Below are 45200 nucleotides of genomic sequence, written 5' to 3'. Positions count from 1 at the left end.
TTTTCTTAAATCGTAGCTATAGGGAGCAGGCATTATTTTTCTGTTTTGGCGATCACGCAGTGGCAGGCTTCGCCTGATCGCTTTAATCTTAGCTGGTTTTGTCCTAACTTAGCCACGTATTGCTATACCTTTGAAGATCATTTTGACTCCTGTACCAGGTGCAAGGGTAACTCCTCGACGAGCAGGCTTTTCAGGAAAGTTGTTGGCTAAAGTAAGATCGTAATTAGATAGAATAGTTGCGATCGCCATTTTCATTTCAAATTGGGCTAAAGCTTCTCCAATACAGCGACGAGAACCCCCACCAAAAGTAACGAACTCGTAGGGAGAGAATTGCTTGTCTAAAAATCTTTCTGGTTTAAATTTTTTGGGTTCTGGGTAAATATCTTCCCGTTGGTGAGTCAGATAAATACAGCCTAAAAATACTTGTCCTGGCTTGACTTTGTAACCAAATAACTCATCTGAATTCTGCGCCACTCTGGGGAAAGTTAACATCGCTACAGGATAAATCCGAAAAGTTTCCTGACAGATAGCATTCAGATAGGGTAACTTCATAATTGCCATCGGATCGGGATTATCTCCCAAGCTGGCGATCTCTGCTATTAATTTACGCTTGACCTCTGGTAAATGATGAATCCAGTACATCGCCCAAGCCATAGAAGTTGCAGTGGTTTCATGTCCCGCAAACATCAAAGTCATTAGCTCGTCGCGTAACTCTTGATTGGTTAAAGGGTTTCCTGCTTCATCGGTTGCTGACATCAATAGAGATAAAATATCTTGACGTTTTGGCTCTTGATTGGCTCGTCGAGATGCTATTTCTTGGTAAATAGCTTCATCTAATTCTTGTTGCTGGCGTAAAAACTTACCCCAAGGACTCCACGCACCCCAGTCTTGTTGCAACCAGCGGAAAAACAATAAACTGGAAGTTAAAGGAGAATTAAAAGCGTCAGCGATCTGGGTCATTAATTCTCGTAATTTTTGCGATCTTCCCCCCTTATCTAAACCATAAACAGCTTCTAAAATTACTTTTAAGGAGACATCTTGGGTTAAAGTTCTCGCAGTGAAAGTTTCTCCAGGGGAAAGTTGGTTAAAAATGTTAAGTGTTAAATCACGAATTAGTTTGCCATAGGTGTGCATTCTTTCTCCATGAAAGGGTGGTAATAACAACTTACGACGTTTTTGATGGCGATCGTCACTAAGTAAAAAAATGGAATTATCTCCTACCAAGGGTCTTAAAATTCCATTTTTACTCCCTAAAGCAGGAAATCTTTGTCTATCTTTGGATAATAGCTCTTTAATTGCTTCTGGATGATTCACAAAAACTATGCTATTTCCAAAACCGAGAACTTCTGCTGCAAATAAGTCGGGATTATCTTGGACTGCATTTTCCATATAGCCTACAGGATCTGCAATCCATTGGATTCTCTGGAAAAAAGTATGTTGCTTAACCTGGGGTATTTCTAATGCCATTGTTCAAAGGTGGTTTTTGATGTCGCTTTTCTTATCTTACAAACTTTTATTAAGAATTTTAAAGCGATCGCCTTTTGCCAGAGTATTTAGTCGGAAATTTTTATTTATGGTTGATAATTTTTTGTCTTCCCCAAGGCTTAATTACTGAAATGCCGATAATTACTACTAATAAGATTGCTTGAACTGCTGCACCGAAAAAAACGCCTTGAATATCTAAACTATAAACGCGATCGCTAAAAGCTGATAAACCTTGTTCTTGAGCGATCTCTTCTGCGGTATTCGACCAGGGATACAGCCAAAATGTCCCAAAGACAACTAAAGATATAGTCAGAAACCATTTAGAAATTACCCACCAAAATTTCATAAAGCCATAATTTGTGAGCCAACAAAGAAAGGTTGCAGTTAGCACTGAACCAGTAGCTGCGGGAATTACTACATACTCATCCAACAAATTAACCGCAGAATGCAAAGCATAGAGTACTTCAGGATTATTCGATTGCTTGTTAGTCCAAGACAGTAGAAACATACTCAATACTGTTCCTGTCCACAGGGCTGCAAAAATAATGTGGGCAGATAGTAACCAGTGTTTTTGTTTGACTGTTAGTTTTGCCATGATTGAATTTTGCTTAGCGTATTAATAGTTAATATATTAAGTATTTTAGCAAGAATTATATTGAAACTCTTGATTAAAGATAGATTAGGTAATTAAGAAAGGTTAGAAATAAGGCGATCGAGAAGCTGTAACATCGCCTTTTGTTCGGATTCCGAAATATCTTGAGTTGCAGCGAAAATAGTTTTTTCTCCTACAGAAGGTAATACATTCATCAATTTTTTACCTTCATCGGTTAGCCAAATCCTGACGATTCTGCGATCGCGATTGTCTCGTTGGCGATAAACTAAACTTCGTTGTTCCATGCGATCGACTACCCCTGTGAGAGTCGCGCCTAACTGCTTGAGTTTATCAGCGATTCCAGAAGTAGAAAGTCCATCCTCTTCCCAAAGACAACAGAGAACCAGATAATGAAAAGGAGTCAAGCCATAGGGTTGTAATCGTTCTAAAAAATCACGATACATTAACTGAGAAGCCAGCTTGAGCTTATATCCTAAATTATAAGGAGCTAAAGAATGTCTCCATTGCTCTACAAATTCTTGGTTGGATGATGAACTAGACACTTACAAATTATCTGTTTGTTTATTTATTATCATAAGCACCAAAAACCACAAATCAATCCAGTGTCTTGGTGATTGAAGTGAAACTAGCAACAATTAAGCAACACTACTATTTTGTTCAAATATTTCATCAATTAACCAGCCAGTAGTCGCCTTAAAATTGTGTATAGGGGTGGGTAATAAAGTCAAATAAGTAGACTCGCGAATCAAATGACCAGGTTTACCTTTAATCTGATAACGATCGAAGAGATTAGCCACACTTTCTCCTAAACCTAATTTGAGTAATGTACCCCTTAAGCTAACATTCGCTTCCGACAGTTCCTTTCCTTTGGCTAAGGCTAATAGATTATCGGCGATCGCTTTTCCTTCTTGATAGGCTACTTGGGCTGTTTGGGGTAAATCTTCTTCAGTTCTTAAAGCACAATCACCACCCGCAAATACTTCGGGATATTCTGGTAATTGCATAGTAGGAAGAATATTTAAATAGCCTCGTTTGGTTTGATATTCTTCTGCTACTGCCAAATTTTTAATCAAAGGATTAACGGTAACTCCTGCTGTCCAAGCTGTAGTTGCTGCAAAGATAGTTTGAGTGAGATCGTCTTTTTGATATTCCACTTTGTTGCTGTATACCTGTGTTACCGATGCTCCCAATAAAAATTCTACAGGAATATTACGATTTTTTAAGGCTTTGGTTGCGGTATCGTGAATAGTATTTTTAGTATCTTTACTATTACCGCTTCCTTTCAGGATTTCGTGACTGCGATTAATTAAAACAACTCTAATTTCTTCGCTATTACCGCCTAATTCTTGATACCAAATAGGTAACAAGTCGGCTAAGGTGGCAGCTAATTCTACCCCCGATGCACCCGCACCAACAATAGCCACTGTGAGTAATTGAAGACGTTGAGCTTTATCTTTTGTTTGAGTTGCCTTTTGCAAACATTCTCGTAGGTGTCTACTTAATTCTGTTGCTTGTTTTCCTGTACGAAATAAAAAAGTATGTTCTTTTGCTCCTTCAATACCAAAAAAGCTACCAACACTACCCAGTGCTAAGACTAAATTATCGTAAGTGTAGTTTAATCCTGATGCTAATTGGAGACATTTTTGAGGTAAATCGACTGATGTAGCCGTGTCTTGCACAAACTTAACGCCACTACCTTCGAGTAAATCCAAATAACGAGGGTAAACCTGTTCGTCACTCATTTCCCCACTAAGATATTCATACATCATGGGATTAAAACTAAATCTATCATTGCGGTCTATTAGAGTTATGGACTGAGAATAATTTTTATGACTTAGATGCAAAGCGGTAAATAGTCCTGTAAAACCACCGCCTAAGATAATGGTGGATTTTTCTGTTTGGTTCATGAATAGTTTTTTGTAAATTTCGATGACTTTTTCTTAAGATTTATTCAATAATCTTGCCGAAACTATCAATTTAAAATATCTGTCTTTGGGTATGGATCGAACACACAGAAGAAACTTTTGGCTTTGTCAAAAGTCTCATTTTTTTTAGCTTTATATTCTCTAATTATGAAGATTTTTGTCGATCGAGACGGACGGCAGTTTCCAGTGCTGCCTTATTTCTAGCTCTTTGAGCATAGTGCTGTAGCTGCTGAATTTCTATGCCACTGAGGATACTTAAGTCTTCTAATTCGATCCCTCGTGTCAACATTTCCACACACCATGTTTGTCTGGCTTGCTCAATTAGGGGTGTTTCTCCTTGAGGAGTTAGTATATCGATGGTTAATTCCTGCCATATAGCTTGTAATTCAACTTCTGTGATTGCAACTTCTGTGATAGCGTCACTTGCTTCATTAATAAAGATCGCTGTGCAATCATCCTGACGGCTTTTTAACCATTGAATTAGAGGATTAGATGATTTTGAACCATAGCGAAATCCCATTACCCATTGATTGAGAGGTACTTGTCGTTTTGTACCCTGATTAATATGTAAGATATGTTGTGGAGGTTCAATTAATAAATGCGATCGCTCTAAATGTAAGATTTCTTCTACCGATAAACCTGCACCGAACAACACGTATATTAGAGCGTATTCTTGTTTTCCTGTTTTTTTGGCTTTCAGAAATAGAGAACGCACTAAGCTGGCTGGTAAATCTGCTATTTCGGATAACTCAGCCTTTATGCCACTGGTTTTGCTAACTCTAGGTGTTGCCTCAGATGAAGTAAAAGAGCCTTGTAAAAATAGCTCGATCATACTGTCTAAAAAATCATGCTGCTCGTCCCAGTAAGTATAGTCTTCGGTACTAGATTCAATGACAAAATAACCCAAAAGCAAAAAGTTGAGCAGGTTAACAATTTGTTCTGATGTCAGATCGCTAGTTAAACCTTCTTTAGCGATCGCTTTTTCTAAGTATTCTGCTACATAACGATTCGCCTCACTCAAACCTTTACCCAACGCCAAACGATTTTCTACAGGATAGTTACCTGCTTCCCCCACAATAGAGCGAACCAAATCTGGTGCTTTATTAAGGAGATGTAAGCTTTCTTGAGCATATTCTTTTAAAAAATCTGCCACATTATCCTTAGCGTTGGCTTGTTCGATCAAAGCATGAACCAATTTAGCAAATACGGCTGAATCTTCAATTACTGCCAAAAGCAAGCGGTACTTGTTCCCGAAATTACGAAAGAGAGTAACTTCGTTCACCTGAGCGCGTTCAGCAACAGCTTTAGTCGTAGTCTCTGTGACACCTCTCTCTGCAAATAAATCTAGTGCAGCTTCAATGAGACGAGCTTTGGTGGACTTTCGGGGAGTAGGCATAAAGATTAAATTTACATTAAGCAAACAACAGTATAACTAAATATCAATAATCTCAACTGCTTGTCTTTATTGTAGTTGAACAAAAAATGTAAGTATTACTTGCAAATAAAAAAAATAACTGTTAGACTGCAATATGTAAGTGGTACTTGCAAAACTTAGTTTGAGATTACAACTATCAGCCTAGCGAGCGTCCCAAAGACTACGCTAACCGCGTAATCGCCAAAACTTACATAACGAGCTTCTTGAGCTTCGTAACTTCAAAGTATTTTTAGGACAAGTTAGTAATGACACAGCAATTAATTGCTCCCAAGAACCAGCAGGGGGTTCAACCAAAAGAAGAAAAGCTAAAACCATATTGGATTAATATCGCCGTTTTTGTGGCTTTTCACCTCATAGCCTTATCAGCACCCTGGTTTTTCTCCTGGTCTGCTTTGGGCGTGGCAATTTTCTTCCACTGGTTAACTGGTAGTATTGGCATCTGTTTGGCGTACCATCGCATCTTGACTCATCGCAGCTTGGAAGTCCCTAAATGGTTAGAGCGTATCCTAGTAACCTGTGGCGCATTAGCAATCCAAGGTGGTCCTATTTTCTGGGTAGCAGGACACAATTTGCACCATGCTCATACTGAAGATAATGATAAAGACCCCTACTCTGCTAATCGAGGTTTTTGGTGGAGTCACATGGGCTGGTTGATGTTCAGACAAGATAAATATTTTGAATACGATCTATACAAAAGATATGCACCTCGTACCGACAGAGATCCTTACTATCGTTGGTTAAATAAGAATTTTATTGGGCTTCAGATCGCTTTGGGTCTCGCTTTATTTGCTGTGGGCGGTTGGTCTTTTGTTGTCTATGGTATTTTTGTCAGAGCCGTAACTTTGTGGCATTGTACTTGGTTTGTAAATAGTGCAACACACTTCTGGGGTTACAAAAACTTTGAATGCGAAGATGGCTCTCTTAACCTGTGGTGGGTTGGTATTTTGGCTTATGGCGAAGGTTGGCACAATAATCATCATTTTAGACCCCGTGTTGCTAAAGCTGGTCAACGTTGGTGGGAAATCGATGTTACTTGGTGGGCAATTAGAGTATTACAAGGTTTAGGTTTAGCGAAAAAGGTTGTTATGTAGTTGCCAGGCTGCTGTTGGCGAATCGATTTTATAAGTTTAATTTAAGTACAAGATACTAATTTTGTAGTGGTAATTTATAAATTGCCACTACTTTAATGTTTTTAATCACCTTGATTTTAATTCGCCCATATTATCTTCAAAGACTTCCCTACTTCACGCTCTTTCCTACTTCTTCGAGCAACAATCGTTCACCAAACAGTATTGGTTTGCGAGATCGCTTTTATTAATTCAGGAAATTGTTAAATAATGTTAAAAAACTGCATAAAGTTTGTGTTTTGGAATGAGAAGTAAATAGAACACACATTATTTAAAGTTCGTCAAAGAATAGCGAAAGATGATTAAGATGGGTCAAAGCTCAAGTAACGATCTCGTTCTCAGCGAGGCAGTTGGCGATCTCCAGAAGCTAACAGGCAAAATAAAGGGATTTTTTGCGGTTTTAAAATTTGGAAAATTCCGAAAAATTAATAACAAGAAAAAAGAAGAAACTATTAAAGATAGTTCTATAAATAATGCTCTTTATAGTAATTTGAGTAACGATATTGTCATCAATAGTTCTGGACAAGTTAAAATTAACAATTTAGATAGTTGCCTAGATTTAGTTAGCAGTGACTTTATTGTGTTTTAGGTTATGGCGGTTATAGCGATCGCAATTGTTGATTCTTAAGGGTTCAGGGCGATCGCTATATAAATTTTTAATCGAGCGATTATTTTGCTAATTGTTATTAAATCTACTATTAAATCTCAGAGTAAAGTACTGGGCTAATCTCAATAAAAGTATCTTATTTTTTGACACTCTTCGCGCTCTCTAGCGACGGAGATTCTTAAGAGATAAAAATCCTTAAAGGGTTAGTCAAAAACCCGCTACACACTCGTTCAAAACTGAATCTGTGCTTACTTTTAATCAAAATATTGGCACTACCATTAATATTTGAGTTACACAAATGCTTCTCTTTAGTCCTATACAATCCACGCTTGATTCTCTTTCCAGAGAAACTTTGTTTGGCTGGACTATCAGCATTGTAAACGGGTATTTCATCTTGGTCGTAAAAACTAGCTTTCGACGAGTAACTTTCTTCTTGTTCTCGGTACTCAATACCATATCTACAGCAAAGAGCTTCAAGCTTACGTCGAAGATGCCAAAAAGGTATTTGAACAAAGTTCTGATTGTTAGAACGTCCAATATTAATCTCGCATTTTATACCTGGGTTATAACCAACTATCAGTCTGCCTATTTGATACTCAAGGCAATGGTTAATTATCACCCGCGCAGCTTTGTTCAAATAATCACGAACACAGTTATTACGCCATTGGTAAAGTCGAGCTTGCGCCTTTGTGAAAGAACTTAATACCTTGCTTGTCTTTAGCAGACTGAAGATAAGCATTTTGCTTGTTGTACCACTGATTAATGCTTTTGAGTCGTTTGCCATCAATCAAAAAATGATGCCCGTTACAATCAATACAAGCACACAAATTATCAACTCCCAAATCAATAGATATTGCCTTGTGAGGATCGATAGATGTTTCGATTTTCTCGTCTTCATATATGTACTCAACTTCAAACCATCGAGCCGAGTATTTTGGATGTATTCGTACCTCTTTAATTTTCTTGTCTTTCAATCTTTCTGGAAGCTGAATTTTAACTTCGCCATATTCCTTTTTAAACTCGCGAGACATGGGAACAGTAAATGCTCCATCTTTGAGTTTGATTCTTGGAATAATCAAAGGGAAGTATCCCTCTTTCGGCAAGTATTTAGGCAACTGTGGCTTTTGGTCACAACGTCCAATACTAATAGCCTTAAGCAATCCCAGAAAAGACCTCATGCTTCTATCTACCACTTTCATAGTTTGTTGAGCAATATCGGTATTAAGCAGCCGATAGTTCTCATTCGATTTACAGATGTGATAGTTAGATTCGTAACTCAGGCGTTTTCGCATCTGAAAGAAATACTGCCTAGATTCGTACAGTGCCACGTTAAAAAGATTTTTGCTCAAGCGACACAATGCAGTCAGAGCATTAAACTCCTGCTGGCTAAGTCTTCTGAGTTGATTCTTTTGAGTGGCGTACATTTAAAGCTTAATTCACTGTATAAATATTATATAGCGAATTAAGATTGTTATAGCAAATATTCCACTGACGTTTAAAAACGTTTCACTGTTTTTCCTCCGTGCGAATCACGCGACACGGTTTCCAAACTGCGTACATCATGAAAACTATTTCTTTACTTTCCTCTTTTAATCTCGGAATTATACTCACTGGTTTCCTTACTTCAGTCAGCAACGCACAAATCGTTCCCGACGAAAGTTTGCCAGATAATTCTGTAGTTAATTCTGAAGGAAATGTGATTCAAATTGATGGGGGAACAACCAGAGGAGACAATCTTTTTCATAGCTTTGAAAGGTTTTCTATTCCTGAAGATACTACCGCTTCTTTTAATAATGTAACTTCTATTCAGAATATCTTTTCTCGCGTTACAGGCAATTCTCTTTCTCACATCGAAGGCATTATCAAATCTCAGGGTGCTGCTAATCTGTTTCTGATTAATCCCAATGGGATTATTTTTGGTGAAGGTGCGAGTCTTAATATCGGAGGTTCATTTTTAGCTACCACTGCTGAAAGTATTCTTTTTGCTGATGGTACAGAATTTAATAGCACACCCACTAACACCACTCCACTATTAACTATATCTGTTCCCATTGGTTTAAATTTAGGTACAAATCCAGGGCAAATTATTAATCGTTCTGTGGCTGATAATGTAGGTTTGCAAGTACCCACAGAAGAAAGCATTTCTTTTATTGGTGGAGAAGTTAGTTTTGCTGGTGGTTTAGCTACTGCGCCACGGGGTAATATTTCAGTACTAGGAAATACGGTTAGTTTACTGGATAATTCTCGTATTAATGTCTCTTCGGATACAGGAGGAGGTACGGTTTTTGTTGGGGGTGGTTATCAAGGTAGAGATGCTTTAATTAACGCTAACAGAACTTATATCGATCGTACTGTCACTATTAATGCCGATGGTGTAACGAAGGGGAATGGCGGGAGAGTATTTGTCTGGGGAAATGAAGTAACGGGCTTTTATGGGGATATTACCGCTAAAGGAGGTAGTGAATCTGGTAATGGAGGTTTCGTAGAAGTATCAAGTAAACAGCACCTAATTTTTCGCGGGGATGTTAATACTAGTGCCGTAAATGGTTTTACAGGAACATTATTACTCGATCCTACTAATATTATCATTGCCAATGGTACGGGAGATGAGACGGGAGATGGCACAGATACTTTTTCAGGTAATAATTCTGGGGAAGTTGGTGCTATTCTGAGTACTCCCTTAAGTGAAATCGATGACACCGCCCCCACTACTATCTATGAAACAGAATTGGAAGGGTTATCAGGAGATACTAACGTTATCTTACAAGCAACCAATGATATTACTCTGGAAGATTTAGTCGATGACGAATTAACTTTTGCCCCTGGTAGTGGGGTAATTGCTTTTACCGCCGATGCAGATAGTGATGGTGCGGGAGATTTTGTCATGGAAGATAATACTATTGTTTTTGATAGTGAATTATCTGAAGTTGTTGATGCTGATACCATCGCGACTAATGGGCGGAGTATCGCTATATCTGGAGCAAATTTAACTTTAGGCAACATCAACACTACACTATCCACATTATCTGACGCAGGGGACACAATTGAAACTGCTTCAGTCATCAGTAATGATTCGGGTGATAGTGTAGAAAGTATTTCTGGTTTTCTCTCCGAAGTTGATGACGTAGATGTTTATCAAATTTTTCTCACAGGAGATGGTACTTTTTCTGCTAGCACAGTTAATGACACAGAGATAGATAGTCAGTTATTTCTTTTTGATGCATCAGGAATCGGCATCTATAGCAACAATGACAGTAGTAGCGAAATAATTCAATCTACCTTACCCGCAGAAAATTCTTTAACACCAACCACACCAGGTATTTATTATCTAGCAATTAGTGGCTTGTTTGTCGATCCTTTTAGTGAGGGCGGTTTTATTTTTTCTGATGACTTTCAAGCTGTCAACGCTCCCATAGGTGCAGGTGGTACATTCCCTTTAAGTGATTGGGATGATGAAATTGTTAACGATCTTCCAGGTGCGTTTATTATCTCGAATATAGGACAATATACGATTAACCTAACGGGAGTTGCAGGAAACCAAAACACATTCAATGAAAGTCAAGTATCGGGTGATAGTGGCTCGATAACGCTCAATGCTACTAATGGTAATGTGAGTTTTGCCAACCTCGATAGTTCGGCAGATTCTAGTGCGGGGGGAGATATTACAGTCAATGCTACTGGCGATCTTAATGTAGTTACGGATGGATTACTAACCATTAATTCTTCATCTAATGAAGCTGCTGCGGGTGCAATCAGTCTCCATTCCTCCCAAGGAAGCATTAATTTAACTAACTCCTCTTTACTTGCAACTTCTAATGGTGAAGATGGTATTGCAGGGGATATTAATCTTACTGCAAATTCAGGCATATCTTTAACCAATACAAGTATCGATACTCAGGCTTTTGGCAATAATGGGAGAACGGGTGATATAACCATTGAAGCTCTTAATGGCTCAAATGTAGAATTAATAAACGATGCTGATTTTTCGTCTACTATTTTTATTAACTCTTGGGCAAATGTTCCAGGTGAAACAACTGGTGGAAAACTTCAGATTACTGGTGGTGACATTACAATTGATAATTACTTTTTTGACAACTTTGTTCGCGGTCAAGGAAATGGTGATGATATATTAATCGCGGGTAATTCTATAAATATTCAAAATCTTAGTTTAATTAATTCCTTGACTTTTGACGAAGGTGATGGAGGGAATGTTTTTATTAGTGCAGATTCAGTTAATATAATCGATGCAACTTCCATTAGTACGAGTACATCAGGAGAAGGGGATGCTGGAGATATAAATATTGATGTCACTAATGCTGGTATATTTAACCTTTCTAATAGTCAGATTGAGACAGATAACATCCAATCTAGGGAAGGGAGAATGGGAGATATTAATATTAATGCTGGTGAGATTTCCTTAGATAATGAGGCGGAAATTGAAGCTACTACTAGGGGAGTTTCCGCAGAAAATACAGATATTACCGCAGGAAGTATTAACCTTAATGCTGATGGAGAGATAAGGATTAACAATAGTTCTATTGATACGGAAATTGTAGGCAATCGCAGTGGTGCTAATATTAATATTATAGCTAGTTCTGTGAATATTAGCGATCGCGGTTTAATTTTTACTGAGACATCAGGGGAAGGAAATGCAGGAAGTATCAAGATTGATGTTACTAGTGGCGGTGCATTCAACTTAGCTGGTAGTTTTATTTTTACTAATACCTCTGGTGCAGGTGATGCAGGAAATATTACAGTTAATGCTGGTTCGATATTTATTACCGAAGGATCGGCAATTACTGCTAAAGTCGCATCAGAATCGGAAACAGATGTTTCTCAAGCAGATCTAGATTCAGAGATTTTTCTGTTTGACGATCAAGGAAATTTATTAGCAGAAAATGATGATTCCGAGGTTTCTGAAGGGGAAGCAGGGCTTTTCTCTGGCTCAGTGGCAAATTCTTTTCTGGAATATACTTTTACGGAAGATGGTAATTATGTCATTGGCGTAGGCGCATTTGATTCTGTGGCTGAGGAAGGGGAAATTAGTGGTGACACCATTGCACGAGGAGATAATTATACTCTGCAAGTTTCCATTGAAAATCATCCTACTTCTGGGGAGACTAATAATTCAATTGCCAAGATAGAGTCTAATGACTCTTTAGATACAGCACAAAAGATCGATAATTCTTTTTCTAAAAGGTTTAATTCTAATATTCAGAATTCTACTGCAATTCCTCATGTTTCCATCTCAGCAGAAGGTAATGATACCTTTGATTACTATTCCTTTAATGCTACAGCAGGAAGTTTCGGTCTTTTTGATATCGACCAAATTAATACAGATAATACAGTTCAGCCAGGAAATGTTAAAGCAGGAGATATTAACCTCAATGCTACGGGAAATATAACTATTAGGGATAACAGTACCGTATCAGCTTCTACCACAGGAAGAGGTATAGGCGGAAATGTTAATATTACAACTCCCAACTTACTGACAATTCAAGATAATTCTACTGTAGTAGTAGGTAGTGAAGGATTGGCAACCAGTGGTAATGTCTCCATTAATTCGGGCTTTTTAACTTTAGAAAGTAACAGTCAAATTTCTGCCACCACCGCATCTGGAGAAGGAGGTTTGCTAGACATTAAAGTAAATAATATCTTAGAAATGCGAGATAGCAGTTTAATTTCTACAGAAGCAGGTGAGGCTGGTAACGGAGGGGATATTAACATTGATACTCAATTTATCCTGGCATCTCCCAATCAAAATAACGATATCATCGCTAATGCAGGAACGGGAAGCGGTGGTAATATCAGAATTAAAGCAGAATCTTTATTTGGTATAGAAGAACGTTCCTTAAATCCCTTCACTAATGATATCAATGCTAGCTCCGATTTTGGTTTAGATGGCACGATTAATATTGATACTCCTGATGTCGATCCTACATCTGGCATTATTGAATTACCAGATGTACCTGTTGATGCAGAAGCAATTTTTGCTCAAGATTTGTGTAAATTTGAAGATGACAAAATAGCTAAAGGAAGTTCTTTCATTATTACAGGTCGAGGCGGTTTAACTCCTACATCAGAAGAATCTTTGAGTAATGTAGATAATGTTGTGGGATGGGCAAATCGCGATGATATTCAAGTAAGTGAAAATGGTGCGGTAGGAGTACGTCAACGTGCTAAAGATAACACATTAGAAACAAGTTATCCTGTGATTCAGCAATCTCAAGGTTGGGTAATTAACTCTGATGGTAGCGTCTGGCTGGTAGCAAATGCTCCTGAAACTATTCCGCAAAATTCAGGTATAGTGCATCCTAGTTGTCCCGTTTCACCGTAGCCGATCTATTAATCAGTGTGTCTATTAGTCAAATAGCTATCAGCTATAAGCTCTAAGCTCTAAGCTTGGCAACTTTCAAAGAGCTTGCACTCCCCCTTGTTGTTTGCCCCCTCAAAAGGGCTAACAGCTTACAGCTTTGTAAAGCACAATTTACGATTTTATAGCTTTGCTGTTTGCCATTTACGAACTGAATTAATTAAATAAATTGCTTCACATTCTGGTAAATCTTTTAGCTTAATTATTGCTTCTTTGATTTCTTGCTTTTCTAATAAATAGGCTCTAAATGTACCAGCTAATAAACCACTATTTACAGGAGGAGTAAACAATTTACCATCGCGTTTGACTACAATATTAGCAATACAAGTTTCAGTTATTTCTTGACGTTCATTCCAAAGCAAAACATCATCATAGTTAGGGTATTTGTGGCGAATATTATTATAAAAGCTGCGATTAGTAGTTTTGTGATAAAAGAAAGGATTATGAAGATCGATCGGTCTTTTTGCTATAGCTAAATTAACAGTTTTTGAGGGATGATCGGGAGTAAAAGGAATAGCTTTGATGGTGATATTTCCTTTCTGATTAACCATTAACCTGACTTTATAAGGCTGGTCTTGTAGTGAATTAGTGAACTCTAATAACTGTTTGTCAATAGCCACTAAATTTACAGTAAATTTAAAATATAAAGCAGTATCTTGTAGCCTTTGTAAATGATAATCTAGTAAAAAATAACCCTCATGAGGAGTCCAGAGAATAGTTTCTAAAAGCTCAAAATTTTGATTTTTATTAAGTAACACACGAGCTTTAATTTGACATTCTTCATATTCACTGACACTAACGGAATCCCAAACAATACCTCCGCCTACGCCATATTCGGCACGATGAGCTTTTTTATCAATTAAAACAGTACGAATTGCTACATTAAACTGTGCTTGATTTTCAGGAGTAATCAAACCAATTGTACCCGTATAAATATTGCGGGGTGTCTTTTCTAGCTGACGAATAATTTCCATCGTGCGGGGTTTGGGTGCGCCTGTAATAGAAGCACAAGGAAATAAAGCTTTCATAATTTCTGGTAGACTTACTTTTGTGTTTGCTGTCACCGTAGATGTCATCTGCCATAATGTAGGGTACTGTTCTACATCAAATAAACTAGGAACTTTGACACTATAAAGCTCGGCAACTTTAGCTAGATCGTTACGAATCAGATCCACAATCATCACATTTTCTGCCCGATTTTTTGCCGAATTATGCAGCCATTGGGCTAATTTGCGATCGCCTTTTAAAGTATAACCCCTCGCAGATGTCCCTTTCATAGGGCGAGTTACTATCTGATTTCCATCCCAAGAGAAAAATAACTCAGGAGAAGCCGAACAAATAGCATAATTTTCTAAATCAATATAAGCTGAATAGTTTGCTTGTTGCGCTTGAGTAAGATGCTGAAAGTACTTCCATGCATCTCCTTTAAAATCGGCTTGTAAGCGCATAGTGTAATTAACTTGATAGGTATCACCACAGCTAATATACTGTTTAATTTGAGTAATAGAGCGATCGTATTCTGCTTTAGTAACTGTAGGCGACCAATTGAGATTATATTCTTGAGGTGTAGCTGGTGCGGTTAAATCAATTTTTTCTGGTTGCTGATATAGCCCAAACCACAGTAAAGGAAAATCATCAGACTCATAAGTAACTAAAACATCATCAAAAGCAGTTGCAGCTTCATAACTAATAAAACCCACTGCATACATCTTATTATGTTGAACCAATTCGTTAACTAATTGCAGTTTGGCGACGACTTCTGCAAGATTATAAGTTTCAACTACGTAGGCTGGTTGTGTAAATTTTAGCCATTGTTTTTGTTGAGCATCATGAATAACGATCTGATTCATAGATATCTAAAAGCAAAGGTGATTCAAAATGTATAGCTTTATTATCTCGAATTCAGAAAAAATAAGTAAAGAAAATGAAACCTCGTCCAGTCCTAGAAATGGAGTTTTAAGAAAGGTAATAAATAATAGATAATAGACAATAGCGGTCGGTATCAAGTTTAATTTTTAATTAAATAGAACTACTTGAGAGTTTTAGGTGATAAATAGCGATGAACATCAAGTTGTTTGGCTAGATGAAATTTGATTTTTTTGCCAGCGCACTGCAAGAGAAATCTCTTTGAGATTGTTTACTTTGATCTTGTTTGGTGTAGATTAACCCAATTAAACAGAAAATAGGTCAAACACATGATTGTACTGACAATTTACTTCTAAAACCCAACACTCGATACTCATCACCCCACACCTCAATTTAACTATTTCAGGTTTTATAGAGTCAGCATTCAGCAGTATTTTATGCAGATTTGATACCGATCAAATTTTCCACTAGAGATAAAACATCAGTACGAGTTAGTTTTTCTTTGCCAAGAGCGATCGCTTCTAGAGTCCCAAAAGCTAAAGCTAAAGGAATACGGCAAAAATCTAACGCAGGGCCATCAGAAAGAGCATCAGTATACAATTTAGCTAAATTAAGCTGATAACGGGCGTATTGATGCATATCGTGGAAATCCCAGCCTTCAGGAAAAAAATCTACACCGCGTTTTAAATCTTCTTTTCGATTACGAATAATATTAACCGCTTGTAGACCTCGACCAAAACCGATCGCCTGACTACGATTAGTGGTTGTGCCATCATACCAATTCCAAAGATCGCTGAGTAATAAACCCACTGCTCCAGCAACACTAAAAGTATAGCGATCTAAATCTTCTTTAGACTTAATTTGCCAATCATTTTCCGCCCAATAAGCCATACGATCCGCCATAGCTGCGGTAGCATCCCAAATACGAGGTCCTATGCTATTATCCGCTAACAGTGACCATTCAGAAATACGTAAAGTAACTTCTGGTAATACGTTTTGGTAAGGTTGGAAACTTTTACTGAATGGATTTTCTTGGAAATTGTAGTTTTGAGATTGTAGATGAAGGCTCATAGACCTTAATAGTCTGGCTTTGGTTTCTACATCTAAAATATCACTGTCTTCAACTTCATCGATCGCTCGCATACACAGATAAGCAGATGCTACGGCAGATTGTAGTTGTTCTGGTAGAAGACTTATGGGAATATAGAAGGTTCTGCTCGTTTGTTTAAGGATTTCTAAAGCATTGCTACGAAAATCCATGAATCCAACTCCTCACACTTTGACTTTCGGATAGCATACAATGAATTTCTTATTTCTTGATGAAAATAGGACACTTTTTTTGCTTACTATGTGAAAAATTTAGCTAACTCACAAAATCCTTGCGCTTCTGAAAAGCTTGTAATATAAGTGGGTTGATGTTGTAAGCGATCGCTATAATGAACAATATTTGCCACCCCTACGGATAAAGGAAAATAATTCTGATTAAATAACGATTCATCATTTGGACTATCACCAACCGTAACTACTTGTTGTGGTGTGAGATGAGAAAAGTGCTTGTTGAGTATTTGCTGTAAACCATAAGCTTTATCTTGCTGTTTGGGTTTAATATGACACTGCACCGTACTGTAAGTAAAACCATAACCCCTGTCTTGGCAACAACGATTCATCGTTTCTAACTGTGGTGGGGTTAGCTCGCCGATATCAAAAGTCCAATCTGTGATCCGAAAACTATTATCAGCAGATTCTATAATCTCAGGAAATTTGCTTTGTAAGAGTTGAAAAACCTCTTTTAGCTTCCAGCGATGACTTTCTAAATTATCCAAGTTAGTAATTAATTCTGAGGTTGCATCCTGATTATTATAAAACAATCCTCCATTTTCGGCGATCGCTCCCACAATAGGCAAATAATTTGCGATCGCACTGACCCAACCCGCAGAACGCCCTGTAACAATTAACACAGGGATATTTTTCACAGCTAAAGATTCTAATGCAATTAGCAATTCAGAGGTAAATTTACCATTTTTAGTTAAAGTACCATCCATATCCGTCGCAATGAGACACACAGGAGATAATATCGCTTTTGTTAGAGGAATCATGATGTTACGTAATTGGGAAACCGCGACGTTTCAACTCGCGGAGGAACAATCGTGAGACGGTTAAAACCGTCCGTGAAATATGATATAGTACATGAAGCTAGAAAATCGCGAAGACATCTGAATTGTAGGTGCAACTCCCTGTATATGGACACCTGGTTAAATGGTAGATTTGGGAAAAGCCCAATCTCGGTGGTTAACACTCTAGACCTAGCCTTGACAAATAAAGCTTTCAGATTGAGCGAAATAAAATCGATCAACATAGCTGGCTATATTTAAATTAAAAGTATGCTCAGACCTAGTTTCTAGGCGAGAGAGTAGGGGCAATTGGCAACGCCTTGATGCAGAAAGTTTATATCGTGGGCTGCTGTGTTCTGGGTAGTTTCTGCTATCCGTTCAAAAGGCATGGTGGTACGTGAAAGCAAGTATGGTTCAAACTGAACTACTTTCAGTTTCTTCTCAAGAATCTCTGTCTTTTTTAAAGCAGAGAGTGTCAAAATTAAGAAAAAAGAAGATAGAAACTATACTCAAATAATTCCTGAAAATTGGACACTATAAGTAAGAATTAAGTAGGAAAGTAAAATCAGATTTTGATGGGACAAAATGTACTCATAACAACTTAGAAATAGTGAGTATTCATTCGTTAACAAATAACAAAGAGCAATTTAGCCATAAGCCAATAACCACTAATAAATAACCATAATATAAACTAGATATAGAGAGAGGAGGTGCGGTGGTTGCAGAAAGATAGCTCAGGCGATCTTTTTGAGGAAAGTCCGGACTCCCCAAAGACCAAACTTGCTGGGTAACTCCCAGTGTAGGTGACTGCGAGGATAGTGCCACAGAAAAATACCGCCAATTTTAAAAGAATGAAGGAAGAAGGACAAAGAATGAAGGATCATTAATTCCTCGTTCCTTACTCCTCAATTCTCATTCCTTAGTTTGGTAAGGGTGCAAAGGTGTCGGTAAGAGCGCACCAGCAACATCGAGAGGTGTTGGCTTGGTAAACCCCAGTTGGGAGCAAGGTCGAAGAGATTATGGTTGGTCTTTTTCCAATCTCGCTTTAGGTGAACCGCTTGAGATGTTTGGTAACAGCCATCCCAGATAGATAACCGCCCTAGAAAGGCTATGTAGTCTCTTCTAGAACAGAATCCGGCTTACAACTCTCTCTCTCTACTCTTTAAGGAAGAAGGAGTAAGGAACAAGGAATAAGAAATAAGGAAAAGTTGGGAAATGATGATAAATTTTTTTTAACGATCGGCAAATTCAATATTTTCGATCTTTACGAAAATATTGATTTTTGTATTGATTTTGTTGATAGTTAATGTAATATTGCGATCGCTGTATTCGGATAGTAACCATTGATTGGAAGCTGTTTTTAAGTAATGCTCTATATAAACTCGATATCGATCGATTAAAATGTATTCTTGAAAAGTATCTATAGTGCGATAAGCTAAAAACTTTTGACGGCGATCGTAGTTTTGAGTAGATTTAGATAATACTTCCGCAATCAAGCAATGAAGTCCAATACAGAGTAAAGTTTTGTTGGGTTAGCAACAGCGTAACCCAACCTACAAAATTTTTTTAATGCCCTTGTCGGCGTAATTCATCTATTGTTGTGTGTTCTTCCAAGTATTCTGCTAACTGAAGAAAATCAGTTCGAGGATGCGATCTACCTCCGTTTGAATTGAATGCTAACTGTGGTGTAGTTCCTTCAACGATATGGTATCCCCAATATAAAAGAGATTTACTGTAGCGAATTTTTGCTGCATCAGGATCGATAAATTTGCATTTAGAATCGGTAGATGTATACTTTGAGAGACTTCTTCTTAAATGATCTCGAAGAACTTGATTTCTGTTAGTAAAGCTTTGATCTGAATGATAGTTATTAATTAAAGCAAACATTTCTGCTTGTGAATTTAGCCTACGAATATGCTTGAATGTCCTAATAATTACATCACAGTTTTTACTAACTCCTAAAGGATTTAAAGTTGTAGGAATAATACAGTAATCAAATTTTTCAACTAAAGACTTCGGATTTTTATCTAAAACAGGCGAACAATCACAGATAGTTATTTTTATATCAGGATAATCTTCTGGTTGCCATTCGTCATGATTAAGAACAGTAATGGTTGTTCCTGTTTCATTTTTATTGATAGGAGGAACAAAAACGCTTGCATCTTCATCATTTATATCTTGTGAAAATAGCTTTCGCAAGTTGCGTTCGGGGTCTAAATCTAGCAAAATAACATCATGTCCCATAAGAGCAAATGCACCTGCTAAATGGGCTGCAACTGTAGTTTTGCCCACGCCTCCCTTACAGGTAAAAACGCCAATATATTTAGTTTTTTCTGCCTCTTCTTTTGTTCCTGAACCACTAAATGTTGTTGGGGGTGTTTCAGGATGATTTGGTTCGAGCTTGTTAGGATTAATATATGTCCAAGAAACTCGATCTTCATTTGCTATAAATATACCTAAACGAAAGTTTTCAGGTTGTCCTGTATTGACATAAGTAAGTGCTGGTTTTGAATAACCATTTGCAGAGATAAACCAACCTTGAGTAAATTTAGATGCAGTTGGTAAGTCTAAAAAACTCTTAAACTTGTCAATCTGTGATACATTACATTTTGCTTTATGGTTTTTAACTTGAACTGCAATACATTCACCATCTTTACGAAGTTAAATATCATACCCTTTTGTATTAGCAGGGGGCAAAATAAATTCATAGCCCTGTCGCTGAAAATGTAACGCAACAACTTTTTCAAAATCGGAAGGATTTTTAATTTTTATCGCTTGAGCAACCATAGAAAATGCATCAATAAATTATTAAACTTTGATATTTATAGATTTCCCAAAAGTACTCGAAAAACAAACGATACAAGCTATGATATTCTATACTTTCTAACCTAATAACCTGTTTAAATGCTTGAAGACCCTCGAAGAAAGCAACAACTACAAAAATTAATTATCAAGCTTGGTTTACCCGCAACTGCTCCTGTAAACTGGAAATTATTAGATTTAGCTTTAATTCATCCGAGTATTTCTACTACTCATAATTACGAACAGTTAGAATTTGTCGGGGACGCAGTCATTAGGTTAGTAGCAGCAGAATTATTACTCGAAACCTATCCTAATGAGCCTGTAGGAGAGTTTGCAGCGATTCGTTCTATAATGGTAAGCGATCGCATTTTAGCAGGGTTAGCCGAGCGTTACGGTATTGAACCTTATCTCATTATTGGCACTAATGCTACAGGAAACCCCATCGGGCGACAATCTTGGTTAGCAGATGCCTTTGAAGCGGTATTAGGCGCGCTGTACCTGAGTACTTACAACATGGACTTGGTGCGTCCTTGGCTAGATGAGGCATTAAAAAGACAAGCAGAAGAAGTCCGCAACGATCCTGCAAGACAAAACTATAAAGATGCTCTCCAAGAATGGACTCAAGGAAAGCATAAAATTTTACCTACTTATAAGGTTACAGAAAACCCTAATTTCCAGACCCCTGAAGCTCGTTTTATTTCCGAAGTTTGGCTACGAGATCGCTTATTAGGTAAGGGTTTAGGCGGTTCTAAAAAAAGAGCCGAACAAGCAGCAGCCAAAGAAGCCTTTTTTGCTTTAAAGGATGAGGAATGAAGTAGCAATTAATCACTAACAATCAACAACGAGCAACGAGCTACCAGCAATTAACAACCAACAAACAATTACTGATAACTGTTATCTTCCTGCATATCTCTCTTCTGCCCAAGGCTCACCCCTTCTGTGATAACCATTTTTTTCCCAGAAGCCTAATTTTTCTTGATTACAAAATTCAATACCATTAATCCATTTAGCACTCTTCCACGCGTAGAGATGAGGCACTACAAGGCGCATAGGACCTCCGTGATCTGGAGGAAGGGCTTCACCATCAAGGGTGTGGGCAAAAAAGTTTTCTTCTAATAAGAAATCTTCCAGTGTGAGGTTGGTTGTATAGCCACCGTAACAATGTTGCAAAATATGGGTTGCTTTACGCTCTAATTCAACCAATTTCATAAAGTCTAAGACTTTGATTCCTTGCCATTTGACATCTAGCTTTGACCATCTAGTTACGCAGTGAAAATCGGCAGTAAACTCATGCTGTGGTAAAGCCATAAAATCCGACCATCCCAGGGTTTTTTCCTTTGCTAGACCAAAGATCTTAAATACCCATTTATCTTGGCTGATTTGGGGTGTTGCTCCATAGGAGAGAACAGGAAACCCTTTAGCCAGGTATTGTCCAGGGGGAACGCGATCGCTTTCTGCTGCTGCTGGTTTTTCAAAAAATTTTCCTGGCATAATAATTTTCCAGTATTTTTAATTAGCTAATAGCTCTACTAATAATAAATATAGCTAGCTCAAACAGATCGAAACACATCCCAAGCTAGCTATACCAATAATTCTTAATCAAGAACCACAAATTTACTCTTCCTCGTCTTCATCTTCATCTTGAGGATAAACAAAACTATTGGAACGTCCAGATAATACTGATTTGCCTAAAGATAAGGCTTTTCCTGCTTCTACAGCAGCTTTATGTTTCCAATGAGCTTTGCGACTATTGCGCTTTGATTTAGAGGTTTTCTTCTTAGGAACAGCCATATTAATTTAAAAATAATTAAACACAACCTTTCTATTGTAGTTGATTATTTAGTTTAATCAATTTCCTTTTTGGCTTGAAAACTCCTCTCAAACAGTTAAATAGTACTACTTTATTGTCGCTTCTCGAAAATTAGATTATGTTGATGAAGCATTATCAAAAATTGCCGACGTTAAGAATTGAGCATTAAAGCCCTATCAGAGCTTAACGTTCGACCAAACTAGATATTAATTCTTCATCGTTTAATCAAATCAGTAAATTCCATGTTGGATAGCTTAATCCCTCCCCCATCAGGTTCTTTAGAAATATTACCCACTGCTATTAATACAGAAGATAGCCAGAGTAAGATTCGTTTTTCTTTAGTAATTCCTACTTACAACGAAGGAGCAAATGTTCAAGAAATTGTGCGAATTCTCAGTGAAATATTGGATAGTACTATTCCCAATGAGTATGAATTAATTGTGGTTGATGATGACAGCCCTGATGAAACCTGGAAAATCGCTCAAGAATTAACGCCTCAGTATCCTCAATTACGAGTCATGCGGAGACAAAAAGAAAAAGGGCTTTCTACTGCGGTAATTAGAGGTTGGCAAGTAGCCAGAGGAGAAATATTAGGAGTTATTGATGGCGATCTACAACATCCTCCAGAAATTTTACTGCAAATTTGGTCAGAAATGGAGCGAGGAGCAGATTTAGGGCTTGCTAGCCGTCACGTAAAGGGGGGCGGTGTTAGTGAATGGAGTATTGTTCGGCGTTTTTTATCCCGTGGAGCGCAAATGCTAGGCTTGGTTATTCTTCCTGAAGTGATTAGTCGTCTTAGCGATCCTATGAGTGGTTATTTTATGGTGCGTCGTAATGCCATTGTGGGAAAATATCTCAGTCCTGTAGGATACAAGATACTGATTGAGGTAACTGCCAGGGGTGCGATTCGTTGGATAGCAGAAGTGGGATATGTCTTTCGAGAGCGTCAAGCAGGAGAGAGTAAAGTTACTTGGAAACAGTACATAGAATATATTCAGCATCTTTTGAGACTACGCTTCGATCTTTGGCCCATCAAAAGGTTTCTTCGCTTCGGAATTGTTGGTTTCAGTGGGGTGTTTGTCGATATGGGGATGCTTTACCTGTTGAGCGATCCTAACACTCTAGGTTGGGGTTTAACTCGAAGCAAGATTTTGGCTTCAGAAGTAGCCATTATTAATAACTTTTTATGGAATGATGCCTGGACTTTTGCTGATTTTTCCAGTCAACAAAAAGGTTGGAGTAAGCGATTTAAACGTTTTTTGAAATTTAATGTTGTCTGTTTAGCTGGGTTGATTTTAAATGTTTTAATTTTGAATTTTCTCTTTAATCTCGTCTTTGAAAATGTGACTTATGGAAGATACATTGCTAACTTTGTAGCGATAGGTCTAGTCACAAGTTGGAACTTCTGGTTTAACCTAAAACTCAGTTGGCGCGTTACGGATGCAGGAAAGTAATTTCAGTAGGAGCAAGGCAATGCTTTGCCCCTACTAGGTGACTTCATTGATTCCTATGGTTTGTTAAAAGTAAGAGCCTGACCTCTGACATCGGTATTAAAATTACCTCTTTCGTATACTATTCGTCCCCCAACAATGGTAACGATGGGCCATCCTGTTAAGTCCCAACCCTCAAAAGAACTCCATCCGCATTTAGATTTAATTTCTTCTCGTAATACGGGTTTATAGTTATTCCAATCCACCAACACTAAATCTGCATCATAACCAACAGCGATCGCTCCTTTATTGAGTATACCGTAAGCTTTTGCTGGTGCAGTAGACATCCAGTTGGCCACTTGAGCAATGGTGCATTTTCCTGATTTAGCCTGAGTCAACATTAAAGGCAAAGAAGTCTCTACCCCAGGCATTCCTGAAGGGCTTTTAGGATAGGGTTGAGCTTTTTCTTCCAAGGTATGGGGGGCGTGATCTGTGGCAATAAAATCAATTACTCCATCGAGTAAAGCTTGCCAGAGAATTTGATTATTTTCAGGCGATCGCAAAGGAGGATTCATCTGGGCTAAAGAGCCAATTTCAGCATAAGCATCGGTATTGAGTAACAAATGCTGGGGAGTCACTTCTGTGGTTACCCAACTAGGCTTATCTTGCCGTAATAATTCCGCTTCTACCCCTGTAGAAAGATGCAGGATATGTAAACGACGCTGATATTTCTTGGAGAGTTTCAGAGCCAATTTTGTGGCATTGAGGGCAGCTTGTTCATCTTGAATCACAGAATGGATAGAGCGATCGCCCACATCGCTAAATTGTTTTCTTCTTTCTCGAATACGTCCTTGATCTTCTGCATGAACTGCAATTAAGCGATCGCCTTTTGCCAAAATCGGCTCGATTTCTGCTTCGGTACTGACTAGTAAAGCCCCATGAGAAGAACCCATGAAAATTTTGATACCACAAGCAGGGTTTGCTTCACGTAAATCAGGAAGATTTTCTGCCGTTGCCCCCATAAAAAAGCCATAATTAACTAGACACTTGCTAGCTGCTCGTTGTAACTTATCATCTAGGGTTGCCTGAGTAGTTGTTAAAGGCTTAGTATTAGGCATTTCTAGAAAAGATGTAACACCGCCTTTTGCACAGGCTACACTAGCAGTAAACAAATCTTCTTTGTGTTCTAATCCTGGTTCACGAAAATGAACTTGAGGATCGATCACTCCAGGCAACAAAATCAACCCCGTTGCGTCAACAATCTCGTCAGTTTCCTAGGACTAATTTCAGGAGCAATCCCGCTTATTTTACCGTTTTCAAGGCTGGTATCTCCTTGAAGAAAGTTACCGTCTGGTAACAAAATTTGGGCTTGTTTAATTAACAATCTAGTATTGGAGGACATTTGCTTGTGACCAAAAATGATGAAAATTTAGGTGTCAAAACACAGAAAGTTCAACCAGAAGAAAATCCTGTTATTGAAATTGCCAAAACCTTAGCTACTGCTTTTGTTCTGGCGATTGGAATTAGAACTCTAGTTGCAGAAGCACGTTATATTCCTTCCTCTTCTATGGAACCCACTCTGGAAATTAACGACCGCTTAATCATTGAAAAAATTAGTTATCGATTTCGCACTCCCCAAAGAGGGGATGTGGTGGTTTTTTCTCCTACGGATAAACTCAGAGAACAAAACTTTAAAGATGCCTTTATCAAAAGAGTCATTGGTCTTCCTGGGGAAACTATAGAAGTCAAAGGAGGAACAGTCTATGTTAATAATGAAGCATTAAGAGAAAAGTATATTGATGAATCTCCCGAATATAAATATGGGCCAGTGGAAGTTCCTTCAAATCAGTATTTAGTTTTGGGAGACAACCGTAATAATAGCTACGATTCTCATTATTGGGGTTTTGTTCCTCGCGACAACTTGATTGGACGAGCAGTAGTTCGCTTTTGGCCTCTCAATCGTCTCGGCTCTCTGGATGAAACCCCTATCTATCCTGATAGCTAAAAAAAAGGCAAAAAGTAGGTAGGACTAATTAATTTCAGGCAATCCTGCTTATCTTACTGATTTGAGTACCAATATCATATGGGAAAAATTATCGTCTGGTAACAGAATTGAGGCTTGTTTCATTAACAATCTAGTATTGGAGGACATTTGTTTGTGACCAAAAATGAAGAAAATTTAAACAGATGAAACTCCTATCTATCCTGAAAATTAAAGGATGAAGCATGAAGAAAGAAGGATGAACTTTTTCTCTTTCTTAATTCATACTTCAAAATTTATATTTCATCCCTTCCCTAGCGAAACATACTGCTGACAGAATTATCCTCATGAATCCGCCAAATAGCTTCTCCTAAAAGATTTGCTACAGACAGCACGGTTAATTGTTTAAACTTATTTTCTTCGACAAGAGGAATCGTATTGGTAACAATTACTTCTTCAAAAACACCGCTAGAAAGACGACTAATAGCTGGCTCAGAAAAAACAGCGTGAGTAGCACAGGCGTAGATTGCTTTTGCTCCTTCTTTTTGCAGCAGCCTCCCTCCTTCTAAAAGAGTTCCCGCCGTATCAATCATGTCATCGACTAAAATTGCCGTTTTACCCTTAACATCACCAATAACGTTCATCACCTCTGCCACATTATGTGCCTGACGGCGTTTATCGATAATCGCCAAAGGTGCATCGTTTAGTTTTTTCGCAAAAGCTCTTGCTCGGGCAACACCACCCACATCAGGGGACACAACAACCACATCAGAAAGCTGTTTATTAGCCAGATAGTCCAGAATTACGGGAGAACCATAAACGTGATCGAGAGGAATGTCAAAATAACCTTGAATTTGTGCAGAGTGCAAATCCATTGCTAGAACTCGATGCGCTCCTGCTTGCACGATTAGATTGGCAACTAGCTTGGCTGTAATCGATTCGCGCCCTGCGGTTTTACGATCTGCTCTAGCATAACCATAATAGGGAAGAACTGCGGTAATTTGTCTCGCGGAGGCTCGGCGACAGGCATCAATAACGATCATCAATTCCATTAGATTGTCATTAACCGAACGACAAGTCGGCTGAAGCAGGTACACATCTGCACCACGAATTGATTCTTGGATTTGAACATAAAGTTCTCCATCCGCAAAACGTTTACGGATCATTGGCCCAAGATCGATCCCTAGATAGCGGGCAACTTCTTGAGCTAAAGGAATATTGGCAGAACCCGCAAATAGGCGAAGACGATTGGAGTCCGACAGCACAGTTTGCTGTGCCATAGACGGAAGCGTTAACATTTGGGTATTGCTCACGACGGAATTTGGAAATTTAGTTCAGGGCAATATTATCACTTTAAGGATAGATGTTATTGGAAAAATGCCAAGGCTAATCCAATAAAAACTTTCGATTTGCTTAAATATAGCCTTTAATACAAAACTTTAACTAATACTGCACACAGTCCTATATTTTAGTTAAATTTTTGAGTGCAATAAAACAATTACATTGTAGGTTTGAATGCACAGTATAGGCATCAGTACATACTACTAATATTTTCGATCTTAATACTTATCTCGATTCAGTATCATACAGTATTGACATATTTAAGACTTTCGCAAGCTGCCTTTTTCTACTTTAGTTACTTAATTATCCATGTTTATCCGATATCGATCCCCACTTTATATAATCTCGATCTTAAGTAATTATTTGCTCTTCTATTTAATTAACATTTCTTGCCAAGGTAGCGACAGGATATTAGCATGAATCACCAAAAATAAACACAAATAAGCCAAAATGCTTTATAGTATTTTAAGCTTATGAGTCAACAGCAAATTCAATGAAAAATTCGCTTTTAGTGACAGGAACTAACACAAATGTGGGAAAAACTTTTGTGACTACTTCCTTAGTATATTATCAACACAAGTATCAAGCTACCAGTAGCTTGGGCTTGCTTAAGTTGATGCAAACGGGTGTAAGCGATCGCGAATTGTATGAAGAGTTGTTTGCTCAACAAGATTTGATTACAGTCATGACTCCTTTACAGTTTACAGCACCTCTAGCTCCTCCCATCGCTGCGATTAAGGAGCAAAAAACTATCGACCTTAAACTGGTGTGGCAAAGTTTAGTCAGTTTACAACAGCAACAAGATTTTGTCTTAATAGAAGCTCTTGGGGGTTTAGGCTCTCCTGTGACAGAAGAGCTAACGGTGGCAAATATTGCTGCTGATTGGCGTTTACCTACTATTTTGGTTGTTCCTGTGGAGTTAGGCGCGATCGCTCAAGCTGTGGCAAATACTGCTCTTGCAAGAAGTCTCAATATCAATCTTAAAGGGATTATTTTAAGTTGTACTTCAGCAGAAAATGAAACACAACAAAATGATTTAGCACCAATAGAATTAATTGAATCTTTAACTCAAATAAAGGTTTTAGGAACCTTACCCTATATTGCAGATATTCGCGATGGTGATAATTTAGCAGCTATAGCTTCCAATTGGGATTTGGAATTAATGGGAATAAACCACCGCAATATATCAACAATAGTTTAATTTATGGGGTAGTTTAGTTGAAATTTAAGCTTAAATAACCACTACTATTCTAAAATATGGGAATTTAAGCCTAGATCGGCTAAGGAACGAGAGGTGGTTTCTGCTTTAGAGCGATCGCCAAATGCGCCTACTTGTAACATCGATTTACCTTGATATACAGTGCTGAAGGCTTCGGGATAGAGGGATTTTACTTGTGCTTGTTGGTTGTTGTTAGAAGCTTCGACTAGAACTCGATACTTGACACCAGTAGTTGTAGAAGTAGCCAACAACTCGGATGAGCTATTAGTAGAATCAAGAGCGGTATTGCTTCCTCCGTCGGCTTCAGGTGCAGAAAAGACATATTCTCTACCTTCAGATTGAGAAGCAGGATTATCAACAGATGTTGGCGAGGATAATATCTCTCCGTCTGCTGCTGGAGGTTTGCTTTCTACTCTTTGAGATTGAGAAACAGGATTATTGATAGATGGTGGTGGGGGTAATATCTCTCCGTCTGCTACTGGAGGTTTGCTTTCTACTCTTTGAGATTGAGAAACTGTTACGGTTTGATTATTATTTTTTTGGGGTAAGGGATTATTTCTTAAGCGGGAAAAGTTATTTTCTGTGGATTCATTGTTGTTTGATACAACTTCTTCTGTAGAAACAGGAGAACTGGCATTATTGCTAAAGTCAACTTTTCCAGATACTTGTCCGTTAACTTTTGTTCCTGTAGCACTAATTGTGTGATCTGTAATATTTTGAATATCTAATTTTTGATTATTCCGAAAAGTGTTATTGCCAGGTTGAGTAGAGATACCCAAATCAACTTTAGCATTAGCGATCGCAACTAAGCCAGATTCTAGAGAAGTAGTAATAGTATTGTTGCGTAAAACACCCTGAGAATTACCTTCTAAAATTACAGCAATTCGATTGCCTTTAAAAGTATTATTTTCTAATAAGGGAACTGCATTTTGTACGATACTAACTCCGAAGCCTGTACTATCAAAAGTATTACCTTTTACTTGGGGTTGAGATGTTCCATAAATTAGTAAGCCATTGCCAGAATTATTATGAAAGTAATTATTAGTAATTATCGGCTTACTATTACCATTTACTGATAATCCTGTATTACCATTTTGAGAAAAAGTACTATCAGATACTTGGGGACTTGCCGATTCTATCCATAAACCATGTCCTCTACCATGAGGATTGGTAACAGTAACTCCAGCAATCGTTCCTGCATTTCTAATCGCTGCAATGGTAACGTTTTGCTCGGCTGCGGTAGGACTAATGAAAGCACCATTACCTTCAATAACTACACTATGTCCTTGTCCTCCAGTCAAACCTTTAAGCGTTACATTATTGCGGATAATTAAGGGAAAACTTTCCCCTGTTGTTTCGTTGTAATCTCCAGGTGCTAAAGATATTACGGCATTATCTTGTGCAATCTTTAAAGCCTGAGTAATTGTCTTTAAAGGAGTATTTCTTGCCCCTTGATTATTATCATCACCTATCTGAGAATCAACATAAATTATTGTAGTTTCAACTCTCACTTCTTGGGCAATTGAAGGCTGAGTAACGAGGGGAATTATCGAAGATATAGGTACGATTACCGATATTAGTAAACCATAAACGTATTTGTGCTTATTGCGATCGCCAATCATCTTCTTACTACTCCTTGAAAGCATTAGATTACTTTTTCTTATTGGGTTCTATAGACGAAATTTTACTTTATCAAGTTGCATGAATTTTGTGATTAATAACGTATAATTGCGAGAGTTTAGACATTACTGATTAAATTTAACTAAGTGAAATTATACCTTTATCATACTCCTGAAGAAACCCCCAGTGATTCTCTTCCTGATTGCGCTGTAGTCATTGATGTCCTGAGAGCTACTACCACAATTGCTACGGCTTTAAATGCTGGTGCGGAGGCTGTTCAAGCTTTTAGTGATATCGATACTTTGATGGCAAAATCAGCAGCTTGGGTAGCAGAAAAACGTCTCCGAGCAGGAGAAAGAGGAGGAAAAACAGTAGAAGGTTTTGATTTGGGAAATTCCCCTCTCAATTGTACTTCGGAAGTTGTTACAGACAAAAGATTATTTTTGACTACCACCAATGGTACTCGTGCATTACAAAGAGTAGAAAAAGCTCCTGTTGTGATTACGGCTGCTCAAATCAATCGCCAAGCTGCGGTTAACTACTTATTAGCCAAGAAACCTGAAACCGTCTGGATAGTAGGCTCTGGATGGCAGGGAACTTACTCGATAGAAGATACTGCTTGTGGTGGTGCAATTGTCGATTCGATTGTGCAACAGGACAATATTTCTCTATCAGAAATTACAGGTAATGATGAGGTGGTTGGCGCATTTTCTCTTTATAAACAATGGGAAAATAATTTATTAGTCATGTTTGAACATTCTAGTCATGGTAAGAGACTTTTAGGCTTAAATTGTCAAGATGATTTAAAATACTGTGCTGAGACAGATATTATGGATATTTTGCCTATTCAAAAAGAACCAGGTGTTTTAGTAAAACTATAAGTAATAAATTGATATTTTAAGTTATAGGGTGGGGCGATGCCTCGCTCTATTGTTATTGATAAAAAATCAAATCATTAATGATAAATAAGTAATGTTAATTCGTTTGATAAAAGGAACTTTGGGAAGTAAAGATAAATTTTGTGAAGTTCTCCAATCTTGGGAAACTTAGGAGGCTGTAAAAAGTAATATACACAAGCATAAATTTAATGTTAGTAAAAAAACAGAGAAAGCATAAAATACAAATAAATAATATGCTTATTACCTATTACCGGTTACTAAGTTTCAGGATTATCTAGTAAATTATTTTTAGATGTTTCTAGCTCTTTCCATAACTTTCTAATGCGATTATATGCTTCCTCTGCGGAAACTTTTCCATTAGTTTCTAAACCACAAATTAAAGAAACCTGACTGGCAAACTCTTGAAGATTAGCATTGAAAGTCAGATTTTGTGGGGTAAACTCACCGTAAAATTTACTTGTAGGATTGAGAAACTTTTCTTTAGCATTTTCTGGCTCATTCGTCATGTTGTTTTGTCTCAACGTTTACTTAAGTCTCAATGTTTATTGATAAAAGTAGAGTTATTCAACAGTTAAAACAACAAGAGACGATCTCATCAAGACCGTCTCCAAAATGATACCTCATTTGTTTTAGGGGATGAATTACTGCATCCTGAAATATGCTGTTTCTTATTTTAAACAGAAAAAATTAGCGTAAAATTAATCTTAACGACGAATACCTAAACGAGCAATTAGTTTTTGATAACGTTCTACATTATTGTCTTGAATAAAAGCTAAAAGACGTTTACGACGACCAATCATTTTTAGCAGTCCTCTGCGAGAAGAGTGATCTTTTTTGTTACTTCTGAGATGTTCTGTAAGTTGATTAATTCTTTCTGTAAGCATCGCTACTTGGAGATCGGCAGAACCCGTATCAGTTTCGTGTACTTGATATTCACCGATAAGTTCCTGCTTGCGCTGCTGAGTTAAAGCCATAGTGTTACTTGATTAGTTGAATAAATATAAACTGCAAACCCACATAATATCATGACTTTTATCTTTTTTGGTATACATTTGAATAAAAATATTGAGATTAGGTTGATTCACTAGCAATCTTAAATCCGCATCTGTCATAATGTCCTTGCTTTATTCTTTACTTCTGAGATTGTGAAATTTCCTTTTAGTTCGGTGACAAAAACTGGTAGTGCTATTAGTAGCAACACTTCTGAAGTATCTGGGTTGGGAACATTTGGTGGTGTCTACACGCCATCTATCTTGACCATTTTAGGGGTCATTATGTATCTGCGTTTCGGCTGGGTAGTCGGTAATGCAGGTTTAGTGAAAACCCTGTTAATTGTTACTATTTCCACCTCCATTACTTTTTTGACTTCTCTATCAGTATGTGCGATCGCTACAGACAAGGTGGTGAGAGTGGGTGGGGCATATTACATGATTAGCCGTTCTTTAGGCATTGAAACAGGTGGTGCGGTAGGAATATCTCTTTATTTCGCCCAAGCAATCTCAGTAGCTCTCTATACCATTGGTTTTGCCGAGAGTGTAGTTAAAACTAATTTTCAGATTAATTTGTTTGGTTTGGGGTTTAATCTCCAAGATTTGAATCAAACTTACGTGGCTTTAGTCATTACAATTTTTGTGGGAGTTTTAGCAATCACCTCTGCCAGTATTGCCATTAAAGCCCAGTACTTTATTATGGCAGCTATCGCTTTATCTTTACTCTCGTTAGTTTTTGGCGGTTCTTTACCAGGAGTTGAACCTCAGATGCTATCTGTTCCTGACTCCCCTGAAGTAGCTCCTTTTTGGACGGTATTTGCGGTATTTTTCCCTGCGGTAACGGGTATCATGGCAGGGGTCAATATGTCAGGAGATTTAAAAGACCCTGTTAAATCAATCCCTACAGGAACTTTAGCAGCCGTAGGCACGGGCTATGTCATTTATATGCTGTTGCCGATCTTTTTAGCCTGGAGAGTGGACAGCGCGACTTTGATTGCTGAACCTCTCATCATGCAAAAAATATCCTTTTGGGGCCCAATAATCTTATTAGGAGTATGGGGGGCGACTCTCAGTAGTGCTATTGGCAGTATTTTAGGTGCGCCGAGAGTTTTACAAGCAGTAGTTAGAGATGGCGTGTTGCCCAGTCTGTTTAATCCTTTGGGTAATGGTCATGGAGCAGAAGATGCACCCCGTAACGGTACATTAGTATCTCTAGGTGTAGCGATCGCTGCTGTCTGTGTAGGGGATTTGAATTTAATTGCACCCATTCTTAGTATGTTTTTCTTAACTACTTACCTGGTGTTAAATGTCGCTGCGGGGGTAGAAGGGTTTTTGCAGAGTCCCTCTTTTCGTCCTACTTTTAGAGTTCATTGGTCTTTATCCGTTTTGGGTGCAGTGGGTTGTTTATGGGTCATGTTTTTGATCGATGTGCGATCTACTGTGATAGCTGCGGTAATTGTGTCACTGATCTATATTTGGCTACAACAACGAGAATTGCGTGCCACTTGGGGAGATGTTCGTCGTGGGATGTGGATGGCATTAATTGGTACTGCGATCTTTCAGATGGCAGAAGAAGATGATACCAAAAACTGGCGACCTCAAATTTTAGTCTTATCTGGCGCACCACAAAAAAGATGGTCTTTAATTGAGCTAGCTGATGCGTTTAGCCATAATCGCAGTTTAATGACGGTTTCCAGCGTTTTACCCAGTGATTCAAGGGATTTAGGACAACAGATTAAGCTCGAAAAAACAATCCGTAATTATTTGCAAAAAAGAGGAGTGAGAGCCTTAGTCAGAGTCGTTTCGGCTGACGATCCTTTTGAGGGAGCAATGCGCTTGGTAGAAACCTATGGTTTAGGGCCTCTTGTACCGAATACAATCATCATGGGAGATAGTGAAGACATAGAAAGACGACCTAATTTTTGTCAAGCACTCACTCAAATTCATGCTAGTAAGCGCAATCTGGTTATTTTTCATGAAAACCTCCAACAAGGCTTTGGTGGTCGTCGTCGTATAGATGTTTGGTGGGGAGGAATGCAAGCCAATGGTAGTTTGATGCTCCTGCTGGCTTATCTATTAATTACTGATATTGGTTGGCGCAATGCCAAAATTACGCTGAAATTAGTCGTACCCGATGATATAGCTGCGATCGCAGCTAAAGAAAATATTCGTAAATATATTGAAAATCTCCGTATAGATGTCAATTCTCAAGTAATCGTTGCTTATGGTCGTCCTTTTAACGAAATTCTCCGTCAAAATTCTCGTAATTCTGATTTAGTCTTTTTAGGTATGGCAAGCCCTGAAGAAGATCGGGATTATGTCGAGTATTATGAAAGTCTCCGTAGTAAAGCAGTAGATTTACCTTCTACAATCTTTGTTCTTGCTGCTCCTGGTTTTGCCTTTGGCGAAGTTTTAAACGACAGTTAATTTGAATTACGCTAAATAATATATTTAGACCTCTTGCACAAATAAATTAAAAATCATAGGTTTTGATTTGTGACTTCACTCAACCAGAGTTTGTTAGAGTGGGTGCAAGAAGTCTATTGCTTGCTAAAAAGGAAAAATTGGTTTCAAGCAAATTTAGGAGATCGTGCAGTACTGCCTCTGACAGACTGCTTTTCACTCTTTTAGCTCTCAATCCTTTTTGCTTGTTTGGTATCCTTGTTCCTAGGGTGTTGACTCCTTAATAATCACTCGCCATCATACGAACAATATCCCCTTGGGTAATAATGCCAATTACTTGCTTTTGTTCGTTAACTACAGGTAAACGACGTATTTCTTCACTATGCATGAGACGTGCAGCTTCTCTGACGGGTTGATCGGGTTCAATCGTTAAAGAGATACCTCCCATTACTTCCCCGACGGTTTGCCCTAATGCTTTGTGAATTTCTTTATTGTGTTGAGCAGGATTTTGCAGATAAATAATACTATCAAGCAACATAATGTAGGGAGGTGCTTCTACTCCAGATTCTTGCCACATTAAATCTCTTTCGGAAAGAATACCCGCTAATTTGCCTGAATCATCTACCACAGGTAAGGCACTAATTTTCTTTTCTGCCAGAATTTTAATTGCTTCAGTTAGGGGAGTTTCCTGTTTTACAGTTATGACATCCGCCGTCATGACATCCGCTACAGTTTTGCTCATACTATTTCCTCTAGTTTCTTGTTTCCATTGTAATTTAACGGTGTTGTAGGTGAATCAAAGAAAATTCTGCAAAAAAAAGTAAATCGACCGACTTTTTCGTCAAAATAGATAAAGGAATACAGAGAAACTCAACAACAAGAATGCAAATTAAAACTACCGCAACCCCATTATTAGATTGGACTGGTGGCACTTTAGCCCTTGGTATCTTAGAAGAAGCAACAGAACTTACAGGGGATTTACAGCAACTGGATGAAAAGTTATCTGGTGTAATTAGTGAGTTAATCGCCGAAGAAGAATTTAAAGGCAAATCTGGTAGTACAGTAACCACTCGTCTTAGCGGTAATGAAGCTTTTCGTAAGCTAACTCTAGTGGGTTTGGGCAAAGCAGAAGATTTAAATGTAGATAGTTATCGCAGCACCGCAGCAGCGATCGCACGTTCGGCAGAGAAAGATAAAAATTTGGGTATTAGCCTACCTATCGAAGGAGATTCAGCAGCAATTACTCAAGCGATTACCGAAGGAATTCATTTAGCATTACATCAAGATAATCGTTTTAAATCTGATGTCGAAAATCAGACACCTAAACTAGAAACCGTTGAAATATTAGGCTTATCAGGGCAAGATACAGCCATTTCTCAAGGGGAAACTATTGTATCTGGAGTTATTTTAGCTAGAGAATTAGTTAACGCCCCCGCCAATGAAGTAACCCCCGTTACCATGGCAGAAACCGCCCAAAAGTTAGCGGATGAATACGGTTTAGAAATCAAAATTTTAGAACAAGCAGACTGTGAAAGTTTTGAGCAAGGAATGGGAGCCTATTTAGGAGTCGCTAAAGCTTCTGATATTCCTCCTAAATTTATTCACCTTATTTATAAGCCAGCAGGTACAGCAAAACGTAAAGTAGCCATTGTGGGTAAAAGCTTAACCTTCGATTCTGGTGGTTTAAACCTCAAAACAGGTGGTAGTGGCATTGAAACCATGAAAATGGATATGGGAGGCGGTGCAGCTACTTTAGGAGCAGCAAAAGCGATCGCTCAAATCAAACCCGATGTGGAAGTTCACTTTATTTGTGCAGCTACCGAAAACATGATTAGTGGGAAAGCCATGCACCCAGGAGACATCCTGAAAGCTGCTAATGGTAAAACCATCGAAGTCAACAACACCGACGCAGAAGGGCGTTTAACCCTGGCTGATGCTTTAGTTTATGCCGAATCTCTAAAAGTAGATGCGATCGTTGATTTGGCTACTTTAACAGGTGCTTGTATCGTGGCTTTGGGTAATGATATCGCAGGAATGTGGAGTACCGATGAATCTCTTGCTGGTGAACTAAAAACCGCAGCCGAATCCGCAGGAGAGAAATTTTGGCAATTACCCATGGAAGACAAATACTTTGAAGGATTGAAGTCCAAAATTGCCGATATGAAAAATACTGGTCCCCGTGCTGGTGGTTCAATAACAGCAGCTTTATTCCTGAAGCAATTTATCAAAGAAACCCCTTGGGCGCATCTTGATGTTGCTGGCCCTGTATGGTCTGATAAACCTAGCGGAATTAATAATGCGGGTGGTACTGGTTTCCCTGTTAAAACTCTGGTTAATTGGGTGTTGAGTTAATCTCTTAATTAGTTGTAGAGGCGTAGTATACTGCGTCTTTACGGCTTTTTAAGTCCAGATAGATCGATGATTTGTAGGCTATCTCACAGGGTTTTCAATCTATATTGACTCAATACTGATTTAGTATAGCCTCTAGCTTCATGAAGGTGTAATAATAATTTTTTCGCCAACGTTTACTTGTAATTTCTGTTGGGCATTACCGCAGTTAACGGCAATCTCTACATAATCGTGACTACCTACTAAAGCAATTAGTTCTTGTTCTTGAACATTACTGTAAGTTTTTCCCCAAGGGATTAGTTGTTCTTTAATTATTACTTTTTGCTTTAGTTGTAAATCCTGTCCTGAAATGTTAGTAATCAAATTACCAAAAACATCAATATATTGAATACAGCCAATAATTTTATTGTCACTGACAGTAACTTGGGATAAGGGTAATTGCCTTAAACTATCAATTGAGATTTCTGTTCCTAACTCTTTTAAAGCTACTCCACTGGCTAGGTGTGCGCCAACTGGGGCAAAAATATCTCTACCATGAAAAGTAGTACTGGGTTTTGGGGTACGCCAATATTGACTGTTGTTTAATTCTACTACTGCGATCGCTTTTACTTGACTTAGTATACCGCCAAACAAACCATTATCTGCTCCTACCAAAAATCCTCCCGCAAACTGAATTGCTACTCCCCTACGATGACTACCCACTCCCGGATCGACTACGGCAATATGAACTGTCTCAGTAGGAAAATAAGCATAAGCATTCATTAAAGCGAATCTTCCTGCCATTAAGTCTTGAGGCGGAATTTCATGGGTTAAATCGATGACAGAGATATCGGGATCGATACTAGCAATTACTCCTTTCATTACTCCCACATAAACATCTTGCCAGCCAAAATCAGTTAACATAGTAATCAGCTTTGGTTGAGTCATGGCATTTAAAGAGTATTTTTTATTAAATTTCAGTTACAAAATATACGGTTTATAAGAAAAATGTTATAATCAGATAACATTAATATCAATGACATTAGTTATTTTAATTGTAAGATCGACCATGAACAAAAACCGCCAAGAAACACTAAAAAAAGCAGCCCTCAATTATCGTCAAACGCTAAAAAAAAGTCTGCAACGCCGTTTAGAGTCTGCTAGAGCAGAAGGTAACGATAAATTAATCAGACAGCTAGAAGCAGAGGCTAATTACCTTCATCTAAACTAGAATCTTCGAGATTAGTATCTAGAAAAAGTAAAGTTAAAATCAAAATAAAGATCGCACATTCTCTACTTTATCTTAAGAAGATGCGATCTTTATTATTACAAATTAACTGAAAATTTCAAGCTAGAAAATTAACGATAACTAACAACTAACAACTAACAACTAACAATTAACAATTAACAATTAACAATTAACAAAATATATTACACTTTAATATTTCTTGCCCAGCTAGTATATCTCCACACAGTAACAAACGCAATACCTGAAATAATTGCACCCAATACCCATTTAAAAGTTGTCTTGAATAGTTTAACTTGTTTACTTTTTAAACTTTGATTTAGTTGTTCGCTAGCAGTTTGTTTTTTTTGTTGAATAACATCTATTAGTTGCTGTTTTATTTCTTTAGTAGAATCTATAGAATTTTGATTTTGATTATTTTTTAAGACAGCACTAAGTTCTTGCTCGCTAGCTTGATTTATTTGGGTAAATACCTTTTCTACCTGGGTAGTTTGGCTAGTTAATTGAGCATTTATTTGTGCTTTATTAGTTTGGTTGATACGAATAGCATTACTAATTAATAAAGGTGCAGCTAGAAAACAAGCAATAGCTATCATTAAAGTCATCCAAGATAGAAAAGAAAGTATTCTTAACTCTCCCAATTTAATCTTTCTTTGCTGTGTTCGGAAAAAGATCAGCATAAATCCTAATAACAGGATCCAAATTGATTCAATAATTCTGCCAATAGTTTCTATCTCCCAGTTAGGATTAAACAACTGAGGAGGAATGAGAAGGTGAATATAGTCAAAGAAAATTAACCCTAGAATTACATAGCCTACCAAAGAAACAAAAGCATAGGATTGATGTTCAATCGATTCGTTAGTTAAAATACTTTTGGTTTTTCTGTTATTTTTCTGATTAGAAACATTAGGAATAAGATTTTTCAGCATTATTTAAGATCGCTTTATCAAAATTAGTAGAATACTTTATAAAGACGATACAGTTATAACTCAGTATTTTTATAGTCAAAAGAGTATAAACACGGAAGCTATTGCCGAAAAACCGCTGAAATTATCCGCAAAATTACAGATATATACCAACACTTTATTCAGTTTAATTACTAGCTGAAGTTAAGACTATCTTTTTTTTTAGTCTCAAATGTAAGTTTTCTAGCTTTCGGCTACAAAATCTTCGGCATTAAGAGCATTTGCTGTCACAAAATTTAATGTAGCTAAAATTAATGGCTAAAATTTATCTCAAAAAACTAATAATTTAAACTAAACGTTTTTTTACTATTACAACCATACTAATAACTGATAACAGTATTGTTAACCAATCTCCCCACCGCACATACAAAGTTTTGGTTTGTCGCCGATAAATAGTGTTTGCATAAATTTGATATTGATTAATTGCCGATCTCCAAAGAGTATTACCATGAGGATCGACAAAGGCAGAATAGCCTGTATTGGTAGCTCTTGCAGCCCAGCGATCGCTTTCAATAGCTCGAATTACGTCTTGAGCATGGTGTTGGGCGGGCATAGCTCTGCTATAGTGAGCATTATTAGAAGCTGTAATGATAAACTCGCCCCCTTCTCTTGCTTGACGGCGAAAGTGTTGAGAGAATGCAGATTCATAGCAAATTCCCACAATGGCTTTACCGAAGGGAGTATCAAAAATTTGCTCTGGTTTTCCTGCTTGGAGATGGGCTTCTAAAGGAGATAAAGTATCAATTATTTTGCCGAGAATGGGTTCAAAAGGAATATATTCTCCTAGCGGTACTAAAATTGTTTTATCATAGCGACTTAAAGTTTTGCCTTCTCCTGTCAGGGTAAATAAACTGTTAGTATAATCTGTGTCTTTTCGTCCAAATGCACCTACCCAAGCAGGAACTTTCGCTTTTATTACTGCTTGATAAAAATCACTATTATTTGTAATATCATTCCAGTAAAAAGGTAAGGCTGTTTCGGGTGTTAAAACTACATCTACCTTTTGTTGTGCTAATTTCTGGTAACCTTTTGTATAGCCTTGAATCGCTTTTACCCAACCTTCCGAATACAGTTTGATTTCATTGGGTATATTTCCTTGAATAATACCAACTTTAATTGGCTCTAAATTATCTTTAGCAATTGGGTAATTATATAGCCATAAACCCCATATATGTAACCCGAAAAATAAAATTATGGGTAAGCAAATAAGTGGTTTTACTTTATTGGATATGAGAATATTCTGCTTAGGTGTCGAGTTTAGGTTGTGGGGAATAGAGAAAGTTTTTTCTGAATTTATTTGTTTTTTAAGAATTACCTGGTTTAAGATAATTGCTTCTGCCAATAATCCATTAACCGCTACAATAGCAGCCGTTACCGTATTGAAACCTGAAAACTTAGTTAACTGTAAAATTGCCAAATTATTTGGACTTTGGGTATAGCTTAAAGAACTCCACCACAAAGAGCCATAACTCCATAAAGTTTCTAAACTACACCAGACAGTTACTCCTATCAATACTCTAGTAATTATAAAAATAACTGTATTATCTCGATTTACTTTTAAAAATTTTCGATTAATAAAACTACAAATGATTGTCCATAAACTAACTAAAAAAGCACCCCAAAAACTAATTGCTAACCAAACAGCGATCGCGATAGATAAACTAGCTAACCAAGGTACTCCCATCCAAGTCATCGGATGCACCCCAGTAATCCAAAATAAAGCTAAACCATGATAACCAAAACCCCAAGTAAATCCGATTAAAGCAACTTCTTGATAACTTTTTTTATCTTGAAAAATAAAAATCCATAAAGAAACTAAAGCGATCCAACTTAATAACCATAAATTGAGCGGTGCAGGAGATAATCCCATTAAGACACCGCTACTTAAAGCTATAATTAATTGTTTAAAATCTGCTAATTTTGTTTTTTTTAAAAGCAATAAGCTATTCATCTATTAAAGTTATGAAACTTGATACTGTTGGCATAATCGGAGATGTTCACGGAGAAGATATTTTATTATAAAAAGCAATCCATTATTTGCGATCGCAAAATATTTTTAATATTTTTTGTGTAGGTGATATTGTGGATGGAGGGAATGATGTCAATCGTTGTTGTCAAATATTACAAGCAGAAAAAATTATTTCTGTTTTAGGTAATCACGAAAGATGGCTTTTAAACAATCAAATGAGACAATTAAAAAATGCCACATCGTTAGATAATCTTACTAAAAAATCGCAATCATTTTTAAAATATTTGCCCACAACTTTTGAATTTTCCACATCACAAGGTCTAGGTTTATTATGTCATGGTCTAGATAAGAATGATATGGCAATGGTAAAACCTGATGATTATGGATATGCGATTGAGGTGAACTATGATTTGCAAAAATTAATTAAAGAACAAAAATATAAGTACATGATTAATGGTCATAGTCATTGCCCAATGGTGCGTAGCTTTCAAGATTTAACTATTATTAATGCGGGAACTCTTAAAAAAGAACATCATCCAGGTTTTGTAACCATAAATTTTCATGCAAGTTATGTATCTTTTTACAAATTTATAGCACAGAATCGGATTGAAATTGAAAAAATAATTGATTTATAAATAAATAAATACTTATAAAAATATAAATAAAATAAAATTATTGACTAGGATTTCTAATTTTTTCTCAAGTAGAGTGGGCAATTTTTATCTTTATATTTTTTATTTGATGTAATCTGCTAAAAAATCTCTAATTTCCATGACTAACCATTCTTTCTCCTCTAAAGTAAGTCCTAATCCAAAATGAACTTCTTTCTTTTTTTCACTTTCAATAGCACAGTAAACTAAATTATATCCTCTAATTTCGTAATCGCTCGATCTACCTTCAACTTTTTGAATTGCCTGTGTTTTCCCTCTTTGAGATATTCCAAATACCCCAAAACGTTTGCTAACTTTAAAATATTCGTGATTAATATTTATATAAATATGACCAAAATTTTGAAATAAGAAGCTGCCTAAAATTGAAAGTATTGCAACCCAAAAAGGAAAAACAAACATATAGTAAGCTAGTCCAGAAAAAGGAATAATTACCTTAAATTTATCTAAAAATGCCACGTAAGATACAAGAGAAATAAAGCCAAAAACAATATTAAGAGAAAAAATAAATAATCCAGATTGTATATTATTTTTACTTAGTCGTTCTCCTTCAATTCCATGTAAAGGAATATCTATTTCTAGATTACCAGGAGTTTTCTTTAAAATAATCGGGCTTTTAGCTGGTTGAGGAAATTTATTACCACTGTAAAAAGCCTCTAATGCTTCTTCAACAGATTGAAATCTTTCTTCTGTAATAGGTTCAAGTAGCTTATCTAACCAATTAGCAAATTTATCAGAAATGTTGACTTGAGAACGAAAATTTATTTTCATTCTGTGCTGAGGTAAATCATCAGGACATTTCTTGGTTAATAAAAATAATAAAGTTGCACCTAAGCTATACAAATCAGAAGCAAAACTGGTTTGTCCTCTTAATTGTTCTGGTGGCATATAACCCAATGTTCCCACAAAAGTAGTGCCACCAGTAAGGGTTTGACGATAAACTTCTTGTACCGAACCAAAATCCACTAAAAATAACTTACCATCTTCGCTTTTAATCAAATTTTGTGGTTTAAGATCGCGATGAATTATAGGAGGTGATTGTTGATGCAAGTACTTAAGAATATCTATTACTTGAATGGCTACTTGTTTTACTTCTTCTTCTTTAAATTCTTTGTCTTTTTCTACTAAATCAAATAAAGATTTTCCTGCAATTAATTCTCTTACTAAATAAAAATAGCGATCGCCTGTAGTATCCAGATGAAAATACTCTATATAGTTGGGTATAGCTGGATGATTTAAGTTGGCTAAAATTTTAGCTTCTCTCTCGAACAATTCTAAAATCTTCCAGTCTTTTATTTGACGCAAAGAAGTAACTTTAATAGCTACTTTCTGCGAATTATTGATATTTTTCGCTTCATAAGTAGTTCCTGCTCCACCTTGTCCTAAAAAATTAATAATTTTATATTTTTTAGCAATAATATCGCCTAATTGATGAATAGATATCATGTCTTAAATTTTGATGACAATCAAGTAAAAAGGGAATATATACCTATAGAATTAAAATCCTTATAAATGTTATTATTATAAGCTGCTTATTAACGGCAAATAAAATAAAAATTGCAACTTCTGGAAATCAAACCAAAGGTTATTAATTAGTAAAATTTTGCTCGCCAATCCCATCACAAGTATTATGACTGACTCAATTCGTATTTTAATGTGCGCCCCAGATCACTACGATGTAGATTATGTAATTAATCCTTGGATGGAGGGAAACGTCCATAAATCATCTCGCGATCGCGCTGTCGAACAATGGGATAAACTATATCATGTGCTGCAAGGACTAGCACAGGTAGATTTAATTAAACCCCAGAAAGGTGTGCCTGATATGGTATTTACTGCCAATGCAGGGCTAATATTAGGAGACGATGCAGTAGTTTCTCGTTTTTACCATCCCGAACGTCAAGGGGAAGAACCCTATTTTAAACAGTGGTTTGCCGATAATGGTTTTAAGGTTCATGAGTTACCCCGCGATTTACCCTTTGAAGGTGCGGGAGATGCACTGTTAGATCGCGAAGGGCGTTGGTTATGGGCTGGTTACGGCTTTCGCTCTGAGTTGGATTCTCACTCTTATTTAGCCAAGTGGTTAGACATTGAAGTATTATCGTTACGGTTAATAGACGATCGCTTTTACCATTTAGATACCTGTTTTTGTCCTCTAATTGGGGGTTATTTACTTTATTACCCAGGTGCTTTTGATTCCTATTCTAATCACCTGATTGAAAAGCGTGTACCCGCAGAAAAAAGGATTGCCATAGAAGAAACAGACGCGATTAATTTTGCTTGCAACTCGGTAAATGTAGAGCAAAATGTGGTGATGAATAAAGCCAGTGACACCCTGAAAAAACAGCTAGGAGATGCTGGTTTTAATGTTATTGAAACTCCCCTCACGGAATTTCTCAAAGCAGGAGGCGCAGCTAAATGTCTTACCCTAAGAATTAACGAACCTGTTTTAGAAGATGTCCACGCAAATGAACCTGTAGCGAGTCGTGTGATTCACCTCGAAGGACATTTACTCGATGCGGGGATGATGAATAAAACCCTCGATCTCATTATCGAGAATGGCGGTAGTTTTAAAGTTCTCAATTTTAATTTGGGTGTCGAAAGACAGAGTACTTCGGCTGCGGATGTGCGAATTTCTGCACCTTCTAATGAAGTTATGGAAGATATTGTCTCTCAGTTGCTTGATTTGGGTGCAATAACCTCCGCAGAAACCTCCCAAGATGCCGAAATAGAAACTTGCGACTTAGATGGAGTCGCTCCTGATGACTTTTACGTTACTAATATTTATCCCACAGAAATCAAAATAAATGGGGAATGGATTAGAGTTCAAAAACAACGTATGGATGGGGCGATAGTTGTTCAAGACAAAACCGCCCAATGTAAAATATTACGAGATTTACAAAAAGATGATGCTGTTGTTGTCGGCGTAGAAGGTATCCGTACCGTTAGAAAAGCCGAAGTAAGAGAAAAAAAAGCCAACGAAGAATTCAGCTTTATGGGTGCAGGAGTATCCAGTGAAAGAAGAGTAGAATTAGTAGTCGAACAAATTGCCTGGGAATTACGCCGAATACGCGATCGCGGTGGTAAAGTAGTAGTTACAGCAGGACCCGTTGTCATCCATACAGGAGGTGCAAAGCACTTATCTCACCTGATTCGTGAAGGTTATGTTCAAGGATTACTCGGCGGAAATGCGATCGCTGTTCACGATATCGAACAAGCCCTCATGGGTACTTCTTTAGGTGTAGATATGCAAAAAGGTGTTCCCGTCAGAGGAGGACATCGCCACCACCTCAAAGTAATTAATACAGTGCGTCGTTACGGTAGCATCACGAAAACCGTAGAAGCAGGAGCATTACCCAAAGGTGTTATGTACGAATGCGTCAAGCACGATGTACCCTTCTGTTTAGCTGGTTCAATTCGCGATGATGGTCCTTTACCCGATACCCAAATGGACTTAATCAAAGCACAGGAAGAATACGCCCAACTGTTAGAAGGGACAGAAATGATCTTGATGTTATCTACTATGTTGCACTCTATCGGTGTAGGTAATATGACCCCTGCGGGAGTAAAAATGGTTTGTGTCGATATCAATCCTGCGGTAGTAACTAAATTAAGCGATCGTGGTTCGCTAGAATCAATTGGTATTGTAACTGATGTTGGCTTATTTTTAAGCCTCTTAGTAAATCAATTAGAACGTTTAACCAGCCCTTATGCTGTTGGTTGAGTTTATATCATTTCAGTTTTTAGTTAAGACAGATTGTTTGTAGGGGACGGGGCTTTCAGGGACTCGAATTCGATTCGAGTCACAGCCCCTCCGTTTCGCGAAACGCCTAAACCCAAGATTTATGTGTCTTGGGTATTTTCAGTGGATGGACAAGTGTTTAATTGGCGCGATCGCCAAACCCCAAAATGATTTAGAATCACCATTTTTATCAGTACTTTTGCACTAAAATACTCTCTTAATTATAAGTAAAAATTATATTATTAA

Annotated in this window: 35 protein-coding genes, 1 other RNA gene and 2 pseudogenes; 14 read left to right on the top strand and 24 right to left on the bottom strand. The window is 37.4% G+C overall.

What is annotated here, in order from left to right; all coding sequences use genetic code 11:
* Nucleotides 1-108: 108 nt before the first annotated feature.
* From H1P_RS06165 to H1P_RS06145, 5 genes are all read right to left on the bottom strand, one after another.
* Complete coding sequence (locus tag H1P_RS06165; protein WP_144865172.1) at nt 109-1467, bottom strand: cytochrome P450; 1359 nt, start codon at nt 1465-1467, stop codon at nt 109-111.
* 100 nt (nt 1468-1567) lie between these two features.
* Nucleotides 1568-2080 (bottom strand): DUF2269 family protein, encoded by a 513-nt coding sequence (locus H1P_RS06160; protein ID WP_144865170.1) that lies wholly within the window; start codon nt 2078-2080, stop codon nt 1568-1570.
* Nucleotides 2081-2172: 92 nt separating this feature from the next.
* Nucleotides 2173-2640, bottom strand: a complete 468-nt coding sequence (locus H1P_RS06155; protein WP_144865168.1) for a MarR family winged helix-turn-helix transcriptional regulator — start codon at nt 2638-2640, stop codon at nt 2173-2175.
* Between the two features lie 93 nt (nt 2641-2733).
* The gene (locus H1P_RS06150; RefSeq protein WP_144865166.1) at nt 2734-4005 is read right to left on the bottom strand and encodes an NAD(P)/FAD-dependent oxidoreductase; all 1272 of its coding nucleotides are present in this window, start codon (nt 4003-4005) and stop codon (nt 2734-2736) included.
* Between the two features lie 163 nt (nt 4006-4168).
* Entirely contained in the window at nt 4169-5419 is a 1251-nt protein-coding gene (locus tag H1P_RS06145; RefSeq protein ID WP_144865164.1) for a TetR/AcrR family transcriptional regulator, read from the bottom strand.
* Between the two features lie 284 nt (nt 5420-5703).
* On the opposite strand from H1P_RS06145, the gene H1P_RS06140 reads away from it, so the two are divergent.
* A complete protein-coding gene (locus tag H1P_RS06140) occupies nt 5704-6549 on the top strand; it encodes an acyl-CoA desaturase (RefSeq protein WP_144865162.1) in 846 nt (281 codons plus the stop codon).
* Nucleotides 6550-6892: 343 nt separating this feature from the next.
* Complete coding sequence (locus tag H1P_RS06135; RefSeq protein ID WP_144865160.1) at nt 6893-7174, top strand: hypothetical protein; 282 nt, start codon at nt 6893-6895, stop codon at nt 7172-7174.
* A 196-nt stretch (nt 7175-7370) separates the two neighbouring features.
* Here H1P_RS06135 and H1P_RS39255 read toward each other — a convergent pair.
* A pseudogene (locus H1P_RS39255) lies at nt 7371-8616 on the bottom strand (RNA-guided endonuclease InsQ/TnpB family protein).
* Nucleotides 8617-8753: 137 nt separating this feature from the next.
* Here H1P_RS39255 and H1P_RS06125 point away from each other — a divergent pair.
* Nucleotides 8754-13529 (top strand): DVUA0089 family protein, encoded by a 4776-nt coding sequence (locus H1P_RS06125; protein ID WP_144865159.1) that lies wholly within the window; start codon nt 8754-8756, stop codon nt 13527-13529.
* 158 nt (nt 13530-13687) lie between these two features.
* Here H1P_RS06125 and pabB read toward each other — a convergent pair whose 3' ends face one another.
* The 3 genes from pabB to H1P_RS06110 all read right to left on the bottom strand — a co-directional run bounded on the left by pabB (nt 13688) and on the right by H1P_RS06110 (nt 17527).
* On the bottom strand, nt 13688-15415 hold the full coding sequence (pabB, locus tag H1P_RS06120; RefSeq protein WP_144865157.1) for an aminodeoxychorismate synthase component I: 1728 nt from the start codon (nt 15413-15415) through the stop codon (nt 13688-13690).
* Nucleotides 15416-15866: 451 nt separating this feature from the next.
* Nucleotides 15867-16691 carry a squalene/phytoene synthase family protein gene (locus H1P_RS06115; protein ID WP_144865155.1) on the bottom strand — a complete coding sequence of 275 codons (825 nt, stop codon included), beginning with the start codon at nt 16689-16691 and terminating at the stop codon, nt 15867-15869.
* A gap of 86 nt (nt 16692-16777) precedes the next feature.
* Nucleotides 16778-17527, bottom strand: a complete 750-nt coding sequence (locus H1P_RS06110; protein ID WP_144865153.1) for an HAD-IIB family hydrolase — start codon at nt 17525-17527, stop codon at nt 16778-16780.
* Nucleotides 17528-18244: 717 nt separating this feature from the next.
* Between H1P_RS06110 and rnpB the strand changes: the two genes are divergently transcribed.
* Nucleotides 18245-18700, top strand: an RNA gene (rnpB, locus tag H1P_RS06105) — RNase P RNA component class A.
* A gap of 74 nt (nt 18701-18774) precedes the next feature.
* Here the strand turns inward: rnpB and H1P_RS06100 are convergent.
* The 3 genes from H1P_RS06100 to H1P_RS38805 form a co-directional block, all read right to left on the bottom strand.
* Nucleotides 18775-19038, bottom strand: coding sequence for a Uma2 family endonuclease (locus H1P_RS06100; RefSeq protein ID WP_222426954.1), 264 nt, complete (start codon nt 19036-19038; stop codon nt 18775-18777).
* A gap of 70 nt (nt 19039-19108) precedes the next feature.
* Nucleotides 19109-20182, bottom strand: a complete 1074-nt coding sequence (locus H1P_RS37250) for a nucleotide-binding protein (RefSeq protein WP_342799536.1) — start codon at nt 20180-20182, stop codon at nt 19109-19111.
* A gap of 21 nt (nt 20183-20203) precedes the next feature.
* Nucleotides 20204-20329 (bottom strand): hypothetical protein, encoded by a 126-nt coding sequence (locus H1P_RS38805; protein ID WP_281291100.1) that lies wholly within the window; start codon nt 20327-20329, stop codon nt 20204-20206.
* A 117-nt stretch (nt 20330-20446) separates the two neighbouring features.
* Between H1P_RS38805 and rnc the strand changes: the two genes are divergently transcribed.
* Entirely contained in the window at nt 20447-21157 is a 711-nt protein-coding gene (gene rnc, locus H1P_RS06090; RefSeq protein WP_144865149.1) for a ribonuclease III, read from the top strand.
* An 81-nt stretch (nt 21158-21238) separates the two neighbouring features.
* Here the strand turns inward: rnc and H1P_RS06085 are convergent, their stop codons facing one another.
* A complete protein-coding gene (locus H1P_RS06085) occupies nt 21239-21835 on the bottom strand; it encodes a sulfite oxidase-like oxidoreductase (protein WP_144865147.1) in 597 nt (198 codons plus the stop codon).
* 123 nt (nt 21836-21958) lie between these two features.
* Nucleotides 21959-22135 (bottom strand): 50S ribosomal protein L32, encoded by a 177-nt coding sequence (rpmF, locus tag H1P_RS06080; protein WP_144865145.1) that lies wholly within the window; start codon nt 22133-22135, stop codon nt 21959-21961.
* A gap of 261 nt (nt 22136-22396) precedes the next feature.
* On the opposite strand from rpmF, the gene H1P_RS06075 reads away from it, so the two are divergent.
* Nucleotides 22397-23608 carry a glycosyltransferase gene (locus H1P_RS06075; RefSeq protein WP_144865142.1) on the top strand — a complete coding sequence of 404 codons (1212 nt, stop codon included), beginning with the start codon at nt 22397-22399 and terminating at the stop codon, nt 23606-23608.
* A 53-nt stretch (nt 23609-23661) separates the two neighbouring features.
* On the opposite strand, the pseudogene H1P_RS06070 reads toward H1P_RS06075, so the two are convergent.
* Nucleotides 23662-24986: pseudogene (locus H1P_RS06070) on the bottom strand (dihydroorotase).
* A gap of 6 nt (nt 24987-24992) precedes the next feature.
* Here H1P_RS06070 and lepB point away from each other — a divergent pair.
* A complete protein-coding gene (gene lepB / locus H1P_RS06065; protein ID WP_144865140.1) occupies nt 24993-25589 on the top strand; it encodes a signal peptidase I in 597 nt (198 codons plus the stop codon).
* A gap of 290 nt (nt 25590-25879) precedes the next feature.
* Here lepB and H1P_RS06060 read toward each other — a convergent pair whose 3' ends face one another.
* On the bottom strand, nt 25880-26863 hold the full coding sequence (locus H1P_RS06060; RefSeq protein WP_144865138.1) for a ribose-phosphate pyrophosphokinase: 984 nt from the start codon (nt 26861-26863) through the stop codon (nt 25880-25882).
* Between the two features lie 536 nt (nt 26864-27399).
* Between H1P_RS06060 and bioD the strand changes: the two genes are divergently transcribed.
* Complete coding sequence (gene bioD, locus H1P_RS06055; protein WP_144865136.1) at nt 27400-28107, top strand: dethiobiotin synthase; 708 nt, start codon at nt 27400-27402, stop codon at nt 28105-28107.
* Nucleotides 28108-28151: 44 nt separating this feature from the next.
* On the opposite strand, the gene H1P_RS06050 is transcribed toward bioD, so the two are convergent.
* Nucleotides 28152-29747, bottom strand: a complete 1596-nt coding sequence (locus H1P_RS06050) for a DUF1565 domain-containing protein (RefSeq protein WP_186375858.1) — start codon at nt 29745-29747, stop codon at nt 28152-28154.
* 144 nt (nt 29748-29891) lie between these two features.
* Between H1P_RS06050 and H1P_RS06045 the strand changes: the two genes are divergently transcribed.
* Nucleotides 29892-30626, top strand: coding sequence for a 2-phosphosulfolactate phosphatase family protein (locus H1P_RS06045; protein ID WP_144865132.1), 735 nt, complete (start codon nt 29892-29894; stop codon nt 30624-30626).
* A gap of 275 nt (nt 30627-30901) precedes the next feature.
* On the opposite strand, the gene H1P_RS06040 is transcribed toward H1P_RS06045, so the two are convergent.
* Both H1P_RS06040 and rpsO read right to left on the bottom strand, forming a co-directional pair.
* Complete coding sequence (locus H1P_RS06040) at nt 30902-31150, bottom strand: DUF7219 family protein (protein ID WP_144865130.1); 249 nt, start codon at nt 31148-31150, stop codon at nt 30902-30904.
* A gap of 198 nt (nt 31151-31348) precedes the next feature.
* A complete protein-coding gene (gene rpsO / locus H1P_RS06035; RefSeq protein WP_144865128.1) occupies nt 31349-31618 on the bottom strand; it encodes a 30S ribosomal protein S15 in 270 nt (89 codons plus the stop codon).
* Between the two features lie 171 nt (nt 31619-31789).
* On the opposite strand from rpsO, the gene H1P_RS06030 reads away from it, so the two are divergent.
* A complete protein-coding gene (locus H1P_RS06030; RefSeq protein ID WP_144865125.1) occupies nt 31790-34060 on the top strand; it encodes an APC family permease in 2271 nt (756 codons plus the stop codon).
* 256 nt (nt 34061-34316) lie between these two features.
* Here the strand turns inward: H1P_RS06030 and H1P_RS06025 are convergent, their stop codons facing one another.
* Entirely contained in the window at nt 34317-34778 is a 462-nt protein-coding gene (locus H1P_RS06025) for a CBS domain-containing protein (RefSeq protein WP_144865123.1), read from the bottom strand.
* Nucleotides 34779-34918: 140 nt separating this feature from the next.
* Here H1P_RS06025 and H1P_RS06020 point away from each other — a divergent pair, with 140 nt between their 5' ends.
* On the top strand, nt 34919-36388 hold the full coding sequence (locus tag H1P_RS06020) for a leucyl aminopeptidase (protein WP_144865121.1): 1470 nt from the start codon (nt 34919-34921) through the stop codon (nt 36386-36388).
* A gap of 138 nt (nt 36389-36526) precedes the next feature.
* Here the strand turns inward: H1P_RS06020 and H1P_RS06015 are convergent, their stop codons facing one another.
* Nucleotides 36527-37312, bottom strand: a complete 786-nt coding sequence (locus H1P_RS06015; protein ID WP_144865119.1) for an SAM hydrolase/SAM-dependent halogenase family protein — start codon at nt 37310-37312, stop codon at nt 36527-36529.
* 121 nt (nt 37313-37433) lie between these two features.
* On the opposite strand from H1P_RS06015, the gene pirA reads away from it, so the two are divergent.
* Nucleotides 37434-37595, top strand: coding sequence for an arginine synthesis PII-interacting regulator PirA (gene pirA, locus H1P_RS06010; RefSeq protein ID WP_484133487.1), 162 nt, complete (start codon nt 37434-37436; stop codon nt 37593-37595).
* 200 nt (nt 37596-37795) lie between these two features.
* Here the strand turns inward: pirA and hpsJ-A are convergent, their stop codons facing one another.
* Nucleotides 37796-38539 (bottom strand): HpsJ-like protein, cyanoexosortase A-associated, encoded by a 744-nt coding sequence (gene hpsJ-A, locus H1P_RS06005; protein ID WP_144865115.1) that lies wholly within the window; start codon nt 38537-38539, stop codon nt 37796-37798.
* A 322-nt stretch (nt 38540-38861) separates the two neighbouring features.
* Nucleotides 38862-40445: an apolipoprotein N-acyltransferase gene (gene lnt, locus H1P_RS06000; RefSeq protein WP_144865174.1), complete on the bottom strand. Its 1584-nt coding sequence runs from the start codon at nt 40443-40445 to the stop codon at nt 38862-38864.
* Between the two features lie 167 nt (nt 40446-40612).
* On the opposite strand from lnt, the gene H1P_RS05995 reads away from it, so the two are divergent.
* Complete coding sequence (locus tag H1P_RS05995) at nt 40613-41179, top strand: metallophosphoesterase family protein (RefSeq protein ID WP_186375857.1); 567 nt, start codon at nt 40613-40615, stop codon at nt 41177-41179.
* A gap of 99 nt (nt 41180-41278) precedes the next feature.
* Here H1P_RS05995 and H1P_RS05990 read toward each other — a convergent pair whose 3' ends face one another.
* A complete protein-coding gene (locus H1P_RS05990) occupies nt 41279-42658 on the bottom strand; it encodes a protein kinase domain-containing protein (RefSeq protein ID WP_144865111.1) in 1380 nt (459 codons plus the stop codon).
* Nucleotides 42659-42842: 184 nt separating this feature from the next.
* Between H1P_RS05990 and argZ the strand changes: the two genes are divergently transcribed.
* Nucleotides 42843-44936 carry a bifunctional arginine dihydrolase/ornithine cyclodeaminase gene (gene argZ / locus H1P_RS05985; protein WP_144865109.1) on the top strand — a complete coding sequence of 698 codons (2094 nt, stop codon included), beginning with the start codon at nt 42843-42845 and terminating at the stop codon, nt 44934-44936.
* The last annotated feature ends 264 nt before the right edge of the window (nt 44937-45200 follow it).

It is taken from the genome of Hyella patelloides LEGE 07179, from assembly GCF_900659865.1.
GTDB lineage: Bacteria > Cyanobacteriota > Cyanobacteriia > Cyanobacteriales > Xenococcaceae > Hyella > Hyella patelloides.
Note: the sequence above shows the minus strand (reverse complement) of the source record. Positions and strands in the feature narration are given on the sequence as shown.

What these genes read in the sequence shown, in the direction of transcription:
- H1P_RS06165 (WP_144865172.1), bottom strand. Translation starts at nt 1,467, where the DNA reads ATGGCATTAGAAATACCCCAGGTTAAGCAACATACTTTTTTCCAGAGA.
- H1P_RS06160 (WP_144865170.1), bottom strand. Translation starts at nt 2,080, where the DNA reads ATGGCAAAACTAACAGTCAAACAAAAACACTGGTTACTATCTGCCCAC.
- H1P_RS06150 (WP_144865166.1), bottom strand. Translation starts at nt 4,005, where the DNA reads ATGAACCAAACAGAAAAATCCACCATTATCTTAGGCGGTGGTTTTACA.
- H1P_RS06145 (WP_144865164.1), bottom strand. Translation starts at nt 5,419, where the DNA reads ATGCCTACTCCCCGAAAGTCCACCAAAGCTCGTCTCATTGAAGCTGCA.
- H1P_RS06140 (WP_144865162.1), top strand. Translation starts at nt 5,704, where the DNA reads ATGACACAGCAATTAATTGCTCCCAAGAACCAGCAGGGGGTTCAACCA.
- H1P_RS06135 (WP_144865160.1), top strand. Translation starts at nt 6,893, where the DNA reads ATGGGTCAAAGCTCAAGTAACGATCTCGTTCTCAGCGAGGCAGTTGGC.
- H1P_RS06125 (WP_144865159.1), top strand. Translation starts at nt 8,754, where the DNA reads ATGAAAACTATTTCTTTACTTTCCTCTTTTAATCTCGGAATTATACTC.
- pabB (WP_144865157.1), bottom strand. Translation starts at nt 15,415, where the DNA reads ATGAATCAGATCGTTATTCATGATGCTCAACAAAAACAATGGCTAAAA.
- H1P_RS06115 (WP_144865155.1), bottom strand. Translation starts at nt 16,691, where the DNA reads ATGGATTTTCGTAGCAATGCTTTAGAAATCCTTAAACAAACGAGCAGA.
- H1P_RS06110 (WP_144865153.1), bottom strand. Translation starts at nt 17,527, where the DNA reads ATGATTCCTCTAACAAAAGCGATATTATCTCCTGTGTGTCTCATTGCG.
- H1P_RS38805 (WP_281291100.1), bottom strand. Translation starts at nt 20,329, where the DNA reads ATGGTTGCTCAAGCGATAAAAATTAAAAATCCTTCCGATTTTGAAAAA.
- rnc (WP_144865149.1), top strand. Translation starts at nt 20,447, where the DNA reads ATGCTTGAAGACCCTCGAAGAAAGCAACAACTACAAAAATTAATTATC.
- H1P_RS06085 (WP_144865147.1), bottom strand. Translation starts at nt 21,835, where the DNA reads ATGCCAGGAAAATTTTTTGAAAAACCAGCAGCAGCAGAAAGCGATCGC.
- rpmF (WP_144865145.1), bottom strand. Translation starts at nt 22,135, where the DNA reads ATGGCTGTTCCTAAGAAGAAAACCTCTAAATCAAAGCGCAATAGTCGC.
- H1P_RS06075 (WP_144865142.1), top strand. Translation starts at nt 22,397, where the DNA reads ATGTTGGATAGCTTAATCCCTCCCCCATCAGGTTCTTTAGAAATATTA.
- H1P_RS06060 (WP_144865138.1), bottom strand. Translation starts at nt 26,863, where the DNA reads ATGTTAACGCTTCCGTCTATGGCACAGCAAACTGTGCTGTCGGACTCC.
- bioD (WP_144865136.1), top strand. Translation starts at nt 27,400, where the DNA reads ATGAAAAATTCGCTTTTAGTGACAGGAACTAACACAAATGTGGGAAAA.
- H1P_RS06050 (WP_186375858.1), bottom strand. Translation starts at nt 29,747, where the DNA reads ATGATTGGCGATCGCAATAAGCACAAATACGTTTATGGTTTACTAATA.
- H1P_RS06040 (WP_144865130.1), bottom strand. Translation starts at nt 31,150, where the DNA reads ATGACGAATGAGCCAGAAAATGCTAAAGAAAAGTTTCTCAATCCTACA.
- rpsO (WP_144865128.1), bottom strand. Translation starts at nt 31,618, where the DNA reads ATGGCTTTAACTCAGCAGCGCAAGCAGGAACTTATCGGTGAATATCAA.
- H1P_RS06025 (WP_144865123.1), bottom strand. Translation starts at nt 34,778, where the DNA reads ATGAGCAAAACTGTAGCGGATGTCATGACGGCGGATGTCATAACTGTA.
- H1P_RS06020 (WP_144865121.1), top strand. Translation starts at nt 34,919, where the DNA reads ATGCAAATTAAAACTACCGCAACCCCATTATTAGATTGGACTGGTGGC.
- H1P_RS06015 (WP_144865119.1), bottom strand. Translation starts at nt 37,312, where the DNA reads ATGACTCAACCAAAGCTGATTACTATGTTAACTGATTTTGGCTGGCAA.
- pirA (WP_484133487.1), top strand. Translation starts at nt 37,434, where the DNA reads ATGAACAAAAACCGCCAAGAAACACTAAAAAAAGCAGCCCTCAATTAT.
- hpsJ-A (WP_144865115.1), bottom strand. Translation starts at nt 38,539, where the DNA reads ATGCTGAAAAATCTTATTCCTAATGTTTCTAATCAGAAAAATAACAGA.
- lnt (WP_144865174.1), bottom strand. Translation starts at nt 40,445, where the DNA reads ATGGGATTATCTCCTGCACCGCTCAATTTATGGTTATTAAGTTGGATC.
- H1P_RS05990 (WP_144865111.1), bottom strand. Translation starts at nt 42,658, where the DNA reads ATGATATCTATTCATCAATTAGGCGATATTATTGCTAAAAAATATAAA.
- argZ (WP_144865109.1), top strand. Translation starts at nt 42,843, where the DNA reads ATGACTGACTCAATTCGTATTTTAATGTGCGCCCCAGATCACTACGAT.